The 57671-nt window shown below is 62.1% G+C and carries 49 protein-coding genes and 1 pseudogene (1 of these 50 cut by a window edge); 26 read left to right on the forward strand and 24 right to left on the reverse strand.

Annotated elements, in window-relative coordinates:
• From J1G34_RS04135 to glsB, 4 genes are all read left to right on the forward strand, one after another.
• Positions 1 to 602, forward strand: partial view of an error-prone DNA polymerase gene (locus tag J1G34_RS04135; RefSeq protein ID WP_222993410.1) — the end only. 2470 nt of this gene lie to the left of the window's left edge; the window shows 602 of its 3072 coding nt (coding positions 2471–3072); the start codon falls outside the window, past its left edge; it ends in the stop codon at positions 600 to 602.
• Between the two features lie 100 nt (positions 603 to 702).
• Positions 703 to 2415 (forward strand): ATP-binding protein, encoded by a 1713-nt coding sequence (locus J1G34_RS04140; protein ID WP_128876459.1) that lies wholly within the window; start codon positions 703 to 705, stop codon positions 2413 to 2415.
• Positions 2412 to 4931 carry an excinuclease ABC subunit UvrA gene (gene uvrA, locus J1G34_RS04145; RefSeq protein WP_222993412.1) on the forward strand — a complete coding sequence of 840 codons (2520 nt, stop codon included), beginning with the start codon at positions 2412 to 2414 and terminating at the stop codon, positions 4929 to 4931. Before J1G34_RS04140 ends, uvrA begins: the two co-directional genes overlap by 4 nt.
• A gap of 375 nt (positions 4932 to 5306) precedes the next feature.
• Positions 5307 to 6215, forward strand: coding sequence for a glutaminase B (glsB, locus tag J1G34_RS04150; protein ID WP_065884751.1), 909 nt, complete (start codon positions 5307 to 5309; stop codon positions 6213 to 6215).
• 539 nt (positions 6216 to 6754) lie between these two features.
• Here the strand turns inward: glsB and J1G34_RS27580 are convergent.
• The 10 genes and pseudogenes from J1G34_RS27580 to J1G34_RS04190 all read right to left on the reverse strand — a co-directional run.
• Positions 6755 to 6883 (reverse strand): annotated as a pseudogene (locus J1G34_RS27580) (DUF6124 family protein); the annotation flags it as partial.
• Positions 6884 to 6973: 90 nt separating this feature from the next.
• Complete coding sequence (locus tag J1G34_RS27585; protein WP_122798533.1) at positions 6974 to 7189, reverse strand: DUF6124 family protein; 216 nt, start codon at positions 7187 to 7189, stop codon at positions 6974 to 6976.
• A 63-nt stretch (positions 7190 to 7252) separates the two neighbouring features.
• Complete coding sequence (locus tag J1G34_RS04155) at positions 7253 to 7492, reverse strand: DUF6124 family protein (RefSeq protein ID WP_065891785.1); 240 nt, start codon at positions 7490 to 7492, stop codon at positions 7253 to 7255.
• A 432-nt stretch (positions 7493 to 7924) separates the two neighbouring features.
• Positions 7925 to 9565, reverse strand: coding sequence for a BatD family protein (locus J1G34_RS04160; protein ID WP_065891784.1), 1641 nt, complete (start codon positions 9563 to 9565; stop codon positions 7925 to 7927).
• The gene (locus tag J1G34_RS04165) at positions 9562 to 11301 is read right to left on the reverse strand and encodes a tetratricopeptide repeat protein (RefSeq protein WP_065891783.1); all 1740 of its coding nucleotides are present in this window, start codon (positions 11299 to 11301) and stop codon (positions 9562 to 9564) included. The genes J1G34_RS04160 and J1G34_RS04165 overlap by 4 nt, the downstream gene beginning before the upstream one ends.
• Positions 11298 to 12386 (reverse strand): vWA domain-containing protein, encoded by a 1089-nt coding sequence (locus J1G34_RS04170; protein WP_065891782.1) that lies wholly within the window; start codon positions 12384 to 12386, stop codon positions 11298 to 11300. Before J1G34_RS04170 ends, J1G34_RS04165 begins: the two co-directional genes overlap by 4 nt.
• Positions 12379 to 12873: a DUF4381 domain-containing protein gene (locus tag J1G34_RS04175; RefSeq protein WP_065891781.1), complete on the reverse strand. Its 495-nt coding sequence runs from the start codon at positions 12871 to 12873 to the stop codon at positions 12379 to 12381. The genes J1G34_RS04170 and J1G34_RS04175 overlap by 8 nt, the downstream gene beginning before the upstream one ends.
• Positions 12870 to 13802, reverse strand: a complete 933-nt coding sequence (locus tag J1G34_RS04180; protein WP_065887789.1) for a DUF58 domain-containing protein — start codon at positions 13800 to 13802, stop codon at positions 12870 to 12872. The genes J1G34_RS04175 and J1G34_RS04180 overlap by 4 nt, the downstream gene beginning before the upstream one ends.
• Positions 13803 to 13807: 5 nt before the next feature.
• Complete coding sequence (locus J1G34_RS04185) at positions 13808 to 14767, reverse strand: AAA family ATPase (RefSeq protein ID WP_020301524.1); 960 nt, start codon at positions 14765 to 14767, stop codon at positions 13808 to 13810.
• A 946-nt stretch (positions 14768 to 15713) separates the two neighbouring features.
• Entirely contained in the window at positions 15714 to 16067 is a 354-nt protein-coding gene (locus J1G34_RS04190; protein WP_122461394.1) for a hypothetical protein, read from the reverse strand.
• Positions 16068 to 16551: 484 nt separating this feature from the next.
• On the opposite strand from J1G34_RS04190, the gene J1G34_RS04195 reads away from it, so the two are divergent.
• On the forward strand, positions 16552 to 21420 hold the full coding sequence (locus tag J1G34_RS04195) for an NAD-glutamate dehydrogenase (RefSeq protein WP_122483676.1): 4869 nt from the start codon (positions 16552 to 16554) through the stop codon (positions 21418 to 21420).
• Positions 21421 to 21505: 85 nt separating this feature from the next.
• Here the strand turns inward: J1G34_RS04195 and J1G34_RS04200 are convergent, their stop codons facing one another.
• The 4 genes from J1G34_RS04200 to J1G34_RS04215 all read right to left on the reverse strand — a co-directional run bounded on the left by J1G34_RS04200 (position 21506) and on the right by J1G34_RS04215 (position 25480).
• The gene (locus J1G34_RS04200; RefSeq protein WP_065892988.1) at positions 21506 to 22489 is read right to left on the reverse strand and encodes an SEL1-like repeat protein; all 984 of its coding nucleotides are present in this window, start codon (positions 22487 to 22489) and stop codon (positions 21506 to 21508) included.
• A gap of 153 nt (positions 22490 to 22642) precedes the next feature.
• Positions 22643 to 23326, reverse strand: a complete 684-nt coding sequence (locus J1G34_RS04205; protein WP_065892989.1) for a GntR family transcriptional regulator — start codon at positions 23324 to 23326, stop codon at positions 22643 to 22645.
• Positions 23327 to 23343: 17 nt separating this feature from the next.
• Positions 23344 to 24045 (reverse strand): FadR/GntR family transcriptional regulator, encoded by a 702-nt coding sequence (locus tag J1G34_RS04210; protein ID WP_065885203.1) that lies wholly within the window; start codon positions 24043 to 24045, stop codon positions 23344 to 23346.
• A 109-nt stretch (positions 24046 to 24154) separates the two neighbouring features.
• Entirely contained in the window at positions 24155 to 25480 is a 1326-nt protein-coding gene (locus tag J1G34_RS04215; RefSeq protein WP_170827551.1) for a C4-dicarboxylate transporter DctA, read from the reverse strand.
• 217 nt (positions 25481 to 25697) lie between these two features.
• Here J1G34_RS04215 and J1G34_RS04220 point away from each other — a divergent pair, with 217 nt between their 5' ends.
• A complete protein-coding gene (locus J1G34_RS04220; RefSeq protein ID WP_222993414.1) occupies positions 25698 to 26327 on the forward strand; it encodes a DNA-3-methyladenine glycosylase I in 630 nt (209 codons plus the stop codon).
• Between the two features lie 16 nt (positions 26328 to 26343).
• On the opposite strand, the gene J1G34_RS04225 is transcribed toward J1G34_RS04220, so the two are convergent.
• The gene (locus J1G34_RS04225; protein ID WP_122461396.1) at positions 26344 to 27498 is read right to left on the reverse strand and encodes a DUF1624 domain-containing protein; all 1155 of its coding nucleotides are present in this window, start codon (positions 27496 to 27498) and stop codon (positions 26344 to 26346) included.
• A gap of 95 nt (positions 27499 to 27593) precedes the next feature.
• Here J1G34_RS04225 and J1G34_RS04230 point away from each other — a divergent pair, with 95 nt between their 5' ends.
• Together J1G34_RS04230 and yfcF are read left to right on the forward strand one after the other, a co-directional pair.
• Entirely contained in the window at positions 27594 to 28145 is a 552-nt protein-coding gene (locus tag J1G34_RS04230; RefSeq protein WP_065892992.1) for a DUF924 family protein, read from the forward strand.
• 107 nt (positions 28146 to 28252) lie between these two features.
• Complete coding sequence (gene yfcF / locus J1G34_RS04235; RefSeq protein ID WP_065892993.1) at positions 28253 to 28885, forward strand: glutathione transferase; 633 nt, start codon at positions 28253 to 28255, stop codon at positions 28883 to 28885.
• Here the strand turns inward: yfcF and J1G34_RS04240 are convergent.
• The gene (locus J1G34_RS04240; protein ID WP_065885209.1) at positions 28860 to 29132 is read right to left on the reverse strand and encodes a hypothetical protein; all 273 of its coding nucleotides are present in this window, start codon (positions 29130 to 29132) and stop codon (positions 28860 to 28862) included. The two genes, yfcF and J1G34_RS04240, sit on opposite strands and share 26 nt — an antisense overlap.
• A 296-nt stretch (positions 29133 to 29428) precedes the next feature.
• Between J1G34_RS04240 and J1G34_RS04245 the strand changes: the two genes are divergently transcribed.
• Positions 29429 to 29770: a hypothetical protein gene (locus J1G34_RS04245; protein ID WP_065885210.1), complete on the forward strand. Its 342-nt coding sequence runs from the start codon at positions 29429 to 29431 to the stop codon at positions 29768 to 29770.
• Between the two features lie 133 nt (positions 29771 to 29903).
• On the opposite strand, the gene J1G34_RS04250 is transcribed toward J1G34_RS04245, so the two are convergent.
• A complete protein-coding gene (locus J1G34_RS04250; protein ID WP_065885211.1) occupies positions 29904 to 30650 on the reverse strand; it encodes a creatininase family protein in 747 nt (248 codons plus the stop codon).
• Positions 30651 to 30679: 29 nt separating this feature from the next.
• On the reverse strand, positions 30680 to 31408 hold the full coding sequence (locus J1G34_RS04255) for a murein L,D-transpeptidase catalytic domain family protein (RefSeq protein WP_130138819.1): 729 nt from the start codon (positions 31406 to 31408) through the stop codon (positions 30680 to 30682).
• Positions 31409 to 31447: 39 nt separating this feature from the next.
• Between J1G34_RS04255 and J1G34_RS04260 the strand changes: the two genes are divergently transcribed.
• Entirely contained in the window at positions 31448 to 33049 is a 1602-nt protein-coding gene (locus J1G34_RS04260; protein WP_222993416.1) for a L,D-transpeptidase family protein, read from the forward strand.
• A 594-nt stretch (positions 33050 to 33643) separates the two neighbouring features.
• Here the strand turns inward: J1G34_RS04260 and J1G34_RS04265 are convergent.
• Both J1G34_RS04265 and J1G34_RS04270 read right to left on the reverse strand, forming a co-directional pair.
• A complete protein-coding gene (locus J1G34_RS04265; protein WP_065892996.1) occupies positions 33644 to 35035 on the reverse strand; it encodes a sensor histidine kinase in 1392 nt (463 codons plus the stop codon).
• The gene (locus J1G34_RS04270; protein WP_010564812.1) at positions 35013 to 35696 is read right to left on the reverse strand and encodes a response regulator transcription factor; all 684 of its coding nucleotides are present in this window, start codon (positions 35694 to 35696) and stop codon (positions 35013 to 35015) included. The genes J1G34_RS04265 and J1G34_RS04270 overlap by 23 nt, the downstream gene beginning before the upstream one ends.
• Positions 35697 to 36075: 379 nt before the next feature.
• On the opposite strand from J1G34_RS04270, the gene J1G34_RS04275 reads away from it, so the two are divergent.
• Positions 36076 to 36981, forward strand: coding sequence for a hypothetical protein (locus J1G34_RS04275; RefSeq protein ID WP_222993418.1), 906 nt, complete (start codon positions 36076 to 36078; stop codon positions 36979 to 36981).
• Between the two features lie 219 nt (positions 36982 to 37200).
• Here J1G34_RS04275 and J1G34_RS04280 read toward each other — a convergent pair whose 3' ends face one another.
• Positions 37201 to 38109, reverse strand: coding sequence for a MurR/RpiR family transcriptional regulator (locus J1G34_RS04280; protein WP_065885216.1), 909 nt, complete (start codon positions 38107 to 38109; stop codon positions 37201 to 37203).
• Positions 38110 to 38394: 285 nt separating this feature from the next.
• Here J1G34_RS04280 and J1G34_RS04285 point away from each other — a divergent pair, with 285 nt between their 5' ends.
• The 13 genes from J1G34_RS04285 to J1G34_RS04345 all read left to right on the forward strand — a co-directional run bounded on the left by J1G34_RS04285 (position 38395) and on the right by J1G34_RS04345 (position 54618).
• Positions 38395 to 40332 (forward strand): bifunctional 5-dehydro-2-deoxygluconokinase/5-dehydro-2-deoxyphosphogluconate aldolase, encoded by a 1938-nt coding sequence (locus tag J1G34_RS04285; RefSeq protein WP_222993420.1) that lies wholly within the window; start codon positions 38395 to 38397, stop codon positions 40330 to 40332.
• Positions 40333 to 40493: 161 nt separating this feature from the next.
• A complete protein-coding gene (iolE, locus tag J1G34_RS04290) occupies positions 40494 to 41381 on the forward strand; it encodes a myo-inosose-2 dehydratase (RefSeq protein WP_122560400.1) in 888 nt (295 codons plus the stop codon).
• 2 nt (positions 41382 to 41383) lie between these two features.
• Positions 41384 to 42172 (forward strand): 5-deoxy-glucuronate isomerase, encoded by a 789-nt coding sequence (iolB, locus tag J1G34_RS04295; RefSeq protein ID WP_122462894.1) that lies wholly within the window; start codon positions 41384 to 41386, stop codon positions 42170 to 42172.
• A gap of 27 nt (positions 42173 to 42199) precedes the next feature.
• Positions 42200 to 43015: a TIM barrel protein gene (locus J1G34_RS04300; protein WP_065885220.1), complete on the forward strand. Its 816-nt coding sequence runs from the start codon at positions 42200 to 42202 to the stop codon at positions 43013 to 43015.
• A gap of 10 nt (positions 43016 to 43025) precedes the next feature.
• Positions 43026 to 44957, forward strand: coding sequence for a 3D-(3,5/4)-trihydroxycyclohexane-1,2-dione acylhydrolase (decyclizing) (gene iolD, locus J1G34_RS04305; protein ID WP_222993421.1), 1932 nt, complete (start codon positions 43026 to 43028; stop codon positions 44955 to 44957).
• A gap of 19 nt (positions 44958 to 44976) precedes the next feature.
• A complete protein-coding gene (locus J1G34_RS04310; protein WP_222993423.1) occupies positions 44977 to 45987 on the forward strand; it encodes a Gfo/Idh/MocA family protein in 1011 nt (336 codons plus the stop codon).
• Between the two features lie 535 nt (positions 45988 to 46522).
• Entirely contained in the window at positions 46523 to 47551 is a 1029-nt protein-coding gene (locus J1G34_RS04315) for a Gfo/Idh/MocA family protein (RefSeq protein ID WP_065893003.1), read from the forward strand.
• Between the two features lie 128 nt (positions 47552 to 47679).
• Positions 47680 to 47856 carry a hypothetical protein gene (locus J1G34_RS04320; protein ID WP_163001556.1) on the forward strand — a complete coding sequence of 59 codons (177 nt, stop codon included), beginning with the start codon at positions 47680 to 47682 and terminating at the stop codon, positions 47854 to 47856.
• 48 nt (positions 47857 to 47904) lie between these two features.
• Positions 47905 to 48840, forward strand: a complete 936-nt coding sequence (locus J1G34_RS04325) for a sugar ABC transporter substrate-binding protein (RefSeq protein ID WP_065933548.1) — start codon at positions 47905 to 47907, stop codon at positions 48838 to 48840.
• Between the two features lie 65 nt (positions 48841 to 48905).
• Complete coding sequence (locus J1G34_RS04330) at positions 48906 to 50459, forward strand: sugar ABC transporter ATP-binding protein (protein WP_065893005.1); 1554 nt, start codon at positions 48906 to 48908, stop codon at positions 50457 to 50459.
• A gap of 25 nt (positions 50460 to 50484) precedes the next feature.
• Entirely contained in the window at positions 50485 to 51507 is a 1023-nt protein-coding gene (locus J1G34_RS04335) for an ABC transporter permease (protein ID WP_057725136.1), read from the forward strand.
• Between the two features lie 933 nt (positions 51508 to 52440).
• On the forward strand, positions 52441 to 52845 hold the full coding sequence (locus tag J1G34_RS04340) for a TraR/DksA family transcriptional regulator (RefSeq protein WP_003191666.1): 405 nt from the start codon (positions 52441 to 52443) through the stop codon (positions 52843 to 52845).
• Between the two features lie 543 nt (positions 52846 to 53388).
• The gene (locus J1G34_RS04345; protein WP_370737818.1) at positions 53389 to 54618 is read left to right on the forward strand and encodes a methyl-accepting chemotaxis protein; all 1230 of its coding nucleotides are present in this window, start codon (positions 53389 to 53391) and stop codon (positions 54616 to 54618) included.
• Positions 54619 to 54687: 69 nt separating this feature from the next.
• On the opposite strand, the gene J1G34_RS04350 is transcribed toward J1G34_RS04345, so the two are convergent.
• From J1G34_RS04350 to J1G34_RS04360, 3 genes are all read right to left on the reverse strand, one after another.
• A complete protein-coding gene (locus J1G34_RS04350) occupies positions 54688 to 54930 on the reverse strand; it encodes a DUF2789 domain-containing protein (RefSeq protein WP_065885227.1) in 243 nt (80 codons plus the stop codon).
• A gap of 71 nt (positions 54931 to 55001) precedes the next feature.
• Positions 55002 to 55232: a hypothetical protein gene (locus tag J1G34_RS04355; protein WP_065885228.1), complete on the reverse strand. Its 231-nt coding sequence runs from the start codon at positions 55230 to 55232 to the stop codon at positions 55002 to 55004.
• Positions 55233 to 55353: 121 nt separating this feature from the next.
• Positions 55354 to 55629: a hypothetical protein gene (locus tag J1G34_RS04360; protein WP_163001555.1), complete on the reverse strand. Its 276-nt coding sequence runs from the start codon at positions 55627 to 55629 to the stop codon at positions 55354 to 55356.
• A 366-nt stretch (positions 55630 to 55995) separates the two neighbouring features.
• On the opposite strand from J1G34_RS04360, the gene J1G34_RS04365 reads away from it, so the two are divergent.
• On the forward strand, positions 55996 to 56466 hold the full coding sequence (locus tag J1G34_RS04365) for a hypothetical protein (protein WP_065895345.1): 471 nt from the start codon (positions 55996 to 55998) through the stop codon (positions 56464 to 56466).
• Positions 56467 to 56598: 132 nt separating this feature from the next.
• Positions 56599 to 57615 carry an ABC transporter substrate-binding protein gene (locus J1G34_RS04370; RefSeq protein ID WP_065897076.1) on the forward strand — a complete coding sequence of 339 codons (1017 nt, stop codon included), beginning with the start codon at positions 56599 to 56601 and terminating at the stop codon, positions 57613 to 57615.
• Positions 57616 to 57671: the final 56 nt, after the last annotated feature.

The following is a 57671-nucleotide window of genomic DNA, read 5'->3' on the forward strand; positions in this document are numbered from 1 at the left end:
TCGACGCCCGCGCCGGCCTGGATGCGCGCGCCCAGGCCTTGCTGGCGGATGCCGGCGCCTTGCGCGCTTTGGCCGGTAACCGGCATCAGGCCCGCTGGGAGGTGGCCGGTGTGCAGACCCAGCTGGGCCTGTTTGCCGGGCTGCCGAGCCCCGATGAAGCCGATGTGGCATTGCCTCAACCCACGGTGGGCGAGGACTTGCACGCCGATTACGCCACGCTTGGCACTACCCTGGGGCCGCACCCTTTGACGCTGCTGCGCGCGGAACTGCGCAAGCGCCGCTGCCGCAGTTCCCAGGAACTGCTGAGCGTGGAGCATGGGCGCAATGTGAGCGTGGCCGGGCTGGTCACCGGGCGCCAGCGTCCCGGCACCGCCAGTGGTGTGACCTTTGTCACCCTGGAAGATGAGTTCGGCAACCTCAATGTGGTGGTCTGGCGCGACCTGGCCGAACGTCAGCGCAAGGCCCTGGTCGGCTCGCGACTGCTCAAGGTGGACGGGCGCTGGGAGGCGGTGGGCGAGGTGCGGCATTTGATCGCCGGGCGCCTGACCGACCTGTCGCCGCTGCTCGATGGCATGGTGGTGCGCAGCCGGGATTTTCACTGAGGCCAGTGGTTTATTCAGCTCAAGTTCGACAAGATGAAACCATCTACCGCCGCCGCGCTCCAAAAGTTGCAACAGCCTCGTCATTGCCCAGAGCCCGATCATGCAATTTTTATCCAACTCCCACGGCTGTGAAGGCTGGGCCGGTGAAATGGCCCGGCGAATTCGCGCGTTTGACTGGTCAGGCACCGACCTCGGCCCGATCGATCGCTGGTCCACCAGCCTGGCCTGCACCGTGCAGATGATGCTCGCCTCGCCCGTGCCGATGGTGATGCTATGGGGGCGCGCCGGTTACATGATCTACAACGACAGCTACTCGGTGTTCGCCGGCGGTCGTCATCCGTACCTGCTGGGCACGCCGGTGGAACTGGGCTGGCCGGAAGTGGCCGAGTTCAACCGGCATGTGGTGGACACCTGCCTGGCTGGCGGCACCTTGTCGTTCAACAACAAGGAACTGGTGTTGTCGCGTCATGGCAGGCCGGAAACCTTGTGGCTGGACCTCTACTACAGCCCGGTGGCCGGGGATGACCAGCAACCGGCCGGGGTGCTGGCGATCGTGGTCGAGACCACTGAACTGGTCAAGTCCGAGCGGGTGCGCCAGGAGCTGACCCATAATCTGGAGCAGCGCGTAGCGGCCGAAGTGCAGGCGCGTTCCGCCGCCGAGGAGCAGTTGCGCCAGTCGCAGAAGCTGGAAGCGATTGGCGGCCTGACCGGCGGCGTGGCCCACGACTTCAACAACCTGTTGCAAGTGATCGCCGGCAACCTGCACCTGCTGGCCCGCCATGAACCGGACAACGCGCAAGTGCAGCGGCGCGTCTCCGCCGCGATTGCCGCCGTGGAGCGCGGGGCCACCTTGTCCTCGCAACTGCTGGCGTTTGCGCGGCGTCAGCCCCTGTCGCCGGCGGTGTACAACCCGCAACGTATCTATGCCGGCCTCGGTGAGCTGCTGCAACGCGCGCTGGGTGAAACCATCCATATCGACGTGCAGTTGCCGCAGGATTCCTGGTGCATCAACGTCGACCGCAACCAGCTGGAAAACGCGCTGCTCAACCTGGCGATCAATGCCCGCGATGCCATGCAAGGCGAAGGCGTGATTCGTATCACCGGCGAAAACATCATTCTCAACCCGGCCGAATGCGCGGGCAAAAGCATCAAGCCCGGCGAGTATGTGCGCCTGGCGGTCACCGACACCGGCGTGGGCATGCCGTCGACGGTACTCAAGCGTGCGTTCGAGCCGTTTTTCACCACCAAGCGCGAAGGGCAGGGCACGGGCCTCGGGCTAAGCATGGTGTTTGGTTTTGTCCGCCAAAGCGGCGGGCATGTCGACATCTGGAGCGAAGAGAACAAAGGCTCGGTGGTGCAGATGTATTTCCCGCGCAGCCTGGAACCGGAACATGCCGAACCGGACATTGGCCTGGAGAGCCCTTGCACCGGCCAGGAAACCATTCTGGTGGTGGAGGACAACGAAGGCGTGCGCCTGACCGTGGTGGAGCTGCTCAAACAGTCGGGCTACACCGTGCTGACCGCCGAAGACGGCGATCAGGCCATGGCCAAACTGCAGTCCGGCCTGCAACCGGAACTGATCTTTACCGATGTGGTGATGCCCGGCCGCATCAAGAGCATCGACCTGGCCAACTGGGCGCGTGAGCAGGTGCCGCCGATTCCGGTGCTGTTCACCTCCGGCCACACCCGCGACATTCTTTCCTCCAATCATCTGCTGAGCGCCGACATTAATCTGTTGAGCAAACCCTACAGTCCCGACGCCCTGACGCAACGGGTACGCAGCGTTCTCACCGCCAGACAAGGTTGTTCATGACTTCACAGCACAACACTCCTCCATCGACCGTCCAGCACACTGGCTTTGTGCGGGTGCGCGGCGCTCGCGAACACAACTTGCGTAACGTCGACGTGGATATTCCCCGCGATGCCTTGGTGGTGTTTACCGGTGTGTCCGGTTCCGGCAAGTCGTCCCTGGCGTTTTCCACCGTGTATGCCGAGGCCCAGCGCCGCTATTTCGAATCGGTGGCGCCTTATGCGCGACGCCTGATCGACCAGGTCGGCGTGCCGGATGTCGACAGTATCGAAGGCTTGCCGCCCGCCGTGGCCCTGCAACAGCAGCGTGGCACACCGAGTGCGCGGTCCTCGGTGGGCAGCGTGACCACTTTGTCGAGCCTGATCCGCATGCTGTATTCCCGCGCCGGCCGTTACCCGCCGGGGCAGGCGATGCTGTACGCCGAGGACTTTTCGCCGAACCTGCCCCAGGGCGCGTGCCCGCAATGCCATGGCCTGGGCCGCGTGTATGAAGTGACCGAAGCGCTGATGGTGCCCGACCCGTCCCTGACCATCCGCCAGCGCGCGGTGGCGGCCTGGCCGCTGGCATGGCAGGGCCAGAACCTGCGGGACATTCTCGTAACCCTGGGTTATGACGTGGATATCCCATGGTGCGACCTGCCGAAAAAACAGCGCGACTGGATCCTGTTTACCGAAGAAACCCCCACCGTACCGGTGTACGCCGGCTTCACCCCGGCGCAGACCCGCGATGCCTTGAAACGCAAGCTGGAGCCCAGTTACCAGGGCACCTTCAGCGGCGCGCGGCGCTACATCCTGCACACCTTCGCCCAGACCCAAAGCGCGCTGATGAAAAAGCGTGTGTCGCAGTTCATGCAAGGCAGTGCCTGCCCGTTGTGCGAGGGCAAGCGGCTGACCCGGGCGGCGTTGTCGGTGAAGTTTGCCGGGGTGGATATCGGAGAGCTGTCGCAACTGTCCCTGACCCGCCTGGCCGAGCTGCTGCGGCCGGTGGCGGCGGGGCAGGACAAGATGAAGCTGTCGGTGGAAAAGCGCCTGGCTGCCCAGCGCATCGCCGAGGATCTGCTCGAACGGGTCACGACCTTGATCGAGCTGGGCCTGGGCTATCTGTCCCTGGAGCGCAGCACGCCGACGCTGTCGTCCGGGGAGTTGCAGCGTTTGCGCCTGGCCACGCAACTGGGCTCGCAATTGTTCGGAGTGATCTACGTGCTGGACGAGCCCTCGGCGGGCCTGCATCCGGCGGACGGCGAAGCCTTGTTCAGCGCGCTGGCGCGTTTGAAAGCGGCCGGCAATTCGCTGTTTGTGGTGGAGCATGACCTGGAAACCATGCGCCGCGCCGACTGGTTGATCGATGTCGGCCCGGCCGCCGGCGAGCACGGCGGGCAAGTCCTGTACAGCGGCCCACCTGCGGGGTTGGCGGATGTCGCCGCGTCGCAGACCCGTGACTACCTGTTTGCCGAACCGCGGGCCTTGAATCCCACTCGGCGGGAACCCAGTGGCTGGCTGAAGCTGCAAGGGGTGACGCGCAACAACCTGAAGAACCTTGCCGTGGATTTCCCGCTGGGCTGCTTCACGGCGGTGACCGGGATTTCCGGTTCGGGCAAATCCAGCCTGGTCAGCCAGGCGCTGCTGGAACTGGTCAGCAGCGGCCTCGGGCGCGCGCTGGAAAGCACCGACGAGCCCAGCCTGGAAGACGCTGCACCTGTCGCCAGCGAAGGGCGAATCAGCGCCGGGCTGGAGCAGATCCGGCGTCTGGTGCAGGTGGACCAGAAACCCATCGGCCGTACGCCGCGCTCCAATCTTGCGACCTATACCGGGCTGTTCGACAACGTGCGCAAACTGTTCGCCGCCACGCCGGCGGCGAAGAAGCGCGGTTACGACGCGGGGCAATTTTCTTTCAACGTCGCCAAGGGCCGATGCCCGAACTGTGAAGGCGAGGGGTTTGTCAGCGTCGAGTTGCTGTTCATGCCCAGCGTGTATGCGCCATGCCCGACCTGCCACGGGGCGCGTTACAACCCCGAGACCCTGGCGGTCAAATGGCAAGGCTTGAGCATCGCCCAAGTGCTGGGCCTGACTGTGGAGGAAGCAGTCGAGGTGTTTGCCGAACAGCCCGGCGTATTGCGCGCCCTGCAGGTGCTGCGCGATATCGGCCTGGGCTATCTGCGCCTGGGCCAGCCGGCCACCGAGTTGTCGGGCGGTGAAGCGCAGCGCATCAAGCTGGCCACCGAGCTGCAACGCACGGCGCGGGGCGCCACCTTGTACGTGCTGGACGAACCGACCACCGGGCTGCATCCCAGGGATGTCGACCGCTTGCTCAGCCAGCTCAATCAATTGGTGGAAGCGGGGCATACAGTGGTGGTGGTCGAGCATGAAATGCGCGTGGTGGCGCAGAGCGACTGGGTGATCGATATCGGCCCCGGTGCCGGCAATGCGGGCGGGAAGGTGGTTGCCAGTGGTACGCCGCAGGCCGTCGCCAACAGCAAGGACAGCCGCACGGCGCCATTCCTGGCGCGCGAGCTTGTCTAGTCGGCTCAATGTGGGAGTGTCGCCCCTTCCCAATGTTGAAATGCAGACAAATGTGGGAGGGGGCTTGCCCCCGATGGCGGCCTTGGGGCTGGCCGGGATGTTGGATCAGACTGAGTACACTGGCCCAGTGCGGCTAACCCGGCGTCCTGCCGGGTTGCCCACGGATTCAAGCCTGCGTTCGGCCAGCGTGGTTTAACGGGGCGCCTGAGATCAAAAGCAGATCAAGAGCGGCTCGCTTCGCATCGTGTGGTGCTGATCCAAATCTGTGTGGTGGTCGCCGGGCGGATGGTGGAGATTGTGTGGGGCTTTCGTGCCCAGTGAAGTATCCTGCGCGCCTCGTTCACCACTGATCCAGAGAAGATGACAGGACAAGACATGCAGGCGCTGCTGGAGTCGATCCTTGACGAAGTGCGGCCTCTGATCGGCCTCGGCAAAGTCGCCGATTACATTCCCGCCCTGGCCGACGTACCCGCCAACCAGCTTGGCATCGCGGTATACGGCAATGACGGCGCGGCCTATTGCGCGGGCGATGCCGATACGCTGTTTTCGGTGCAGAGCATTTCCAAGGTGTTCAGCCTGGTGCAGGCCATCGACCACGGCGGCGAAAGTATCTGGGAGCGCCTGGGCCATGAACCGTCGGGGCAACCGTTCAACTCCATGGTGCAACTGGAATTCGAACGCGGCCGACCGCGCAATCCTTTTATCAACGCTGGCGCGCTGGTGATCTGCGACATCAACCAGTCGCGTTTCGCCGTGCCGATCCTGTCGATGCGCGATTTTGTGCGGCGGCTGTCGGGCAATCCGCAGATCCTGGTCGATAGCGTGGTTGCCGAATCCGAAGCCCGGCATGGTGCGCGTAATGCGGCCATGGCCTACCTGATGAAAGCCTTCGGTAACTTCCATAACGATGTGGACGCGGTGCTGCACAGTTACTTCAACTACTGCGCCTTGCAGATGAGCTGCCTGGACCTGGCCCGGGCGTTCAGCTTCCTGGCCAACGAAGGCGTGAGTGCGCACAGTGGCGAGCAGATCCTGACCGCGCGCCAGACCAAACAAGTCAACTCGATCATGGCCACCAGCGGGCTGTATGACGAGGCGGGCAACTTTGCTTATCGCGTAGGGTTACCGGGCAAGAGCGGGGTAGGCGGCGGGATTGTCGCGGTGGTGCCGGGGCAGTTTACCGTGTGCGTGTGGTCGCCGGAGTTGAACGCCGCGGGGAACTCGCTGGCGGGGATCAAGGCGTTGGAGTTGTTGAGTGAGCGGATTGGGTGGTCGGTGTTCTGAGCCTGTCACCAGACCAAACTGTGGGAGGGGGCTTGCCCCCGATGGCGGCCTCGGGGCCGACCAGGATGTTGGATTGGACCGAGTACATATCCGTTGCTGCGGTCACGGCTGCTAATGGTTCCGCTTTTACAGCGGCTCACTTTTGAAAAGCGCAAAAGTAAGCAAAACGCTCTTGCCCCACCACTCGGCACCTCGCTTAGGCTCGGTGTGCCCGAACGCAGGCTTGAATCCGTGGGCCGCCGCCACGCGCCATCCATGGCGCGGGGCGGCTAACCCGGCGTCCTGCCGGGTTACCCACGGATTCAAGCCTGCGTTCGGCCAGCGTGGTTTAACGGGGCGCCTGAGATCAAGAGCAAAAGCGCGGCGGCCTTAGAGCCGACCGGTATTTTGTGTCGATCCGCGATCCAAATGTGGGAGGGGGCTTGCCCCCGATGCGGTACGTCAGCCAGCGCTGTTGTCGCTGACCCACCGCCATCGGGGGCAAGCCCCCTCCCACAGTTGGATCTTCAGTGTTTTGGCGGATTTTATACGCTCCAGATTTACGTGGCTGGGCAGGCCTCATCCAGCACCTTATCCACCATTAGTTGCACGCCTTCAAGCATCCGGCAGATGCCCTGCGCAACATTGCGATGGGTTCCGTCGATTTCGAAAGCGAGGTGGGTGGCGATATATCTGAGTGGGCGCGATCCTGTGGGAGGGGGCAAGCCCCCTCCCACAGTTGGATCTCCAGTGTTTTGGGGGATTTATACGCTCCAGATTTACGTGGCTGGGCAGGCCTCATCCAGCACCTTGTCCACCATTAGCTGCACGCCTTCAAGCATCCGGCAGATGCCCAGCGCAACATTGCGATGGGCTCCGTCAATGTCGAAAGCGAGGTGGGTGGCGATATATCTGAGTGGGCGCGATCCTGTGGGAGGGGGCTTGCTCCCGATGCGGTGTGTCAGCCAGCGCTGTTGTCGCTGACCCACCGCCATCGGGGGCAAGCCCCCTCCCACATTTGGATCTTCAGTGTTTTGGGGGATTTATACGCTCCAGATTTACGTGGCTGGGCAGGCCTCATCCAGCACCTTGTCCACCAGCAGTTGCACGCCTTCAAGCATCCGGCAGATGCCCAGCGCAACATTGCGATGAGTTCCGTCGATTTCGAAAGCGAGGTGGGTGGCGATGTCGGTGATGGATGCCAGGTCCTGGGAGGCGTTGACCAGCAAGGTTTCCGTGCCCAGGTCGGGGCGTACGGTAAAGAGTTGTTCTGGAGGATTGGGGGTGTCTTTGATCATGGTGAAACTCCTTTAAGAATGGAGCTGCCACGATTCGCGGTCAATCGAAGAGGGTGGCAGCAATACGCGGGTTGACCGACCGGTAAAAGGAGCAAAACCGGCATACCCGAAGGTATCCCGCGTACAGCTGCCGCGACACGATACATCAGACGTGAAAAAACGCCCAGATTGGTGTTGGCGCAGTTGCTCTTTTGAAATCGGACGGTCAAATCCGGTCGCTGAATTGGCAGCGACGGCGAGGAGGTTAGCCAGCGAAGTTCCGAGGGACAACCTGAAACGGTTGTGGGATATATCTGAGTGGGCACCATCCTGTGGGAGGGGGCTTGCCCCCGATGCGGTATGTCAGCCAGCGCTGTTGTCGCTGACCCACCGCCATCGGGGGCAAGCCCCCTCCCACATTTGGATCTCCAGTGTTTTGGAGGATTGATCGTTTTACTTGGGATAGAGCGGCGGCAGGCTGGTGGTGTCCAGGGCCGGGTCTTGTTCGCGCTCGGCCACGGGGATGGCCTTGATCGCGCGCCACAGGTCTTCGCCCAGCCAATACTGGCCGCTCTCGCTGTACAGCGCGCCATTGAGCCCGTCCAGGGCATCCGACAGCGGCACGAAGCGCGCCGCCATGTCGGCCAGGGTTTCCGGTTGTTGGCGCGCCCAGGCGTCGAGGGCCTGGCGGGTGGCTTGGGGGTCGTTGGCCTGGGTGGCGCGTTTGAGGTCCTCGAGCAGGGTGCGCGGGCTGGGGCCGGTTTGCGCGGCGCGTTGCACGGCGGGCTGGCGGCGGGCGCGCCACCACAGGCCGAAGCCCAGCAAGGTGGTGCAGGCCAGCAGCACGGTGCTCAGTTGCCACAGCCACAGGCGCTCATCGTCCGGCGCGGTGATGACGGTCGGCATGGCGGGGGTGTCCACCACCAGGCTCGGGTTGATCGCCACTTGCAGGGTGCGGGCCGGCAGGGTGGTGCGTTCAAGGTGGTCTTCGTGGGTGTTCCACCACACCACTTCCACGGCGGGCAGTTCCAGCGCTCCGGCACGGGTGGGCACCAGGGCTTCGCGGTCTTCACGGCTGCCGACCAGGCCGCGGTCGCGGGTCTCGTTGCCCAATACCGGTTGATCCGGGTAGCGCCGCAGGCCGTTGACTTCGGTGCTGGGCAGCGCCGGCAGTTGCGCGCTGGACAGGCCCTCGACCTTGACCGTGAGGCTGCGCGTCAGCGAGTCACCGACCTGCACATGCTCCGGCGCGGGGTTCCAGACTTCGTTCAGGCTCAGGCTGCGCGCCGGCAACCATGGCGCGTCGGCGGGGTAGAACTCGGGCTTGGGCTTGACCGTCAGCGCCAGGGGCGCCGAGCTTGCGTGGATCAGCTTGCCCGGCTTGGTGCCCTGCAGGGTGTTCTCCTGCGGCGGGCGCGACTCCACCAACGTGGCGCTGAATGTCTGCGCCGCAATTGCCAACGGCCCGCTGCGCTGGGGGTAGATCGCGTAGCGGGTTTCGATCACGCCATGGCGAATGCTGTTGATGACTTTTTCATAGGTGCGCGACTCGCCCAGTTGCTCCACGCGTGCATCGGGGATTTGCAGGGGCGTCAGGCTGCTGTCGTCGTACAGCGACACCGAGTGATACACGCGCACGGTCAACAGGGCCTGGGCCTGCACGTAGACGCTGGTCTGGTCGAGGCTGGCTTCGACAAACACCGGCGCCAGTTCGGCGCTGGTGTTCTGGCTGGCGGTTTCGACCACCTGCAGGGTAATCGGCTGGGTCTTGAGCTCGCCCACCTGCAGAGGCGGGATCACCACCGTGCCGTTTTCCCGGGGCAACAAGGTGATGATCCAGCGCGTGGTCGCGTGGTTATCGCCGCCCAGGGTGGTGAGTTGGTTGATCTGGCGCGTGCCGCTGACTTCGAACTGCGCATCCAGGGGCGACAGGTCGGGTTTGCCGAACTGGGTCACGTCGCTGGATTCCACCGTCAGCTCCACCGTTTCCCCGGAATTGAGGCGGCTGCGGTCGACGCTGGCGACCAGGTTCGCCGCCTGGGCGTGACCTGCCGACAAGGCGAGCAGGAGCAGAAGGGTGGTGCGGCGGCTCATCGAGTCTTGTCCTGATGCTGTTGCTGTTCGTACCAGAATTTGCGCCGCAGCAGCTCCCCGGGGTTGTCCGGGATCTGCTGCAGCCATTGCTCCAGCGCCTGGCGGTGTTCGCCGTCAAGGCTGGCATCGGTTGGGCGCAGCGGCGGCGTAGTGGTGTGCTCATCGCCCAGTTCGCTGCCGGGCACTTCGTTGCTGCCGGTGGGCGGCGCGGCAGCCGTGTCGGTAGCGCCGTTGCCGGTCTGGCCCTGGCCCTGGGTGGATTGCTCGCCACCCTCGGCCTTTTGCCCGTCGGCGCCCGGTTGCGCAGTTTGGCCGGGTTGGGTGGTTTCGTCATCCTGGTTTTTTTCCGCTTCGTCGGGCTCGGGCTGCGCGTGTTGCTGCAGCAGGCTTTCCACCAGCGCCTTGTTTTTCAAGGCCGGTTGCAGATCGGGCTGGGCTTCCAGCGCCTGTTCGTAGGCATCGACTGCAGCTTCCAGCGCACCGGACCGGGCCAGGGCGTTACCCCGATTGTAGTGGGCGTAGGCGGTATCAGCTTCGGCAAAACGCTTGATGGCCTCGGCGTAGTTGCCCGCTTCATACAGGGCCACGCCTTGCCATTGCGGGTCCTGGAAGCGTTCGGCGGCCTCGGCGGGGCGTTTTTTCTTCAGCAGGTACTGGCCCTGCTGGTCGGGGCGCAGCCACAGGTCCTGGAATTCGAAGGCGTAGCTGGGCTGCGGTGCGGCCATCAAGAGCAGCGGCAGGCAAAACAGCCAGCCGCGCCGTCCCGCGCAGGCGGCCAACAGCAGCAGCGGCAGGAGCAGCCAGTAACCCTGGTCGGCCCAGGTGTCCAGGCGCAGTCGCTGGCCGTCGTCGCGCAGGGTTTGGGGCGGATCGAGTACGCCCAGTTGCCGCAGGTCTTTGTCGTCCAGGCGCGCCGCTCGGTAGCGGCCGCCCATTTCGCTGGCGAACGCCTTGAGAGTCGGGCTGTCCAGGCGCGGGATCAGAATCGCACCCTGTTCGTCCTTGAGGAATTCGCCGCTTTCCTGGGTGACCGGCGTGCCTTCACGGCTGCCGATGCCGAGGATTGTCAGGCTTGGCGCCTGGTTACCTTGCAGCAGCAGACGAATGCCCTGGCGTTCCTGCTTGGACAGCGACGAGCCGATCAGCAGCAGGCGCCCCTGGCCGAGGCCGCCGTGCTTGAGCAGCGCCAGGGCCTTGTCCACCGCCAGGTCGGCGCGGTGGCCGGGCTCGGGCATGATCGAGGGGCGCAGTGCTTCGAGCAGGTTACGGCTGGTGGCCAGGTCGTCGGACAGTGGCACCAGGGTGTGGGCGCTGCCGGCATACACGACGATGGCGGTTTGCGCATCCGTGCGCGCCTGCAACAGGTCGTACAGCTTGCGCCGCGCCTGCTCGAGGCGATTGGGCGGGCTGTCGGTGGCGAGCATTTCGGGGGTGAGTTCCAGCAATACCACCAGCGGGTCGGAAGGCTTTTGGCTCTGTTGTTCAACCCGCTGCCAACTGGGGCCCAGCAGCGCCAGCACGGCCAGCAGCCAGGCGATGCCCAGCACGACCCAGGGGGATTTGCTTTCGCGACCGTTGCCGCCGCTGAGCAGTACGGCGTGGAAGGCCGGCGGCAGGATGATCTGCCAGCGTCCGGCGCGCTTTTGCCGGTGCCACAGTTGCCACAGCAACCAACCGAGCAGCGGCAGCAGCAACAGCCACCAGGGGCGCAGCCAGTGCGGCCACAAGGCGATCATCGACGCCTCCGCAGGCGCAGGCGCTTGAGGCGCTGTCGCCATTCAGGGCTTTGTGGCAGGAACAGGCCCCTGCTCGACAGTTTGTCGTACAGCCGCTGTAAGGCGTTGTTCGGCCAGCGCTCCTGCACCACCAGCAACAGGCTCAGCAGCAGCGCCAGGGCCAAAGGGCCGCTGTACAGCGCGTGAGCGGGGCGGGCGCGGGTGGGTTGCTGTTCGACGGGTTCCAGGGTGTCGAGGGTGGCCTTGATCTGTTCCAGCTCCTTGCCATCACGGGCGCGGAAATACTGGCCGCCGGTGGCCTCGGCGATGGCCTTGAGCGCCGGTTCGTCGAGGTCCAGGCTCGGGTTTACGCCCAGAATGCCCAGGGAGCCGGTTTGCTCGGGGTCGGCGCCGATGCCGATCGGGTAGATTTTCACGCCTTCTTCAGCGGCCAGGCGCGCGGCGGTGAGCGGGTCGATTTGCCCGGCGTTATTGGCGCCGTCGGTCACCAGGATCAGCACGCGGCTTTGCGCCGGGCGCTGACGCAAGCGTTTCAAGGCCAGGCCGATGGCGTCGCCGATCGCAGTGTTCTTGCCGGCAATGCCGATGCGCGCTTCGTCCAGCCAGGTGCGCACGGTGCGCCGGTCGAAGGTCAGCGGCGCTTGCAGGTAGGCCTGGCTGCCGAACAGGATCAGGCCCACGCGGTCGCCCTCACGCTCTTCAAGAAAGTCACCGAGCAGGTGCTTGACCAGGGCCAGGCGGCTGACGTCCTCGTCCTGCCAGTGCATGTCGGGAAAGTCCATGGAGCCGGAGACATCCACGGCCACCAGCAGGTCGCGGCCACTGGCGGCAATCGGCAGCGGCTCGCCAAGCCATTCCGGGCGTGCGGCGGCGGTCAACAGCAGCAGCCACAGCACCACGTACGGTGCCTGCTGGCGCCAGCCCGGCAGATTGATCCGGGCGCGGCGCCGGGCCAGGCTTTGGAGGTCGCTGAGGTAGCTGACCTTCAAGGCCGGTTCGCCGCTGTCGGCCATCGGCAGGATGAGGCGCATCAGCCACGGCAACGGCAACAGGACGAAGATCCACGGCCAGGCGAACTCAAACATGTTTGCGAATCCAGGTGTCGACGGCTTGGGTCAGGCCGGCGATGGCCTTGTCGTCGAGTTTGCATTCGGGCTTGTAGGCGCCTTCGACCAGCACCATCCAGCGTGTGAGGCCGGCGGCGGGGCAGCGGTTATCCAGGAACGCCAGCCATTTGCGGCCGTTGAGGGTGTGGCTTTGGCTGTAGGGGTAGTCGTTGCGGCACAGGCGCTTGAGCAAGCCATTGAGTTGTTGCAGCCAGGCACCGGCGGGCGCGCCGTCATAGGGCTTTGGCATCAGCGCCAGCTCCGCCAGGGCCGCGATGCGCAGCGGGTCCAGGGGTTGTTCGGCGCGGGCGATAGGCTGGCGGGCGGGCAGCCAGCGCCGCAGCCGCCAGGCGCCCCAGCCGAGCAACGGGATCACCAGCAACAGCAGCCACCAGCCCGGCGCAGGCGGCCAGAAGCCGATGGCCGGCGGGGCGATCAGCGGTTGCAGTTGGTCGAGGCTGCTCATTGTTTTTTGACCGGGCGTTGCGGGTTGAGGTATTCGCGCAGTTGCTCGACCATTTCACTCTGGGTGCTCAATGGCATCAATAACACCCGTAGCTTCTGCGCGAGCAATTCCCAGCGGGCGATGCGCGCTTCGGCCTGGGCCTTGTAGGCCTGGCGCAAATCGAAATTGAGCGTGTCCAGTTCCAGTTGCGCGCCGCGTTGCGCAAAGCGCAGCAAGCCGGCGGCGGGCAGGGCGTGGTCCAGCGGGTCGGAGATGGGCAACAGCAGCAGGTCGCAGTGGCGCGACAGCAGGCTCAACTGTTGCTCGGCGCCCTCTGTGAGCGCTCGTTCATCACAGATCACAATGCCCAGGCTGCCCGGGCGCAGCACTTCGCGGCCACGGCGCAGGGCCATGCCCAGCGCGTCGGCTTCAGGAAGGCTCTCGGTGGTGAGGCTCTGGTTGACCCGCACCAGGCGGTTGAGCAGTTGCAGCAGGCTTTGCTTGCTGCGCCGGGGTTTGATTTCGTAGTGCTCGCTGTCGCCGAACACCAGGCCGCCCACGCGGTCGTTATGCCCCAGTGCCGCCCAGCCGATCAGGCTGGCGGCTTGTGCGGCGAGCACCGACTTGAACATCTGCCCCGAGCCGAAAAACAGCCGGCAGCTTTGCTCGACCATGATGAAAATCGGCCGTTCGCGCTCTTCGTGGAACAGCTTGGTGTGGGGCTCCTGGGTACGCGCCGTCACGCGCCAGTCGATGGTGCGCACGTCGTCCCCGGCCTGATACACACGCACCTGGTCGAAATCCACACCGCGCCCGCGCAGCTTGGAGTGGTGCAGGCCGATCAACGGGCTGCGCTGGCCGGGGGTGGAAAACAATTGCACTTCCCGCACGCGATGGCGCATCTCGATCAATTCACTGAGCGTGACGTGGATACCCGCGCTCGCGTTCATCGACTTCAAGCGACGGCAACGACGTCAAGGATGCGTTGCACCACACGGTCCTGGTCTACACCCGCGGCCTCGGCTTCGAACGACAGGATGATGCGGTGGCGCAAGACGTCGAACAATACCGCCTGGATATCCTCGGGGCTGACGAAGTCGCGACCGGCCAGCCAGGCATGGGCACGCGCGCAGCGGTCCAGGGCGATGGAGCCGCGCGGGCTGGCGCCATAGGCAATCCACTCGGCCATCTCCGGGTCGAACTTGGCCGGAGTGCGCGTGGCCATGACCAGTTGCACCAGGTATTCCTCCACCGCATCGGCCATGTACAGGCCGAGGATTTCCTTGCGCGCGGCAAAGATCGCCTGCTGGCTGACGCGGCGCTCGGGCTTGGTTTCACCGTTGAGCGCTTCGCCACGGGCCTGTTGCAGGATGCGCCGTTCGACGGCGGCATCCGGGAAGCCGATCTTGACGTGCATCAGGAAGCGGTCGAGCTGGGCCTCAGGCAACGGGTAGGTGCCTTCCTGCTCGATGGGGTTTTGCGTGGCCATGACCAGAAACAGTGGCGACAGCTCGTAGGTGCTGCGCCCCACGCTGACCTGGCGCTCGGCCATGGCCTCGAGCAACGCCGACTGGACCTTGGCCGGCGCACGGTTGATTTCGTCCGCCAGCACCAGGTTGTGAAAGATCGGGCCTTGCTGGAACACGAAGCTGCCGGTTTCCGGACGATAGATTTCGGTACCGGTGATGTCGGCGGGCAACAGGTCGGGGGTGAACTGGATACGATGGAACTGCGCTTCGATGCCTTCAGCCAGCTCTTTGATGGCCTTGGTCTTGGCCAGGCCCGGTGCGCCTTCGACCAGCATATGGCCGTCGGCGAGCAGGGCGATCAGCAGGCGATCGATGAGTTTTTCCTGGCCGAGAATCTGCGTAGAAAGAAAGGTTCGCAGCGCTAGCAGCGCTTCACGATGTTCCATCGATGACGGTTCCTGGAAAAGATGAGCCTGGGTGTCAGGAAAAAACACCGGCCTGGGGGGCTTACTTTAATGCATCGCGGGGTGTGGCGACTAACGGCGTGACGGGTATTTTTGGCAAAACTTGTAGGAATTTTGTGTAGGGGGGCTTGCTCCGGTGACGGCCGCACAGCCAACGCGTATCTACCTGACGCTCCGAGGTCCAAATGTGGGAGGGGGCTTGCCCCCGATGGCGGCCTCAGGGCCAGCCAGTATCTTGGATCAGACCGAGTACATATCCATTATTTAGGTAACGGCTGCTAATGGTTCCGCTTTTACAGCGGCTCACTTTTGAAAAGCGCAAAAGTAAGCAAAACGCTCTTGCCCCACCACTCGGCACCTCGCTAATGCTCGGTGTGCCCGAACGCAGGCTTGAATCCGTGGGCCGCCGCAATGGGCCATCCATGGCCCAGTGCGGCTAACCCGGCGTCCTGCCGGGTTACCCACGGATTCAAGCCTGCGTTCGGCCAGCGTGGTTTAACGGGGCGCCTAAGATCAAGAGCGGCTCGCTTCGCATCGTGGAGTGGTGTGGGTACCTATGCCAGTCAGTTAAGCGTACACCGCCCTCTGTAGGAGCGAGGGGGGCGCCTAGCTCTTGCTCGCGAAAAACGTCAACGATAACGCGTGCTATCTGAATGAACGCGGTGCCTGTGAGTTTTTCGCGAGCAAGCTCGCTCCTACAGTATTAGGGCAAGCGCCTCCCACAGTTGATCTTCTGTGTGGTGAAGACGTTGATCGGGGCAAGCTCTAGTGCAGTCAGTCAAGCGTGCACGCCGTCTGTAGGAGCGAGCTTGCTCGCGAAAAACGTCAACGATAACGCGTGCTTCTTGGATGAACGCGGTGCCTGTGAGTTTTTCGCGAGCAAGCTCGCTCCTACAGTATCAGGGCAAGCGGCCTCCTTCGGTGCCGCTTAAATCCGGGTGAAGGTGCCGGTGCCTTTGAGGATGTTCTGCAGGGTCTGCTCGACCTCGGCCAGGTCGGATGCGGCCGTGGCATGCGTGATCTCAAGGTGGTCCTTGCCCCCCAGCGCATCGGCATCGCCGGCGGCGAGTTCGATCCGCAGGGTCGTGGCCCCCAGGGTGATTTTCAGCCCGGCCAGCGTCGACGGCTCGTAATCCCAGGTCAACTCCACGTCGTCTTCGTCCGGGTAACGGCTGAGCATGAACATCTCGCCGTTCTTGCCGTGGCAGCAGAGCATGGCCATGTTGTCTTCTTCGTCGTCGCACGGGGTGGCCATCAGGGCGTCGGTTTTCAGCTGCAGCATGGGGAATCCTGTGTGGAGGAGGGGCGTTTGCGCCGGGTGATTGTGCCATTGCGGCGAATTTTATGCTGCGCGATGTGTCAGACTGGGATGCATGACCTGACGAGCAGTGTCGGTCATTTCCGGTACTCGTGGGCCTGAAAGCAGCCGGTTTTCATCCGGAAAAACCCGGTTGCCCAATTTGCAACCCCACACCTGCTTGCCGATGACCGAATATGTCGCAGCATCGCAAGCAGCGCGCTTCCCACACTCGTTAAGCTGCGCAACGGATGTGCTCCGTGCCAGGCGCCTGACCTGCCCGTCGTACCGTCACCCGGCAAGGTGCGCATCCGGTGGAAGTTGTATGTGACCTGACTGTCTTGTCCAGCTTCACCCACCTGTCACTCTGAATCGTTTATCGTGACCGACGAACAGAGCTGACGGTCTCCCCGCAGGGGGATAACACGCGACGCTTCCATCAATAACAAGCCCAAGCGGAGTACCACAGATGGCGTTCTTCACCGCAGCCAGCAAGGCCGACTTCCAGCACCAACTGCAAGCGGCACTGGCGCAGCACATCAGTGAACAGGCACTGCCACAAGTGGCGCTGTTCGCTGAGCAATTCTTCGGCATCATTTCCCTGGACGAACTGACCCAGCGTCGCCTTTCCGACCTGGCCGGTTGCACCCTGTCCGCCTGGCGCCTGCTTGAGCGCTTCGATCACACCCAACCGCAAGTGCGGGTCTACAACCCCGATTACGAACGTCATGGCTGGCAATCGACCCACACTGCGGTCGAAGTGCTGCACCATGACCTGCCATTCCTGGTCGACTCGGTGCGTACCGAGCTCAACCGCCGCGGCTACAGCATCCACACCCTGCAAACCACCGTGCTCAGTGTGCGCCGTGGCAGCAAGGGCGAACTGCTGGAAGTGCTGCCCAAGGGCACCCAGGGCGAAGGCATCCTGCAAGAATCGCTGATGTACCTGGAAATCGACCGCTGCGCCAACGCCGCCGAGCTGAACGTGCTGAGCAAAGAGCTCGAGCAGGTGCTGGGCGAAGTGCGCGTGGCCGTGGCCGATTTCGAACCGATGAAAGCCAAGGTCCAGGACCTGCTGGCCGGTATCGACGCCAGCGCTTTCGCTATCGACGGCGAAGAAAAGGCCGAGATCAAGAATTTCCTCGAGTGGCTGGTGGGCAACCACTTCACCTTCCTGGGCTATGAAGAGTTCGTGGTACGTGACGAGGCGGACGGCGGTCATATCGAATATGACGCCGACTCCTTCCTCGGTCTGACCAAGTTGCTGCGCGCCGGCCTCACCGCCGAAGACCTGCGCATCGAAGACTACGCCGTGGCCTACCTGCGCGAACCGACCGTGCTGTCGTTCGCCAAGGCTGCCCACCCGAGCCGCGTACACCGCCCGGCGTATCCGGACTATGTGTCGATCCGCGAAATCACCGCTGACGGCAAGGTCATCAAGGAACACCGCTTCATGGGCCTGTATACCTCCTCGGTGTATGGCGAAAGCGTGCGGGTGATTCCTTACATCCGCCGCAAGGTCGCGGAAATCGAGCGCCGCTCGGGCTTCCAGGCCAAGGCGCACCTGGGCAAGGAACTGGCCCAGGTGGTTGAAGTGCTGCCCCGTGACGACCTGTTCCAGACCCCGGTCGATGAGCTGTTCAGCACGGTGATGTCGATCGTGCAGATCCAGGAGCGCAACAAGATCCGCGTGTTCCTGCGCAAAGACCCGTACGGCCGTTTCTGCTACTGCCTGGCCTACGTGCCACGCGACATCTATTCCACCGAAGTGCGCCAGAAAATCCAGCAAGTGCTGATGGATCGCCTGAAAGCCTCGGACTGCGAGTTCTGGACCTTCTTCTCCGAGTCCGTGCTGGCCCGCGTACAACTGATTCTGCGGGTCGACCCGAAGAATCGCCTGGACATCGACCCGCTGCAACTGGAAAAGGAAGTGGTACAGGCCTGCCGCAGCTGGCAGGACGACTACGCCAGCCTGGTGGTGGAAAGCTTCGGCGAAGCCCACGGCACCAACGTGCTGGCGGATTTCCCCAAAGGCTTCCCGGCCGGTTACCGCGAGCGTTTCGCCGCGCATTCGGCCGTGGTCGACATGCAGCACCTCAACAGCCTGACCGAAGCCAACCCGCTGGTGATGAGCTTCTATCAGCCGCTGGGCCAGGTCTCCGGCCAGCGTGAGCTGCATTGCAAGCTCTACCACGCCGACACCCCGCTGGCGCTGTCCGACGTGCTGCCGATCCTGGAGAACCTGGGCCTGCGCGTTCTGGGCGAATTCCCGTACCGCCTGCGCCATGCCAATGGCCGCGAGTTCTGGATCCATGATTTCGCGTTCATCGCCGCCGAAGGCGTGAACCTGGATATCTCGCAGCTCAACGACACCCTGCAGGATGCCTTCGTGCACATCGTGCACGGCGATGCCGAGAACGATGCGTTCAACCGCCTGGTACTCACCGCCGGCCTGCCATGGCGTGACGTGGCGCTGCTGCGCGCGTATGCCCGTTACCTCAAGCAGATCCGCCTGGGCTTCGACCTCGGCTACATTGCCAGCACCCTGAACAACCACACCGACATCGCCCGCGAGTTGACCCGGTTGTTCAAGACCCGCTTCTACCTGGCGCGCAAGCTCACCGCCGACGACCTGGAAGACAAGCAGCAACGCCTGGAACAAGCGATCCTCGCCGCCCTGGACGATGTCCAGGTGCTCAACGAAGACCGCATCCTGCGTCGCTACCTGGACCTGATCAAGGCGACCCTGCGCACCAACTTCTACCAGACCGACGCCAACGGCCAGAACAAGTCGTACTTCAGCTTCAAGTTCAACCCGCATGCGATCCCCGAGCTGCCCAAGCCGGTGCCGAAGTTCGAGATCTTCGTCTACTCGCCACGCGTCGAAGGCGTGCACCTGCGCTTTGGCAACGTCGCCCGTGGCGGCCTGCGCTGGTCCGACCGGGAAGAAGACTTCCGTACCGAAGTGCTCGGCCTGGTAAAAGCCCAGCAGGTGAAGAACTCGGTGATCGTGCCCGTAGGCGCCAAGGGTGGCTTCCTGCCGCGTCGCCTGCCATTGGGCGGCAGCCGTGACGAGATCGCGGCCGAGGGCATCGCCTGCTACCGCATCTTCATTTCCGGCCTGTTGGACATTACCGACAACCTGAAGGACGGCGCCCTGGTGCCGCCGGCCAACGTTGTGCGTCATGACAACGATGACCCGTACCTGGTGGTGGCAGCGGACAAGGGCACTGCGACCTTCTCCGATATCGCCAACGGCATCGCCATCGACTACGGCTTCTGGCTGGGCGACGCGTTCGCCTCCGGTGGTTCGGCCGGTTACGACCACAAGAAAATGGGCATTACTGCCAAGGGCGCGTGGGTCGGTGTGCAGCGTCACTTCCGTGAGCGCGGCATCAATGTGCAGGAAGACAGCATCACCGTGGTGGGCGTCGGCGATATGGCCGGTGACGTGTTCGGTAACGGCTTGCTGATGTCCGACAAGCTGCAACTGGTCGCGGCCTTCAACCACCTGCACATCTTCATCGACCCGAACCCGAACCCGGCCACCAGCTTCGTCGAGCGCCAGCGCCTGTTCGAGCTGCCGCGTTCGGCCTGGACCGACTACGACACCAGCATCATGTCCGAAGGCGGCGGGATCTTCTCGCGCAGTGCCAAGAGCATTGCCATCTCGGCGCAGATGAAAGAACGCTTCGACATCCAGGCCGACAAGCTGACCCCGACCGAACTGCTCAATGCCTTGCTCAAGGCGCCGGTGGACCTGTTGTGGAACGGCGGTATCGGCACCTACGTCAAGGCCAGCACCGAGAGCCACGCCGATGTGGGCGACAAGGCCAACGACGCGCTGCGCGTCAACGGCAACGAGCTGCGCTGCAAAGTGGTGGGCGAGGGCGGCAACCTGGGCATGACCCAACTGGGCCGTGTCGAGTTCGGCCTCAATGGCGGCGGTTCCAACACCGACTTCATCGACAACGCCGGCGGCGTGGACTGCTCCGACCACGAAGTGAACATCAAGATCCTGCTTAACGAAGTGGTGCAGGCCGGTGACATGACCGACAAGCAGCGCAACCAGTTGCTGGCGAGCATGACCGACGAAGTCGGCAACCTGGTGCTGGGCAACAACTACAAACAGACCCAGGCCCTGTCCCTGGCCGCGCGCAAGGCTTACGAGCGCGCCGCCGAGTACAAGCGCCTGATGAGCGACCTGGAAGGCCGTGGCAAGCTGGACCGCGCCATCGAGTACCTGCCGACCGAGGAGCAACTGGTCGAGCGCGCCTCGACCGGCAAGGGCCTGACGCGTCCGGAGCTGTCGGTGTTGATCTCCTACAGCAAGATCGACCTCAAGGAAGCGCTGCTCAAGTCCCAGGTGCCGGATGACGAGTACCTGACCCGTGACATGGAGACCGCGTTCCCGCCGAGCCTGGTGGCCAAGTTCTCCGAGGCCATGCGCCGTCACCGCCTCAAGCGCGAGATTGTCAGCACCCAGATCGCCAACGACCTGGTCAACCACATGGGCATCACCTTCGTGCAGCGACTCAAAGAGTCGACCGGCATGAGTCCGGCGAACGTGGCCGGCGCCTATGTGATTGTGCGTGACATCTTCCATCTCCCGCACTGGTTCCGTCAGATCGAAGCCCTGGACCACCAGGTTTCGGCCGACGTGCAACTGGAGCTGATGGACGAACTGATGCGCCTGGGCCGTCGCGCCACGCGCTGGTTCCTGCGCAGTCGTCGCAACGAACAGGACGCCGGGCGTGATACCGCGCACTTCGGTCCGCACCTGGCGGCGCTGGGTCTCAAGCTCGATGAACTGCTTGAAGGCCCGACTCGTGAAGGCTGGCAGAACCGTTACCAGGCCTACACCCAGGCCGGCGTACCGGAGTTGTTGGCGCGCATGGTTGCAGGCACTACCCACCTGTACACCCTGCTGCCGATCATCGAAGCCGCCGACGTGACCGGGCATGACGCCGCCGAAGTGGCCAAGGCCTACTTCGCCGTCGGCAGCGCGCTGGACCTGCCGTGGTACCTGCAGCAGATCAGCGACCTGCCGGTGGGCAACAACTGGCAGGCCCAGGCCCGCGAAGCCTTCCGCGACGACGTGGACTGGCAGCAACGGGCGATCACCATTTCGGTCCTGCAAATGGCCGACGCGCCGCAGGACATGGAAGCCCGCGTGGCCCTGTGGCTTGAGCAGCATCAGGACATGGCGGATCGCTGGCGCGCGATGATGGTGGAAATCCGTGCTGCGGTCGGCACGGACTACGCCATGTACGCGGTGGCCAACCGTGAGTTGCTGGACCTGGCGTTGAGTGGTCAGTCGGTGTTGCAGCCGGCGTGATCGAGCGGTAATGAAGAGGCCCCGTATCGCAGGATACGGGGCCTTTTTTATCGGTGGGGGGCACGCTTCTCCCCGGATATCGGTGTCACCAGCCGAGAATGACCAGCGGTTCGAGCACCTGGAATACCCGCGTAATGGTTCCCCGCAGTTGCGCCAGGATGATGTCGCTTTCGGCGGTGTCCTGCATTTGATGCTTGATGGCCTGATAATCGTCTTCGACCGATGGCAGGGGCAATGCGCCATCTACCTTGGTCAGGACCAGCTTCAACAACGCACAGGCCTTGGGCAGATTACGTTCAAGTCCGTAGGTGCGGTGTACCCGATTCTTGTCCTGCGACAAGCCTGCCAGCGCATACGCGTACTCCAGCAGCCCATCGAGCTGGCCCATCATTGCCAGTTGGATAATCCTTTTTTGTTTTTCCTCAACACTGACCGCTTCGTCGGTGGTAAAGGCCAACTCGTACACTGCCTTTGGATAACCCCTGTCGGCCGCTCGTTGAGTCAGTTCCACGATCAGTGCCTGGCGTTCCAGGCGATTGGGTATCAGTTCCGGTCGTTTGGCGTAGGCGTCTTTCAGTTCGTATATCGCTGCGATGTCGCCTTGATCAGCGGCTTTTTTCAGCCACTGCACGTCGTTGGTCAGCGTATACAGACAACGCTGTGCCGAGGGCGTATCGGCAAGGGGTGGTGTGGTTGCCAGCGTCCTGGCTCTGGCCAGGGATTCGCTGTCGCCCAAGCGCAGCAATGCTGGAATATGGTCTTGAGCGGCCGCCAGTCGCAGCCATTTGGCGGTCGCCTCGCTGACAAGGCGAAAGCCGCCGTCCAGGCGCGTTTCGCAGGTGGCCATGGCGTATTGCGATTCCACGTCGCCTGCGGCGCCGGCGATGGTCAGATGAAACCTCGCCTTGTCATAACTGCCCAGTGCGTAAAGGCCAAGCCCGATCTGCTTGGCTGTTGCATTGAGTTCAGTCAAGGCTGTGTTGACCTCGGCCGGGAGTGCTGCGGACTGCTCTTTCAACTGCTTGAGCAGGTTGAACAGTGAGATTCGGGTTTGTGATTCGATGGACATGGTTCGTACCTGTGATAAGCACTGAAATTGTGCGAGACACAGGTTATGCAGAGCGTGTGGGGCCAAGGTGCTAATTACTTGACGCGCTGTGGCTGGCCACCTTGCCTGTGAGAGGCGGTGCGCTCCCACAGGTTGATCGTTATGCAGGTCGGATCAGTGGTTTTTCAAGAGCTGTGTTTCCAGGTGGTCCAGGTGCTGCGTCATCAGCGCTACGGCGGTGCCCGAGTCGCGCTGCGCCAGCGCATCCACAATCGCCACATGCTCCTGCCAGGCACAACAGGTGCGGGTTCGACGTTCGTACTGGGCAATGACCAGCGAGGTCAACGGCACCAGGCTATTGAGGAACTGCGCCAATGGCCCGTTCCCGGCGATAGCGGCCAGTTGTAAATGGAATTCACCGGACAACCGGATCGCCGGCCCGCGCTGGTCGCGTTCGATGCAGTCGCGTTCGCGGGCGATCAACTCGCGTAACTGGCGTACCTGTGCCCCTGTCGCCCGGGCGCAGGCCAATTGCACCACGGTCATTTCGGTCATGCGCCGGGCTTCGAGAATCTGCCGGGTTTGCTGGGCGTCCGGCGCCGCCACCTGGGCCCGCTGGTTGGGGCGCAGGATGATCACTTGCTGCTGTGACAACTTGGCCAGGACGCGGCGGATCACGCTGCGGCTCACGCCAAAGCGCTCCCCCAGGCTTTCTTCGGTGAAGCGGCTGGCGGGGGCGATGCGTTGCTCGAGAATGGCGTCGAACAGCCGTGGATAGATCTCATCTGCCGAGGGCTTCTTGCCCGGCACCCGACGCAGGCAGGGCAGGGGGTCGCGTTGCAGGGCGTGGACGTTCATGGCCTGTCTCCAATTATTCAACTGCCCAGATGGTCATCCGGGATGTTCAGGCGAATGCCCATGCGCAAGCCTTCCTGCAGGATGTGCCGACGCATTTCGGCACTGGCCAGGGCACTGTTCTTGTTGCGGATGGCGCGCACCACGGCTTCGTTTTCCTGCAGGCGTTCGGCCAGGTGCTCCGGGGAATTGCGCAACACCTGGGCGCTTTGCTTGAGCGCCGTGCTGGTCTGCTGCACCACGTTCTGGAAGATCGGGTTGGAGGTCAGGGCGAACAGTTCTTCGTGAAATTCGATGTAGGCGTTCATGCCCGCCTCGGCGTCGCCCGCATCCAGGGCTTCGCGCATGTCCATCAGGGTCAGGCGCAGTTGGCCGATTTCCTTGCTGCTGATGGATTGGGCGACCAGGCCGACGATGAAGGGTTCCAGGGTATAGCGCAGTTGCAGAATGTCTTCGAGGCTGGCATCGGCCACGGCGTCGCTCGACTGCGGCTCGCTGACGCTGGTTTCCAGCACCACCACGCCTTTGCCGGGCATGGAGCGCACCAGGCCGAGGGTTTCCAGCACGATCACCGCTTCGCGCAGGCTCGGGCGGCTGATGCCCATCTGCTCGGCCAGTTCACGCTGGCCGGGCAGCATTTCACCACGCCGCCATTGCCCGCGTGCCAGGGCGGCGCGCAGTTTTTCTACGACTGAATTGACGACGGTTGAGGTGCTGATCACGTCGATGTCTCCTTGATGTTGCGAATACGGCAGTCAATCTTGTGATGAACCAATGTGGGAGTGGGCAAGCCCCCTCCCACATTGGATTTGTGTTGTGCTTGAAAGCGGATCAGAACTCCTGATGCGCCGGCAATACCGGTTTCTTGGTCTGGAAGGCATAGCCTTGCTGACCGTCGAGTACCTTGTTGGCGCGCTGGATATCGATGTCTTTTTCCCAGCGGGCGATGGCCACGGTGGCGACGCAGTTGCCGATCAGGTTGGTCAAGGCACGGCCTATGCCCATGAACCAGTCCACCGCGAGTACCAGCACCAGGCCGACCACCGGAATCGCCGGGATGGCCGTGAGCGTGGCCGCCAGAATCACCAGGGCCGAACCCGGAATGCCGTGGGCGCCTTTGGAGGTGATCAAGGAGACCAGCAGGATCGTGAGCAGGTCGGTCATCGACAGCGGGGTGCCGGTCGCGTTGGCGATAAACACGATGGCCAGGGTCAGGTAGATCGAGAAACCGTCGAGGTTGAACGAGTAGCCGGTAGGAATCACCAGGCCCACGGTGGAGCTGCCAATCCCCAGGTGCTCCAGCTTGCGCATGATCTGCGGCAGCACCGCGTCGGACGAAGCCGTGCCCATCACGATCAGCAGTTCTTCGCGCAGGTACTTGAGCAGCGGCAGCATGCGCAGGCCCGACAAGCGCATCACCAGGCCGAGGATCAGGCCGACGAAGGCCAGGCATGTCAGGTAGAACAGGCCCACCAGGCTGCCCAGGTGTTGCAGGGAGTCCAGGCCATAGGTGCTGGTGGTGAACGCGATCGCGCCGAATACGCCGATTGGCGCCAGGCGCACGATCATGCCCATGATGCGGAAGATCACATGGCTCAGCTCGTTGATCAGCCGCGAGATGCCCGACGCCGCTTCACCCACCAGGTTCAGCGCACTGCCGAACAGCACCGAGAACAACAGCACCTGCAGCACGTTGTTGTCGGCGAAGGCACCGATTACCGAGTTGGGGATCAGGTCCATCAGGAACTGGCTGGTGCCCTTGATGTGCTGGCCCTTGTCGGCCAGTTCATTCAAGCCGGCGGACGAAAGCTGCTCAAGATGGATGTTGGCGCCGCTGCCGATGCCGGTGCTGAAGGCCATGATCAGGCCGAGCACCAGGGCGACGGTGGTCAGCACTTCGAAATAGATCACTGACTTCAAGCCAATGCGCCCGACTTTCTTCAAATCGCCGGCGCCGGAAATGCCGCTGACCACGACGCAGAATACAATCAGGCCGATCAGCATTTTGATCAGCTTGATAAAGCCGTCACCCAGGGGTTTGAGTTGCGAGGAGAATTCGGGGAGGGCCAGGCCGCAAATGACGCCTAGCATCAGGCCAATCACGACTTGCAGGAAAATCGAACGCGAGCACCATCTGAGCATGGGAGGGATCTCTATTCGGTGCCCTGGTGGTTCCAGGGCTTAATTGTTATGGTCTTACCGGTAAGTCCAGTGCGCGGCCAGTCTACGCCCGGTTTTTTTCAAACTACAAGTAAATATTCGGTGGTCGATAGGACCCGGTCTGACCAGTGAGTCGGTAAGTACGGTGTTTGAGCGGTTGACGCCGTGGAAATTTTTTTTGCGTATCATCCGCGCTCGGTACACGAGGTGATGGATGGAACAATCAGGCCTGACAACGGATGAAGCCGGGCGCACCTGCTGCGCCTGGTGTAACGCCGCGCCGCAATACCTGCATTACCACGACCATGAGTGGGGCGTGCCGGTGGCGGATGACGTCCTGCTGTACGAGAAGATTTGCCTGGAAGGTTTTCAGGCCGGGATGGCGTGGATCACTATCTTGCGCAAGCGCGAGCAGTTTCGGCGGGCGTTCGACGGCTTTGATTTTCGCAAGGTGGCGCAGTATGGCGAGGCGGATATCGAACGCTTGATGGGCGACCCGGGTATCGTGCGCAACCGGGCGAAGATTGTGTCGACGATCAACAATGCCCGCCGCGCCTGCGAACTGGTAAGTGAAAGCGGTTCGCTGGCGCGCTGGGTATGGTCTTTCGAGCCCGGCCCGCAGGAGCGCCCGGCGGTGGTGGACATGGCGTACTGGAACGCCAACCCGACCTCGCCGGCTTCGGTGCGCTTGTCCAAGGCGCTCAAGAAACGCGGTTGGACCTTTGTCGGCCCGACCACGATGTATGCGCTGATGCAGGCGCTGGGCATGGTCAATGATCACTTGGAGGGCTGCATCTGCCGAGAACGTATCGAAGCACTGCGGCATCAGTTCGAACGACCCTGAGCGCTCGCCCGCGTGCTCAGAAATATTTAAGCCAGGTGATATCCCTGCGCCGCGCCTTGAGTGCGGCGAACCATCGCACCGGCACATACAGCGCCAGTGGCAGCACCAACGCCACCGCCCACACGGCGCCGACGCTGTCGAAACCGAAATAATTGCCGTGATTGAGCCCAAACAACGCGACACACGCGACATGAATCAGTTTGAGCACATACAGGTGCAGCAGATAAAAGAACATCGGCGCCGCGCCAAATACCGCCAGCATGCTGATCCAGCGCTTGTGCCCGGCACGTTCGAACGCCAGCAGCAACAGCAGGCCGATGCCCAGCGTCAGCGCCAGGAACAACAACGAAGGTGGATACTTGGTGACGTTGAAAAAGCTCATCACGCTCTGCACGCCGCTGTCGTAGGCCTGCCAAGGCTTGTCGCCATATCCGTTGAGTGCCCGCAACAGCACAAACCCCAGCAGTGCGCCGACGCCTGCGAGCAGCAGATAACGCTGGCGCACGGCGGGGAGCACGGTCGTCGAAAACCACGGACCGAGGCCGTAGCCCAGGGCAATCACGCCGATCCATGGCAGTACCGGGTACGTCACACGAATGCGCAGGGTGTCGGACACCTCGATAAAACTGCGCTCATGCAGGATCGACCACGCCACCTGCGCGGCCGAGCCGGGGGTGAAATGCACGCCGTCGAGCAGGTTATGCCCGGCAATCAATACCAGCGCCAAAGTAATCAGCAGCGGGCGCGGCAACCATACCAGCGCGGCGAGGGCGATCATGCTTACCCCGATCGCCCAGATAACCTGCAGATAAAGCAGTCCCGGTGGCCACTGGAAGGTCCAGGCGAAGTGGACCAGCGTGACCTCCAATACCACCAGAAACAGCCCACGCTTGAACAAAAATGCCGACACCGCGCGCCGACCCTGGTATTTCTGGCCGTACAGCCAGGCTGACATACCGGTGAGCAACACGAACACGGGCGCGCAAAGATGGGCGAGGGTGCGGCTGAAAAACAGCGCGGGCTCGGTGGTGTCGATGTTCATCGGGTCGCCGACCTGGCGGTGCAGCAGGAACGTTTCGCGTGTGTGGTCGAGCAACATGAACAGGATCACCAGGCCCCGCAGGGCGTCGATGGAAAGCAGGCGTTGGCGTAGCGCAACAGCATCGGTCATGGGGCAGTTCACAAGGCTGGGAAAAAAAGAGGCGTTATCATATAACATTATTGGCGCATTGCCGCGCTGTTTAAACGAGCGTATCGGAGGCATTGATGACACACAGGAACGTCCAATCGGCCGAGGCCGTGATCGACTTCTGGAAACAGGCGGGCCCAAAGCGTTGGTTTGCCAAGGACGACGAATTCGACGCGAGCTTTCGCGAGACCTTCCACACCACCCATCTGCAGGCGGCCCGGCGCGAGCTGGAGGATTGGCTGGACACGCCCCACGGTGCGCTGGCCTTGCTGATCCTGCTGGACCAGTATCCGCGCAACGCTTTTCGTGGCACGGCGCATATGTTCGCCACCGACCCGCTGGCGCGCCTGTATGCGCGATGCATGGTGGACGCAGGATTGGATCAACTGATCGAACCCGAACTGCGCGCTTTTTGTTATTTGCCGTTTGAGCATTCGGAAGATCCGCAGGATCAGCAACGCTCCATCGCGCTTAATCAGCCTCTGGACGCCAATACCTCTCACTGGGCCCGGGAGCATGCGCGGATTATCCAGCGGTTTGGGCGCTTTCCCCATCGCAATGCGGTGTTGGCCAGAGAGACCACCGATGAAGAACGAGACTTCCTCGACGCCGGCGGATTCGCGGGTTAAGTGATCAAGCTGCACTATTCCCGCGAGGAATGGCCCCATAAAAACGCCGCATTGTCTTTATCATCGCGCATCTCGTAGCGTGAAGCCTTATTTCAAGGAGATCGCCCATGAGCCACCGTCCGCTGCGCCTCTACGTTGATTCGCTGTTCGTCAGCCCCTATGCCATGTCGGTATTCGTCGCCTTGCGGGAAAAGGGCTTGGCATTCGAGACCGTGCCCCTGGACCTGGAGGCCGGCCAGCAGCAGGCGGCGGGCTACGCGCGATTGTCTTTGACCCAGCGGGTGCCGACGCTGGAGGACGGCGAGTTCTCGCTGTCGGAGTCTTCGGCGATTACTGAATACCTGGACGAAGCCTATCCCGAGAGCCGCGTTTATCCGGTGGACCCGCAGCAGCGGGCGAGGGCACGGCAGGTGCAGGCGTGGTTGCGCAGTGATTTGCTGCCGATTCGCCAGGAGCGCTCGACCCTGGTGGTGTTCTGCGGGCAGAAGATGCCGCCGTTGTCGCCATTGGCCGAGGCTGCTGCGGGCAAATTGATCGGCGTGGCGCAGGAATTACTGATGGATGACCCGGACTACCTGTTCGGCACTTGGTCGATTGCCGATGTGGACCTGGCGGTGATGCTCAATCGCCTGATCCTCAACGGCGACGCCGTGCCGGCGCCACTGGTGGCTTACGCCCGGCGTCAGTGGCAAAGGCCATCGGTGCAGGAATGGCTCAACCAGCCACGCCCTGGGGTGTAGGGCTGTCGTTCATTTGCGCGACGCGCCGGTCCAGGTCTTCCCAATCGGCCATGCCCAGCACGCGCGTGGTGTTCAAACCGCGCAGGTAGCCACGCAGTTGCTGGGCACTGGCCGATTGCGCGGCGGCAACGCTGGTGTCACTCAACAGCACGTCTTCATACTCGACCAGGTAATCGGCGACGCGCTCGCGAAACTCCGGCAATACGGCTTCGCGGATGCGGTCGAAGGTTTTCTGGTGACGCTTCATGGCATGGTCCTTATAGGTTTTATGGGTTGGGCTACCTGACACTATCGGTTCAAATAATAGTCACCATCAAGGATCACAAGTTCTGTTTTTACGGCAAAAGCGCAAAATCCGCTCATCGAAACGCGGCTCAAGGAAATGCGCGATGAGGACTCTGATCCAGCTGGTTTTGATCACCCTGATGCTCGTAAACTCCGTGGGGTGTTGTACAGGTGCATGACACGTCTGCACCGCAGAGTGCCGCGCTGGTTGATACGCGGATCGACAGGCACCTATTTTGTTATTTTTCAGGAATGTTTATGCACGCTTTTTTCGCCCCGGCCCTGGCTCTTTCTGCCCTGGCGCTGACCGGTTGCATCACGGCTCCGAACGCCCCATCGCTGACCCTGCACACCGCCAAAACCCCTGAAGGCTATGTGCAATGCGTACTGCCCAAGCTTGAAAAGCACGGCATCACCTCGACCGTGACGCAGAACTCGCGCCACGCCAAGGTGCTGTTGACCAGCAAGATCGCGGCTGATGATGTGCTGGAAGCCTATAAATCCCAGGATGGCACCAAGGTGTTCCTGTACGAGCGCAAACCGCTGGCTTCGGCGATCAAGGCGTCACGGCTCGAACAGGCTGCGCAGGACTGTCAGTAACCTGTGCAAGAATGAATACAAATCAAATGTGGGAGGGGGCTTGCCCCCGATAGCGGTGGGTCAGCTACAGTTTTGCTGACTGACACACCGTCATCGGGGGCAAGCCCCCTCCCACATTTGGATAGTGTTCGACTCAGGGTTTTGACTCATTGCTGAAGGCATTCACGGTCTTGACCAGCCCCTGCGCCGCCAAAGCCACCAGTTCACCGCCTTTCTCTACCGTCGCCAATGCCGGGTCCGAGCCCATGCGCCCGTCGGGGAAGCGTGCGCGAAAGTCCAGCGCTTCGCGGATCGGGCCGGTGTTGGCGATTCGCGGCGAGTACTCGGCCGACTTGATCGAGTCCGGATAGGCCCATTGCGTCACGGCAATCTCCGACGGGGTGGCGTGGCTGCCATGGCCCACCGGGAATTGGCGCTGCGCCAGGTCGGTGACGCCTTCCAGGTCCCACCAGTTGACCAGCTTGAGGGCGAACCCGGCCGGGCGGCGGGCAAAGCTGGCTTCGGCGTAGAGTTCGGAAAACGCCGCTTCGATGGTGGCGATATTGCCGCCGTGGCCGTTGAGGAACAGGATCTTGTCGAAACCATGCCCGGCCAGCGAGCGCACCCAGTCGCCGATCGCGGCGATAAAGGTGGAAGGGCGCAGCGAGATGGTGCCGGGAAAGCCCAAGTGGTGCTGGGCCATGCCGATGTTGAACGTCGGGCCGACCAGAATATCAGCCTGCTTCTGCGCCTCGACGGCGATGATCTCCGGGCACATCCAGTCGGTGCCCAGCAGGCCGGTGGGGCCGTGTTGCTCGTTGGAGCCGATGGGAATTATCACCGTGCGGCTGCGCTGCAGAAACTGCCCGATCTCGATCCAGGTGGACGTGTGTAGAAGCATGCGACGCTCTCTTTTATCTGTGGGACAGGCTATCCGCCACGGATTGTACGACTACTGGCCACCTGTTGGGGTTTGCAATTGAGATAGGTCGAAGACTTCAACCAGCGCTGGTCGGGGTACCACGAAAACATGAATTGTCCGTCCTTGAGCTTGTCCACCACTTGGCGCGCGACTTGCGGGCGCACCGCCGGGCAGCCCTGGCTGCGGCCGATACGGCCTTCGCGCTTGCTCCATAGCGGGCTGACGTAGTCGGCGGCATGAATCACAATGGCGCGGTCGCGGGCCAGGTCATTGAAGCCAGGCTCCAGGCCGTCCATGCGCAGCGAGTATCCGTGGGTGCCGAGGTAACTTTCCTGGGTGCGGAACAGGCCCAGGCTGGACTGATGACTGCCTTCGAGATTGGAAAATTCGGTGGCGAAGTTTTCGCCGGACTTGGCGCCGTGGGCCACCAGGTCGCGCAGAACCAGGGTCTTTTTGCGCAGGTCGAAAATCCACAGCCGACGGGCGGTAGACGGCTGGGAGTAGTCAATCACGGCCAGGCGATCGGAGCGTTCCTCGCCGTTATTGACCGCGCACTGCACCGCGCTAAGGGCGCTTTTCAACACGATGGGATTGAGTTCTGGAGCCGAGCGCGCCAGGCTGCTATACAAAGAAGCAGGGGAGCCATTGGCGGCGAGCGCAACAGCGCTCGGGAACGTCAGGCTCGCCGTGATCAGGCCCAGGGTGGTTAACCCGAGCCGGCGCATAAAAGTCAGCATCTACAAGCGAGTCCCCGCTGTGGAGTGGAGCTAAGTCAATTGTTCAAAAAACACGCATGTTACTTGAGCATTTGCCTGCTCGTTACACCACTGGTCGCCACAGCCGAAGCGCTGCCGCTGGAACCGTTGCCGGTCACGACTCCAGCACCGGTCGACCTGGCGCCGCTGCAACAGGCCCTGGCGCAGTTGCCCAGTGTCTGCCCGCAGCTCGCGCCGCGTATCGACGCCAGTGCGCAATTGCGCCTGCAAGCCTTTTACCAACAGCAGGGCGATGCGCAGTTGTGGTCTTCCGACGCGCGTCGGCAGGCCTTGCACGACCAGTTGCTGATGCTCGCCGACGACGGCCTGGACCCCACCCACTATAGCCTGCCCGCTGCAGATGCCACGGCCAATGTGCTGTGCAGCGATATTGCGATCAGCCAGCAGTACCTCCAGGCCCTGCAGGATTTGCACTTCGGGCGCCTGCAGCAATCGCGCTTCGAACCGCTCTGGCACGCCCAGCCGCCGGCCGACGACCCAGGCACCGCCGTGCTGGCCTTCGCCGCCACCGGCTTGCAGGACATGGCCCAGGCATTCGACCAGGCGCGGCCCAGCGCGGATTTGTATCGCAGCCTGCGTAACGCTTATTCCAGTGCGCGCCAGCAGCCGTTGCCGCAGTGGGAGGCGGTGGGCAGTGGGCCGCTGTTGCGTCCGGGCATGGAAGACCCACGGGTGCCGGAACTGGCGCGACGCCTCTACCGCGGCGGTTACCTGACCTCTGAACCCAAGGGCAGCGCCCGGCAGTACGGCCCCGAGCTGGTCGCTGCGGTCAAGGCCTTCCAGCTCAGCCATTCCCTGCAGGCCGACGGTGTGATCGGTGCCGGCACTGTGGCTGAACTCAATATCAGCCCGGCGATGCGCCGCGACCAGTTGCGCATCAACCTCGAGCGGTTCCGCTGGCTGGCCCGGGACCTGGAGCCCGAAGGCGTGGTGGTCAACGTCGCGGCCGCGCAACTGAGCGTGTACCAGAGCGGCATTCCCGTGTGGCAGACCCGCCTGCAAGTGGGCCGCGCCGAGCGCCAGACACCGCTGCTCAAATCGCGCATCACGCGGCTGACCCTCAACCCGACATGGACCATCCCGCCCACCATCATGCGCGAGGACAAGCTGCCGGCCATCCGCCTCAATCCGGAATACCTGCGCCAGCAGAACCTGCAAGTGCTGGATGCTGAAGGCCACCCGCTGACGCCGGAGCAAGTCGACTGGGCGCGTCCCGGTAATATCCTGCTGCGCCAGGAGGCGGGGCCGCGCAACCCGTTGGGCAAGATCGTGATGCGTTTCCCCAACCCGTATTCGGTGTACCTGCATGACACGCCGAGCCAGCCACTGTTTACCAAGGGGCCACGGGCGTTCAGCTCGGGGTGCGTACGGGTCGAACAACCGCTGCTGTTGCGCGACCTGCTGGTGACGCCGGCCGAACGTACGCGCACCGACGAGCTGCTGGCCACCGGCATCACCCATGAATTCAGGCTGGCCACGCCGGTACCGGTGCTGCTGGGGTATTGGACGGTGGAAGTGGATCGCCAGGGAAGTCTGGTGTACGCGCCGGATATCTACGCGCGTGATCCGGTATTGATCAAGGCCATGGGGAGTGTGCTGTAGAACTGAATGGCTAGGTACCCATGTGGGAGGGGGCTTGCCCCCGATGGCGGCCTCGCAACCGACGGGTATCCATCTGACGCACCTCGGTCCAAATGTGGGAGGGGGCTTGCCCCCGATGGCGGCCTCTGGGCCGACCAGGATGTTGGATTGGACCGAGTACATATCCGTTTCTGCGGCAACGGCTACTTAGGGTTCCGCCCTGACGGCGGGTCACTTTGGAAAAGCCCCAAAGTAACCAAAGGGCTCTTGCCCCACCACTCGGCACCTCGCTTAGGCTCGGTGTGCCCTCACTCCGGCTTGAATCCGTGGGCCGCCGCAATGGGCCATCCTTGGCCCAGTGCGGCTAACCCGGCGTCCTGCCGGGTTGCCCACGGATTCAAGCCTGCGTTCGGCCAGCGTGGTTTAACGGGGCGCCTGAGATCACAAGCAGATCAAGATCAAGAACGACTCGCTTCGCATCGTGGTTACCGTTGGCTGCTACGGTCTGGAAAGTTGTGTAGATACCTATGCCCCGATAGCAGTCAGCCAGACACGGATGTTCAAGCTGACACACCGCCATCGGGGGCAAGCCCCCTCCCACATTTGGATCTTTACCTATTCGGGCATCAACTGCTGGCGACACTCCAGCACCAGCCGCGCGCCGCCCAGTTCGCTGGTGGCCACGTCCAGCTTGAAGCCGTGCAGGTTGATAATCGCCGCGACAATCGACAGGCCCAGGCCGAAACCGCCTTGCTGATCACTCTCATCGACCCGATAGAAGCGCTGGAACACCGACGCCCGTTCGGCCGCAGGAATCCCCGGCCCGGAGTCGAGCACTTCGATCCGTGTGCTGCCCACATCATTGACCGCGCGCAGGATCACCTTGCCGCCCGGCGGGGTGAACTTGATCGAATTGCTCAGCAGGTTGGCCAGGGCCTCGAACAGCAGGGCGCGGTCGCCGGTGATCCAGGGCAGTGAGTCCGGGGTCTGCAGCAGCAGTTCCAGCTCGCCTTCCTCGGCCAGGGGCAGGTAGAAGTCATGCAGCTCGCGCAACAGTGGCAGTGGGTCCATCAGCAAGAAACCCGACCGTCGCTGGTGGTCTTCCAGTTCCGAAATCCGCAGCAGGCCGCGAAAACGCGCCATCAGTGTGTCGGTTTCGGCAATCGCGTCATCGAGCTTTACCGCATGGGCCGAGTCTTCCTCCGCTTGTTGCTTGATGCGGTAAAGCTGCGCACGCAAGCGAGTCAGTGGGGTGCGCAGATCGTGGGCGATGTTGTCGCACACGCCCTTGACCTCGTTCATCAGCTTCTCGATGCGGTCGAGCATGGCATTCACGATGGCCGCGAGCATGTCCAGCTCATCGCGCCGGTTCGACAGCGGCAAGCGGTGCGTGAGGTCGCCGGCGACGATGGCCTCGGCGCTCGCCTGAATGCCGCGAATGCGCCGCAGTGGGCGACGGCGCAGCAAGTGCCAGCCGGCAATGCCCGGGAGGATGGTCAGCGACAGCGCCCACAGCAGGGCATGCCAGATGATCCGGGTCACGCCGAACAGGGAGCCGTTGGCGCGCACCAGTACCAGCCAGCGCCCGTCTTCGGTGTGGGTGGCCACGGCATCGCAGCTGTCCTTGGGCAGTTTCGGGTCGTCGGAATCGACACAGTTGGCCAGGGCGTGGATCTTGCCATCGAGCGGCAAGTCGGGCGGCACGGCGCGGATCGGCCCGCTCAAGGGACGAAACTGTTCGTCGAACAGGCCGTAGGCATCCACGCCTTTCATGTCGAACGTCATGCTGGTGGTCAGCGCCTCCACCAGTTCTTCACCGTCGAAGCGCTGGAACAAATGCTGGCGCTGCATCAGCGAATGGCGTGACAGGTCGCTGAGGTAGCCCGACACCTCGTAATACAGCACCCCCATGAGGATGCAGCTCCATGCCACGAACAGCGAACTGTACAGCGCCAGCAACCGACTGCTGGAAGAGCGCCAGCCTTTAGAGGGGTTCAGCAATGACATATCCCGAGCCTCGTACCGTGCGAATCAGCGGCGTGAGGCCCGGCGGGTCGATTTTCTTGCGCAGGCGACCGATGTGCACGTCGATCAGGTTGGTGCCGGGATCGAAGTGATAGCCCCAGACTTCCTCGAAGATCATCATCCGCGACAGGATCTGCCCGGTGTTGCGCATCAAGAATTCCAGCAGCTTGTACTCGGTGGGCAGCAGGCTCAACGGCTGATCGGCGCGGCTCGCTTCGCGGCTGATCAGGTTCAGTTCGAGGTCGGCCACGCGCAGGGCGGTTTCGAATTCCTTGACCGTGCTTTTACGTCGCAGCAGCACCTCGACGCGCGCGGCCATCTCATCGGACGCGAAGGGCTTGGTCAGGTAGTCATCACCGCCGGCGCGCAGGCCGCGCACGCGTTCGTCCACGTCGGAGAGGGCGCTGATCATCAGGATCGGCGTGGATACGCCGATGGTGCGCAGGGTAGTGACGATGGCCAGGCCATCAAGTTCGGGCAGCATGCGGTCGAGGGTGATCAGATCGTAATCACCACTGACGGCACGGACCAGGCCTTCGCGGCCATTGTCCACCCAGTCTACGTCCAGTCCATGGCTACTCAGCTCGGCGACGATCTCGCGGGCCGTTACGGCGTCATCCTCGATGGTCAAAATGCGGGTCATAGGATTACCTGGTGAGCGTTCACACTAGAAGTGTGGGCATTTTGCCAAGAAGTTGCTGAATGTTTCCTAAATAAAACTTCATCTACACAAATCAATGTGGGAGGGGGCTTGCCCCCGATAGGCGTAGGGCAGGTTGTCAATTCTGACCAGACACACCGCAATCGGGGGCAAGCCCCCTCCCACATTGGGTGTTCAATAGGAGAATGCATAACGCCCGCTCTCTACAGGCCATTCTTGCAACTTGCATGATTTTAAGAAGTTCAATTTAGTTAAGTTGTTGAAATATAAGGATTTTATTTTTTGCCTGGGCTGGCACGCTGCCTGCACTGTCCTTTTTGAGACTTGTAACACTATTTTTCATGCCTGGAGCAAAACAACAATGATCACATCCTCATCCACGCTGCAAGAGTCAAGCGCGCTCTCCGGGGTTTCCTGGGGGGCGATTTTTGCTGGGGCCGCCGCCGCAGCCGCACTGTCCCTGATCCTGGTGCTGCTGGGCTTCGGCCTGGGCTTTTCGGCGGTGTCGCCGTGGGCCGACAGCGGCATGAGCGCCAAGGGGCTTGGCATTTCCACGATTGTCTGGCTGGCATTCACTCAAATCGTTGCGTCGGGCCTGGGCGGCTACATTGCCGGCCGGTTGCGCGTGAAGTGGGCCAATATGCATGGCGATGAGGTGTACTTCCGTGACACCGCACACGGCTTCCTGGCCTGGGCGGTCGCGACACTGATCACCGCGATGCTGGTGGTCGGTTCGATCAGCAGCGTGGTCAGCGGCGGCGTCAAAGCCGGTGCCAGCGTTGCATCGGGCGCCGCCAGCGGCATGTCCCAAGCCGCCGGCAGCATGGCCAAGGGCGCCCACAGCGGCGACTTCGGCTACTACGTCGACAGCCTGTTCCGCGACGACCGCCCTGCAGCGGTCGGCGATGACGCCGCCCATGCCGTGGTCGGTCGCATCTTTGCGCGTACGTTGAGCAATGACGGCCAATTGGCTCCGGAAGACCGTACCTACCTGGCCCAGTTGATCAGCCAGCGCACCAATCTCAGCCAGGCCGATGCCGAGGCACGCATCGACAAGGTCTACGGCGATGCCCGTAAAGCTGTCGAAGACGCCAAGGTCAAAGCCAAGCAAGCCGCCGACACCGCTGCAAAAGTCGCGGCATACACCTCGCTGTGGACCTTCGTCGCGCTGCTGATCGGTGCCTTCTTCGCCAGCTTCGCCGCTACCTTCGGCGGTCGCCGCCGGGATGCCGTGGTGTACGTCGAAACCGAAAACTACATTCGTTAAATCAAGGAGAACATGATGCGCTCATTACTGCTGTGGTTCCTCGGCGTGCCAATTCCGCTGATTATCCTGATCGCCATTTTCATGCACTAAATCTGAGCCTGGCTCAATGTGGGAGGGGGCTTGCTCCCGATAGTGGAGTGTCAGTCAGCCGATTCGGCGACTGACACCCTGCTATCGGGGGCAAGCCCCCTCCTACATTTGGTTGGCGGTGAACCAGCCTTAGTCGTCGAACCCCACCTGCTCGTGAATCTCGTCCACCTTCAACTCCAGCCGATACGCCACTGCAATGAACAATGCCTGGCACAGGCACAGCGTGGCGCTCAGTGAGCGGAAGGCGAACGAGGAGCCTTCATTGACCAACAGCACCGCGTTCGCCCGCTTGGCCAGGGGCGACAGGTTGCTGTCGGTGATAATCAACGTCTTGGCCTGGTGATGCTGGGCGATGCGCAGGCAGTGCTGGGTCTCCTTGCCGTAGGGCGTAAAGCTGATCGCGATCACCAGGTCATTGGCGCGCACGCTGCGCATCTGTTCGCGATAGCTGCCACCCAGCCCCGAAACCAGGTGAATGCGCTTGTTGGTGTGCTGCAGGTTGTACACCAGGTAGTCGGCCACCGCGAATGAGCGGCGTACGCCGACCACGTAGATATTGTCGGCATTCACCACCAGGTCCACGGCCTTGTCGAAGGCCGCGTCGTCCAGCTCAAGCCCCAGCCGTTCGATGCCGGATAACGTGGCGTTGACGCACTCGCGCGCCAGGTCGCCGCCGCTGGCCTTCTGCGACTTGTTGGCGATCATGCTGCGGATGCGCTGCTGGTAGTTCTGCACCGGCGTGGTCTTGTGGGTATACGCCTCGCGAAACAACGCCTGCATCTCACTGAACCCGCTGAAGCCGAAACGCTGGGAAAACCGCACGATGGCCGAGGGGTGCACTTCGCATTCGCGGGCGATGTCGCTGATGCGGTCGACCATGATTCGGTCGCTCTGCTGGCTCATGTAGCTGGCGATGCGCTTGAGTTGGCGCGGCAGGCTTTCGTATTCCTCGGTAATCAGCTGCAACAGGCGTTCGGCATTGATCGCAGGGCTGGCGATTGGATCTTCCAGGGGGGTCTCGGGATCGGTGCGGGACATGGGCAATCCTTCTGGCGTGTTCGTCTGATGCGCTGATGAGTGGCGCAAGTCTACAGGGTAGGCACAAAAAAATACCTCGGCATCACGGCCTGCGCGGGCTGCTGAAACGATGCACGAAGGCTGTCACCGCATTATGTCGGCTTATTGGAAAAAATATTCCACTAAAAATAATTATGGAATAAATATTGATTGCCGCCGCCGGACGTTCTAGTCTGCTCCCACCAAAGAGCGTTTGCCGTCGCCACGGCGGCACAGCGCAGGCTGATAAAAATAACAGGAGCCAGCATGGGCCAGACTCGTTTTGCCAGTGGGCGTCAATTGGATCTGATTTGCCTCGGACGCCTGGGCGTCGACCTCTATGCGCAGCAAGTGGGGGCGCGGCTTGAGGACGTGTCCAGCTTTGCCAAGTACCTCGGCGGTTCCTCGGCCAATATCGCCTTCGGCACGGCGCGGCTGGGGCTCAAGTCAGCGATGCTCAGCCGGGTGGGCGACGACCATATGGGCCGCTTCCTGGTGGAATCCCTGGCCCGTGAAGGCTGCGACGTCAGCGCCATCAAGGTCGACCCGGAACGCCTTACCGCCCTGGTGCTGCTCGGTCTCAAGGACCGCGAAACCTTCCCCCTGGTGTTCTACCGCGAAAACTGCGCCGACATGGCCCTGCGCGCCGAAGACGTCAGCGAAACCTTCATTGCCTCCAGCAAGGCGCTGCTGATCACCGGCACGCATTTCTCCACCGACGGCGTGTACAAGGCCAGTATCCAGGCGCTGGACTATGCGGCCAAACACAACGTCAAGCGCGTGCTCGACATCGACTACCGCCCGGTGCTCTGGGGCCTGGCCGGCAAGGCCGATGGCGAGACCCGTTTTGTTGCCGACCAGAACGTCAGCCAGCATGTGCAGAAGATCCTGCCGCGTTTCGACTTGATCGTCGGCACCGAAGAAGAATTCCTGATTGCCGGCGGCAGTGAAGACCTGCTCGGCGCCTTGCGTACGGTGCGAGCACTGACGCCCGCCATCCTGGTGGTCAAGCTCGGCCCGCAAGGCTGCACGGTGATTCACGGCGCTATTCCAGAACGCCTCGAAGACGGTGCGATCTACCCTGGCGTGCGCGTGGAGGTGCTCAATGTGCTGGGCGCCGGCGATGCCTTCATGTCGGGCTTCCTCAGCGGTTGGCTCAACGACGCCACGGATGAGCGTTGCAGCCAGTTGGCCAATGCCTGCGGCGGCCTGGTGGTGTCGCGCCATGCCTGCGCGCCGGCCATGCCGACGCCTGCCGAGCTTGAGTACCTGTTCAATAGCCCGGTGCCGATCACCCGGCCTGACCAGGACGCGACCCTGCAACGCCTGCACCGCGTCAGCGTGCCGCGCAAAACCTGGAAGCAGCTGTTCGTGTTCGCCTTCGACCATCGCTGGCAACTGGTCGACCTCGCCCAGCGCGGCGGCCAGGATCTGGCGCGCATCAGTGCGATCAAGCAATTGTTTATCCAGGCCATCGAACGCGTGGAGCGCAAGCTGGGCGAGCAGGGCATCGAGGCCGATGTGGGCCTGTTGGCCGACCAGCGTTTCGGCCAGGATGCGCTCAACGCCGCCAGCGGTCGCGGCTGGTGGATCGCGCGCCCGGTGGAGGTACAGAACTCGCGGCCGTTGGCGTTCGAACACGGCCGCTCCATCGGCAGCAACCTGATTACCTGGCCTGCGGAACAGGTCATCAAGTGCCTGGTGCAATTTCACCCCGACGACGAGCCGCTGCTGCGCCTGGAACAGGAAGCGCAGCTCAAGGCGCTGTACGAGGCGTCCATTGTCAGCGGCCATGAACTGCTGCTGGAAGTCATCCCGCCCAAGGATCATCCCTCCACCTATCCCGACGTGCTCTACCGCAGCCTCAAGCGCCTGTACAACCTGGGCATCTACCCGGCGTGGTGGAAGATCGAGGCGCAATCGGCTGCGGACTGGAAAAAGCTCGACGAACTGATCGAAGAACGCGACCCGTACTGCCGGGGTGTGGTGCTGCTGGGGCTGAATGCGTCGGCGGAATTTCTCGCCGACGGCTTCAAGCAGGCCAGCCAGAGCACCACCTGCCGAGGGTTTGCCGTGGGCCGCACGATCTTCCAGGAACCGAGCAAGGCGTGGATGGCGGGGGAGATTGATGATGAGACCCTGATCCAGCGGGTGCAGGCCACCTTCGAACAGCTTATTACTGCCTGGCGCAGCGCCCGAAATTAAATCAGATCAAATGTGGGAGGGGCGGTGCGACGATTCGACTTGCCCCCGATAGCTGAGTGTCAGGCAACACTTCTGTAGCTGAACTGCCGCTATCGGGGGCAAGCCCCCTCCCACATAGAGCAGATCTCATGCAACTTTGAAAGACAATAAAAGGTGCAGCCATGCCCGCAATCCGAATTGGCATCAACCCAATCTCCTGGAGCAACGACGACCTGCCGGCGCTGGGCGGTGAAACGCCGCTGAGTACCGCGTTGAGTGAAGGTAAAGAGATCGGCTACGAAGGGTTTGAACTCAACGGCAAATTCCCCAAGGACGCCAAAGGGGTCGGCGACGTGCTGCGCCCCTATGACCTGGCGCTGGTCTCCGGCTGGTATTCCAGCCGCCTGGCGCGGCGTTCGGTGGCCGAGGAAATCGAGGCCATCGCCGGCCACGTCGAGTTGCTCAAGCACAATGGCGCCACGGTGCTGGTGTATGGCGAAGTGGCCGATTCGATCCAGGGCTCGCGCGTCCGTCTGATCGAACGCCCGCGCTTTCACACCGAGCAGGCGTGGCAGGCGTACGCCGACAAGCTCACCGAACTGGCGCGCTTTACCCTGTCCCAGGGCGTGCGCCTGGCCTACCACCACCATATGGGCGCCTATGTCGAATCCGCCGAGGATATCGATCAGCTGATGCGCCGCACCGGCCCGGAAGTCGGCCTGCTGTTCGACTCGGGCCATTGCTACATGGGCGGCGGCGAGCCCCTTGAGGTGCTGCGCAAACATATCGAGCGCATCTGCCATGTGCATTTCAAGGACGTGCGCAAACCCGTGGTGCAGCTGGCGCGCAACCAGATGTGGAGCTTTCCCGACTGCATCGTCAACGGCACCTTCACCGTGCCCGGCGATGGCGATATCGATTTTGCGCCATTGCTCGATGAGCTGTTGGCCGCCGGTTACACCGGCTGGCTGGTGGTCGAGGCCGAGCAGGACCCGGCCGTCGCGCCCAGCTATATCTATGCGAAAAAAGGCTATGACACGTTGCGAGCATTGCTCGACGAGAGGACTTAACCATGAGCTTGCTGGTCAAGAGTAACAAGCGCGGGCAAACCATGGTCGCCCTGGAAGCGGGGCGCCTGGAGTATGTGGGTTTCAGCGCTTATCGCCTGAGCCTGGGGGAGACGCTGCCGGTCAGCGCCGGCGACCAGGAGCTGTGCCTGGTGCTGCTCAGCGGCCGGGTAAATATCCAGGGCGAGGGCTTCGACTGGCAGAACCTGGGGGATCGGCAATCGGTGTTCGAGGACAAATCCCCGTTTGCCGCCTACCTGCCGCCCGGCACCGACGCCAGGGTCACCGCCTTGAGTGACGTACAGATCGCGGTGTGCGCCGCACCCGGCGCGGGCGGTTACACACCGCGCCTGATCCGCCCGGAACAGTGCAAGCGCAGCGTGCGCGGCAAAGGCGCCAACACTCGCTACGTGTGCGACATCCTGCCCGACAGCGAGCCGGCGCATTCATTGCTGGTGGTGGAAGTGCGCACGCCGTCCGGGCATTCGTCGAGCTACCCGCCGCACAAGCACGACACCGATGACCTGCCGCACCAGAGCTTTCTGGAAGAGACCTATTACCACCAGATCAATCCGCCCCAGGGCTTCGTATTTCAGCGCGTGTACACCGACGACCGCAGTATCGACCAGGCCATGGCCGTGGAAAACAGCGACCTGGTGGTGGTGCCCAAGGGTTATCACCCGGTCAGCGTGCCGTACGGCTACGAGTCGTACTACCTGAACGTCATGGCCGGCCCCAAGCGTGCCTGGCATTTCCATAATGACCCGCAGCACAGTTGGCTGCTGGACCTCTGAAACGGTTTTGCACGGAGAACAACAACAATGAAGTCGCCGCTACGCTTTGCCCTTAACCGGATGGTCGCACCCAACCTGTCCCTGCCGGATTTCATCCAGTTGGCCGCGTCGCTCAAGTGCGATGCCATCGAGATCCGCAATGATCTCAAGGACCGCCAGATCGAATACGGCACGCCCGCCAGCCGCGTGCGCGAGTTGTGCGCGGCGCAGGGCATCACGGTGCTGTCGATCAACGCCTTGTATCCGTTTGACGTGTGGAACGATCAACGCCGGGCCCAGGCAATCGAGCTTGCCACCTATGCCCGTGAATGTGGCGCCCAGGGCCTGGTGATGTGCCCGTTCAACGAGCCGGGCGACACGCGCACCGATGCCCAGCGCGCCGCCGGTTTGCGCACGGCGCTGAGCGAACTGGCGCCGATTCTGCGCGAGTACGGCATCCTCGGCTTTGTCGAACCCCTGGGCTTCGAAGAGTCTGCCCTGCGCCGCAAGCGCGTGGCGGTGGACGCGATCAAGGCCATCGGCGGCCTGGATGTGTTCCGTGTGGTGCACGACACTTTCCATCACCATCTTGCCAACGAGCATGAGTTCTTCCCGGAACTCACCGGCCTGGTGCACATCTCCGGCGTGGAAGATGCCGACGCGCCGCTCAACGCGATCCGTGATGGCCACCGCGTACTGGTAGGCGAGGGCGATATCCTTGGCAATGCGGCGCAGATCGACACCTTGCTCAGCACCGGCTACAGCGGCTACCTGTCGTTCGAGCCGTTTGCGAGCAGCGTGCATGAACTGGCGGATATCCAGCAGGCCTTGGGGGCAAGCATTGCCCACCTGAAAAAAAGTTAAGGGGCGCGACATGACCACCACCCGACTGACCATGGCCCAGGCCCTGGTGAAGTTCCTGGATAACCAATACATCGAAGTCGATGGCGTGCAGAGCAAGTTTGTCGCTGGCGTGTTCACCATTTTCGGTCACGGTAATGTGCTGGGTCTCGGCCAGGCGCTGGAGCAGGACAGCGGTGACCTGGTGGTGCACCAGGGCCGCAACGAGCAGGGCATGGCCCACGCCGCCATCGGCTTTGCCAAACAGCACCTGCGCCGCAAGATCTACGCGTGCACCGCCTCGGTGGGGCCCGGCGCGGCGAACATGCTCACCGCTGCGGCCACCGCCACGGCCAACCGCATTCCGTTGCTGCTGTTGCCCGGCGATGTCTACGCCAGTCGCCAGCCTGATCCGGTGTTGCAGCAGATCGAGCAGTTTCATGACCTGAGCATCAGTACCAACGACGCTTTTCGCTCGGTCAGCAAATACTGGGACCGCATCAACCGCCCGGAGCAATTGATGAGCGCGGCGATCCACGCCATGCGCGTGCTTACTGATCCGGCGGAGACCGGCGCGGTCACCCTGGCGCTGCCCCAGGATGTGCAGGCCGAAGCCTGGGACTACCCGGATTATTTCCTGCAAAAACGCGTGCACCGCATCGAGCGTCGCCCGCCGACGAGCGCGATGCTTGACGATGCATTGGCCGCCTTCAAGGGCAAGCGCAAACCGCTGATCATCTGTGGCGGCGGGGTGAAGTACTCCGGCGCGAATGCTGCGCTGCAAGCCTTTGCCGAGCGCTTCGATATCCCCTTCGCCGAAACCCAGGCGGGCAAGAGCGCGGTGGTGTCCAGTCACCCGCTGAACGTCGGCGGTATTGGCGAGACCGGTTGCCTGGCGGCCAACCTGCTGGCGCCCGAGGCGGACCTGATCATCGGCATCGGCACCCGTTATACCGACTTCACCACCTCGTCCAAATCACTGTTCAAACATGCCGAGGTGACGTTTCTCAACCTCAATATCAGCCCGTGCGATGCGTTGAAGCTCGACGGCGTGCAAGTGCTGGGCGATGCCAGGGTCGCCCTGGAAGCGCTGGCCGATGCGCTGGGGGATTACCGTGCCGGCTGGGGCGAGCAGGTGCGCGACGCCAGGGCGCAACTGGACGCCGAAGTGGACCGGGTGCATCAGGTTGAATACCAGGGCGATGATTTCGTCCCCGAAGTCGATGACCACCTGGACCGCGCGGTCCTGCGCGAATTTATCGAACTGACCGGCTCCTGCCTGACCCAGAGTCGCGTACTCGGCGTGCTCAACCAGACCCTGGCCGACGACGCCATCATTGTTGCCGCCGCCGGCAGCCTGCCCGGCGATCTGCAGCGCGCCTGGCGCAGCAAGGGCGTGAACACCTACCACGTCGAATACGGCTATTCGTGCATGGGCTACGAGATCAACGCCGCCCTGGGCGTGAAGCTGGCCGAACCGAGCAAAGAGGTGTACGCGCTGGTCGGCGACGGCTCCTACATGATGCTGCATTCGGAACTGGCCACCTCGATCCAGGAGCGCCGCAAGATCAATGTGGTGCTGCTCGACAACATGGCTTTCGGTTGCATCAACAACCTGCAGATCGGCAACGGCATGGACAGCTTCGGCACCGAGTTTCGCTACCGCAACCCCGAGAGCGGCAAGCTCGACGGCGGCCTGGTGCCGGTGGATTTCGCCATGAGCGCGGCGGCGTATGGCTGCAAGACCTACAAGGTCAGCAGCGTGGAACAGCTTGAAGCGGCGCTGGCCGATGCGCGTACCCAAAGCGTGTCGACCCTGATCGATATCAAGGTGCTGCCCAAAACCATGGTCCACGGCTACCTGTCGTGGTGGCGGGTGGGGGTGGCGCAGGTGTCCACCAGCGAACGCACCAACGCCGCCGCAAAAAAACTCAATGAACAACTGGCCAAGGCCCGGCAGTACTAATAACAAGAGGAGTGCATGTATGTCGTTGAAGCTTGGAGTGATCGGTACCGGTGCCATCGGCCGTGACCATATTCGTCGTTGCAGCCAGACCCTGCTCAACAGCCAGGTGGTGGCGGTCACCGATATCAACCTTGAACAGGCCGCCAGGGTGGTGGCCGATTTGAAGCTGGACGCCGAGGTGTACCCGGACGGCCACGCGTTGATCAACTCGCCGCAGGTGCAAGCCGTGCTGGTGACGTCGTGGGGACCGAGTCACGAAGAATTCGTGCTTGCCGCCATCGCCGCCGGTAAACCGGTGTTCTGCGAGAAACCCCTGGCGGTGACCGCCGAAGGCTGCCGCCGCATCGTCGAGGCCGAAGTGGCGCACGGCAAGCGCTTGGTGCAGGTCGGTTTCATGCGCCCCTACGACGAAGGTTATCGCGCCTTGAAAGCGGTGATCGACAGCGGCCAGATCGGCGAGCCGCTGATGCTGCACTGCGCCCATCGCAACCCGACGGTGGGCGAGAACTACAAGACCGACATGGCGATTACCGACACCCTGATCCACGAACTGGATGTACTGCGTTGGCTGCTCAACGACGATTACGCCTCCGTGCAGGTGGTGTTCCCGCGCAAGACCAGCAAAGCCCTGGCCCACCTGCGCGACCCGCAGGTCGTTCTGCTGGAGACCGTCAAGGGCACGCGTATCGACGTGGAAGTGTTCGTCAACTGCCAATACGGCTACGACATTCAATGCGAAGTGGTGGGGGAGAGCGGCATCGCCAAATTGCCGGAGCCTTCACAGGTACAGATGCGCAGTGGAGCGAAATTGTCGAACGCGATTCTGATGGATTGGAAGGACCGGTTTATCGGCGCCTATGACGTCGAATTGCAGGCATTCATCGACAGCGTGCGCGCCGGGCAAGTGGGCGGGCCGTCGGCCTGGGACGGCTACGCGGCGGCGGTAGCGGCGGATGCCTGTATCGAAGCGCAGGGCAGTGGACAGATTGTGCCGGTGAGCCTGCCGGATCGCCCGCATTTCTATGGCTGAACCACTGGAGAAACGCGGTTAAAAATGTGGGAGGGGGCTTGCCCCCGATAGCGGTGGATCAGTGACAAGAGTAGTTACTGGCACCCTGCCATAGGGGCATAGGTACCTACAAACCACGATGCGAAGCGAGTCGCTCTTGATCTTGATCTGCTTTTGATCTCAGGCGCCCCGTTAAACCACGCTGGCCGAACGCAGGCTTGAATCCGTGGGTAACCCGGCAGGACGCCGGGTTAGCCGCACTGGGCCAGGGATGGCCCATTGCGGCGGCCCACGGATTCAAGCCTGCGTTCGGGCACACCGAGCCTAGGCGAGGTGCCGAGTGGTGGGGCAAGAGCGTTTTGCTTACTTTTGCGCTTTTCAAAAGTGAGCCGCCGTCAGGGCGGAACCCTAAGTGGCCGTTACCGCAGAAACGGATATGTACTCGTTCCAATCCAACATCCTGGTCGGCCCAGAGGCCGCCATCGGGGGCAAGTCGAATCGTCGCACCGCCCCTCCCACATTTGATTGGGTTTGCACTTCAAAGAAGGAATAAATCATGCGAATCGGACTAGTCGGCTACGGCCACGGAGGGCGCTTCTTTCATGCGCCGCTGATTGCGACGTTGCCAGGCGCGACCTTTGTCGGCGTCGTCACACGATCCCCCGAGCGCCGCCAGCAACTGGCAAACGACCACCCTGGCCTGCCAGCCTTCGACACCCTCGGCCAGATCGTCGAAGCCGGCGTCGACGCCCTCGTCATATCCACCACCCTCAAAGGCCGTCCGGCCCTGGTGCTCGAAGCCATCGAACATGGCGTGGCGGTGGTCAGCGACAAACCCTTCGCCGCCAACGCCGAGCAGGCCCAGGCTTTGATCACCGCCGCTGAACGCCAAGGCACATTGCTCAGCGTCTACCAGAACCGGCGCTGGGACTCGGATTACCTGACCCTGCGCAAACTCATCGAAGCCGGTGCGCTGGGTGAGATCACCCGTTTTGAATCCCGCGTCGAACGCTACAGCCCCCAGGCGGTGGGCAATCCCAGCGGCGGCGGCTGGTTGCGCGACCTCGGCAGCCATCTGGTGGACCAGGCCCTGCAACTGTTCGGCCCGGTGGACCGGGTATTTGCGCAACTGCACTTCACGCCCGAGCATCCCAGCCTCGATCACGGCTTTTTCGTGGCGCTGACCCATGCCAACGGCGTGATTTCGCACCTGTGGGGCAGTGCCTTGCAAAACAGCCAGGCGCCGCGCTTTCGCGTCAGTGGCACGCTGGGCTGCTACACCGTTGAAGGGCTCGACGGCCAGGAAGACGCGCTGATGGCCGGTAAGTCACCGAAAACCGAAGGCGAGCATTGGGGCGCGGAAGAGCATCGACGCTGGGGCTGGTTCGAACAAGGGTCGGAGCGGGAACGGGTGCCCTCGGAAAAGGGTTGCTGGCCGCAGTTCTACCGGCAGTTGCAACGTGCCGTGCAAGGCCAGGGGCCGCTGCCGGTAAACCCCTGTGACGCGCTGGAAACCACCCGTATATTGGACGCTGCACGCCTCAGCGCCGAGCGCCAGCAGGTGGTTTCGACAAAAATAGAATAAAATTCTAAAACAGGTTGATATGGAAATTATTTTCCAATAAAGTCTTTTCCAGGTTGCATAAAGTACGTCTTGGGCTCGACCCCGGCGACTCAACAAAAACAAGATCAAAAACAACCAGGTACCGTCAGATGAAAATCTTCAACGCTGTACTGCGAGTTTTACGCCCTGCCCACACGCCACGCGCATTGCCTCGCGCCCGGCCGTTCTACTTCTCCTTCCTCAATGTGCTGTGCGTCGAAAACCAGGGCGCGCTGGTCTGCTGCATTCCCGGCGCACCGGTGGTCCGCGTGCCTGCCGAACGCTGATAAACGCAACGTCCATAAAACCAACAAGAAAGTGGAGACAGACCGTTCATGAAGACCCCGATCCGTTTTACCGCGCTGGCCCTGTCGATACTGCTCGCCAGCGGCGTTGCCGTGGCCGCTGACATCAAGGTGGGCGTGAGCATGTCCGCCTTCGATGACACCTTCCTGACCTACCTGCGCGAAGACATGGACAAGCAGGCCAAGTCCTATCCCAAGGGCGACGGCGTGCAATTGCAGTTCGAAGATGCCCGCGCCGATGTGGTCAAGCAACTGAGCCAGGTCGAGAACTTTATCAGCCAGAAAGTCGACGCCATCATCGTCAACCCGGTGGACACCGCCTCCACGGCGAACATCATCAAGGCCGCCACCGCCGCGAAAATCCCATTGGTGTTCGTCAACCGCCGTCCCGACCAGAAAGACTTGCCCAAGGACGTCGTCGCCGTGACCTCCGATGACGTCGAAGCGGGCAAGCTGCAGATGCAGTACATCGCCGAAAAGCTCGGCGGCAAGGGCAAGATCGTGATCCTGCTGGGCGACCTGGCGAACAACTCAACCACCAACCGCACCAAAGGCGTGAAGGAAGTCCTGGCCAAGTACCCGGACATCAAGATCGAGCAGGAGCAGACCGGTATCTGGCTGCGCGACAAGGGCATGACCCTGGTCAATGACTGGCTGACCCAGGGCCGCGAGTTCAACGCCGTGCTGGCCAATAACGACGAAATGGCGATCGGCGCGTCCATGGCGCTGAAGTCGGCAGGCACCAAACCCGGCACGGTGTTGATCGCCGGGGTCGATGGCACGCCGGACGGTCTCAACGCAATCACCAAGGGCGACATGGCGGCCTCGGCGTTCCAGGACGCCAAGGGCCAGGCCGTCGGCTCGGTAGAGGCGGCGCGCAAGATGGCCAGGCACGAGCCGGTGGAGCAGAACGTGGTGATCCCGTTCAAGCTCATCACCCCGGACAACGTCAAAGACTTCAAGTAGCCCTGAACTCACACCCCTAAGCCGGCAGGGCGGTCACGGCCGCCCTGCAGATGGAGTATCTCCCTATGCTCGCTCACGCCACTGTCGCGCCGCCGCCGGGTATCCAGCCGCTGGCGCAGGACGAACCCTACCTGCTGGAAATTCTCAACATCAGCAAAGGCTTTCCCGGCGTCGTGGCCTTGGACGATGTGCAACTGCGCGTGCGCCCCGGCACGGTGCTGGCGCTGATGGGCGAGAACGGTGCGGGCAAGTCGACGCTGATGAAAATCATCGCCGGCATCTATCAGCCCGATGCCGGCGAAATCCGCCTGCGGGGCAAGCCGATCACCTTCGAGACGCCGCTGGCGGCGCAGAAGGCCGGGATTGCGATGATCCACCAGGAACTCAACCTGATGCCGCACATGAGCATCGCCGAAAATATCTGGATCGGCCGCGAGCAGCTCAACAGCCTGCACATGGTCAACCACCGCGAAATGCACCGCTGCACCGCCGAGCTGCTGGCGCGCCTGCGCATCAACCTCGACCCCGAAGAACAGGTGGGCAACCTGAGCATCGCCGAACGGCAGATGGTCGAGATCGCCAAGGCCGTGTCCTATGACTCCGATATCCTGATCATGGATGAGCCGACGTCGGCGATTACCGAAAAGGAAGTCGCCCACCTGTTTTCGATCATTGCCGACCTCAAGTCCCAGGGCAAAGGCATCGTCTACATCACGCATAAAATGAACGAAGTGTTCGCCATCGCCGATGAAGTGGCGGTGTTTCGTGACGGCCAGTACATCGGCCTGCAACGCGCCGACAGCATGAACAGCGACAGCCTGATCTCGATGATGGTCGGCCGTGAGCTGAGCCAGTTGTTCCCGGTGCGCGAGACGCCGATTGGCGACTTGCTCCTGTCGGTGCGTGACCTGAGCCTGGACGGTGTATTCAAGGACGTGTCCTTTGACCTGCACGCCGGTGAAATCCTCGGCATCGCAGGATTAATGGGCTCGGGCCGCACCAACGTCGCGGAAACTATTTTCGGCATCACCCCCAGCAGCAGCGGGCAGATCACCCTGGACGGCAAGCCGGTGCGTATCAGCGACCCGCACATGGCCATCGAGAAGGGCTTCGCGCTGTTGACCGAGGACCGCAAGCTCAGTGGCCTGTTCCCGTGCCTGTCGGTGCTGGAAAACATGGAAATGGCGGTGCTGCCGCACTATTCGGGCAACGGTTTCATCCAGCAGAAGGCCTTGCGCGCCTTGTGCGAAGACATGTGCAAGAAGCTGCGGGTGAAAACCCCGTCGCTTGAACAGTGCATCGACACCCTGTCCGGCGGTAACCAGCAGAAGGCGCTGTTGGCGCGCTGGCTGATGACCAACCCGCGCCTGCTGATCCTCGATGAGCCGACCCGGGGCATCGACGTGGGCGCCAAGGCCGAGATCTATCGCCTGATCGCCTTTCTCGCCAGCGAAGGCATGGCGGTGATCATGATTTCCTCGGAACTGCCCGAAGTGCTTGGCATGAGCGACCGGGTGATGGTGATGCACGAAGGCGAACTGATGGGCACCCTGGATCGCGCGGATGCCACCCAGGAAAAAGTCATGCAATTGGCCTCCGGTATGACCGTGGTCCACTGACTCCAGAATAAGAAGGTGATGGGTTATGAATGCAATAACAGATAACAAGCCGGCCACGGCACCAGTCAAGCACCGTCGACGCATGCCTACCGAATTGAGCATCTTCCTGGTGCTGATCGGCATCGGCCTGGTGTTTGAATTGTTCGGCTGGATCGTGCGCGACCAGAGCTTTTTGATGAACTCCCAGCGCCTGGTGTTGATGATCCTGCAGGTGTCGATCATCGGCTTGCTGGCCATTGGCGTGACCCAGGTGATCATCACCACCGGTATCGACCTGTCGTCCGGCTCGGTGCTGGCCTTGTCTGCGATGATCGCCGCCAGTTTGGCGCAGACTTCCGATTTTTCCCGGGCGGTGTTTCCTTCCCTGACCGACTTGCCGGTGTGGATCCCGGTGGCGATGGGCCTGGGTGTGGGCCTGCTGGCGGGGGCGATCAACGGCAGTATTATTGCGGTCACCGGTATCCCGCCGTTCATTGCGACCCTGGGCATGATGGTTTCGGCCCGTGGCCTGGCGCGTTACTACACCGAAGGCCAGCCGGTGAGCATGCTCTCGGACTCGTACACGGCCATCGGCCATGGCGCGATGCCGGTGATCATCTTTTTGGTGGTGGCGGTGATTTTCCACATCGCTCTGCGTTACACCAAGTACGGCAAATACACCTACGCCATCGGCGGCAACATGCAGGCGGCGCGCACCTCGGGGATCAACGTCAAGCGTCACCTGATCATCGTCTACAGCATCGCGGGTCTGCTCGCAGGCCTGGCCGGCGTGGTGGCTTCGGCCCGCGCGGCGACCGGCCAGGCGGGCATGGGCATGTCCTACGAGCTGGACGCCATTGCGGCGGCAGTGATCGGCGGCACCAGCCTGGCGGGCGGGGTAGGGCGCATCACCGGCACCGTGATCGGCGCGCTGATCCTCGGCGTCATGGCCAGCGGCTTTACCTTCGTCGGGGTGGATGCGTATATCCAGGACATCATCAAGGGGCTGATCATTGTGGTGGCGGTGGTGATCGACCAGTATCGCAACAAGCGCAAGCTCAAGCGCTGAGCCTACCTTGAGGACAACACCGGTCAAATGTGGGAGGGGGCTTGCCCCCGATAACCATAGGTATCTACACAACTCTGTAGCGCCCAACCGTAACCACGATGCGAAGCGAGTCGCTCTTGATCCTGATCTGCTTTTGATCTTGATCTCAGGTGCCCCGTTAAACCACGCTGGCCGAACGCAGGCTTGAATCCGTGGGTAACCCGGCAGGACGCCGGGTTAGCCGCACTGGGCCATGGATGGCCCATTGCGGCGGCCCACGGATTCAAGCCTGCGTTCGGGCACACCGAGCCTGAGCGAGGTGCCGAGTGGTGGGGCAAGAGCCCTTTGGTTACTTTGGGGCTTTTCCAAAGTGACCCGCCGTCAGGGCGGAACCCTAAGTCGCCGTTACCGCAGAAACGGATATGTACTCGGTCCAATCCAGCATCCTGGTCGGCCCAGAGGCCGCCATCGGGGGCAAGCCCCCTCCCACATTTGGACCTCGGAGCGTCAGGTAGATACGCGTTAGCTCCCTCGCCACAGGTGCAGTCTCGCGCCAAAATTGTGTAGATAACTATGCCCCGATGGCGGTGTGTCAGCTTGAACATCTGTGTCTGGCTGACCGCTATCGGGGGCAAGCCCCCTCCCACATTTTTAGTTCCATGCCGTACGGATCAACCGTTTGTCTTCTATATAGCTCCATAAACTTGAATTTCTTGCTATAAACGCACTCCGATGACCGTTCGCCAAGCCCGTCCTGGTGCTTTTGGGGGTTGATCGGGAAAAAATGCCTGTCATTTCAGTTGCTGCGCCTTCAAGTCGGCCTTAGACTGCCGCCCCTCGTAAATTGAGTGCCGGGTGGCGCTTGGAATGGATGGCGCCTTTCCGAGACCTGCAGAGGTCGGCCGGAACGCTCCCTTATTCGCCTTAATGCACGTATTTTTTATAGAGAAATCAATGACAAAGGAAAAGTTGCTGGCCATGCCGGCGGATGACTACATGAATGCCGAACAGCACGCTTTTTTCGAGAAGTTGCTGCAAGACATGAAAGTGGAACACCACGAGCGCATTGAACAGAACCGTATCGCCATTGAAAGCCTGGACACCCCGGCCGATCCGGCCGACGCTGCTTCCGTGGAAGAAGAGCGCACCTGGCTGGTCAATGCCATCGACCGCGACCAGCGCATGTTGCCGCAACTGGAACGTGCCCTGGAACGCATCAAGGAAGATTCCTTTGGCTGGTGTGATGACAGCGGCGAGCCTATCGGCCTGAAACGCCTGCTGATCAGCCCGACCACCAAATACTGCATCGAAGCGCAAGAGCGCCACGAGCAGATCGACAAGCACCAGCGTCAAGCCTGACGCGGTTGCACGGGGGCCGTATCATCGGCCCCCGCAGAGTTTTGCGTGACACCCCCGTTATTGATCTACTGCAAGCCCCTGTACTAAAGGCCCATGGATAATGGCCTGTTAGTGGCGTTTAATGCAGACACAATAACGACAAGCAGTGGGGTAACGACAATGGCTGGAGATGGATCTCTGATGGGCGCAGCAGTACCACCGCAACCGGTGGCGCGGGTGCTGCCCGGCTGGCTGATACCGCTCGCGCAGAGTACCGTCCTGGTGCTGCTACTGCTGGGCCTGGCCTTTGCCGGCTGGCCGATCTACCTGTGCCTGCCGCTGGCCTTGCTGGTGATCTGGCTACCCCGCCTGAAAAGTCCCAAACCTTCTGTGACCCACGCTGCGGCCGGCGATGCGATTGGCGAGCTGGCGCGCGACCTGTCCCATACCACCAGCCATAATGCACTCTGCGCTGCGGGTGTGGCCTATTCGGTCAAGCAACTGGCGGCGCGCCTGCAGTCGCAGTTGAGCGCCTCCCAGCAAATCGTCAGCAGCGCGCAGGTGATGATCGGCACCGAACAGGTCACCTCCCAGCTCAGCCGCCAGGCCCTGGGCGCGTCCAGCCAGGCCCGTCAGCGCAGCAGCGAAGGCCGTGAAGTATTGGTGCAGTCGATCACCCGCATGCATCAGCTCAGCCAGCGTGCCGATGCCAGCCGTACGCTGATCGAAGCCTTGAGCCAGCGCAGCGAGGAAATCCAGCGCGTGACGCTGGTGATCCAGTCCATCGCCAGCCAGACCAACCTGCTGGCGTTGAACGCGGCGATTGAAGCGGCGCGGGCCGGAGAGCACGGGCGCGGGTTTGCGGTGGTCGCCGATGAGGTGCGCGGCCTCGCCGGACGTACGGCCACGGCCACCGATGAAGTCGGGGTGATGGTCGCCGACATCCAGCAGCGCACGGCCCAGGTGGTGGAGCAGATTCGCCAGCTGTCGGCGGACCTGCACACCGGTGTAGAGCAAGTGGAAGATGCCGGCGAACACCTGGCGAGCATCGCCGGCCTGGCGGCGGATGTGGAACAGCAGGTCAGTGAAATCGCCCAGGGCACCGACACCAACCGCACTCAACTCGACAGCCTGTTCCACGCCGTGGAGCAGATGCGCAGCGACCTGGCGGTCAGCGACCAGCAAACCCGCCAACTCGCCGACGCCGCCGTGCAGATGGAAGGGCAGGCGGAAACCATCAGCGAGCGCCTGGCGCAGGTCGGCCTGGATGGCTATCACCAGCGCATCTACGACCTGGCCCGCGAAGGCGCCCGGCGAATTGGCGAACAGTTCGAGGCGGATGTGCTGCACAGCCGGGTCAGCCTGGAAGATCTGTTCGATCGCAACTACACGCTGATTGCAAATACCCACCCGAGCAAATACAAGACACGTTTTGACGCCTACACCGACCAGGTATTACCCGCCATTCAAGAGGCGCTGTTGCCGCTTCATGAGGGTTTGGTGTTTGCCATTGCCTGCACGCCCCAGGGCTACGTGCCGACACACAACAACGCGTTTTCCCACGCATTGACCGGTGATGCCCAGGTGGACGCGGTGCAGAACCGCACCAAGCGCAAATTTGACGACCGTACCGGCCTGCGGTGCGGTAGCCATCAACAAGCCATGTTGCTGCAGACCTACACGCGCGATACCGGCGAGCTGATGCACGACCTGTCGGTGCCGATCATGGTTCGGGGTCGGCATTGGGGTGGCTTGCGCCTGGGCTACAAGCCGCAAGGGGGCAGGTCCGCGTAGCGGCACAAGCCGCGCGTAGCAGCAAGCGCGCTCCTGCGGGAGGAGCGGCGTGCGGTCAGTGCGTTTGAATCAAGCAACGGGAGACTCATGCAGCAGGGCGTTGAGGTCATCGACCGCAGGCGCCCATTCGGCATCGACATGCAGCTGTTCCTTGAGGAAACTCGCCTGTTGCTCGCTCCAGAAAGGTGCGTCGACGAGTTTCACGTCATCGGGCAGACGGTGCTCGGCGGTGAAGCGTTCGATGCCTTCCTGACTGGAATCCAGGCCTAACTGGTCGAAGAGGGTTTCAAGTGTCGGGGTCGTGGTGTCCATCATATTCTCCATGCGGGCTGATCATCGTTCTGCATGTGAGGGGGATGGCGCGCCAGAGTTCTATCGGATTGTCACGAATTGAGTGCGCCTGAATCCACGGCGGCTTTCAGGGCCCTGGCGGCGTCTTTGCCGGCAATGGCGGCAGCGTCGACGGTTTTGAACCAGCGGTCTTTTTCGACCTGATGCGTTGTTACTGTGGTCAACGGCGGTTTGGCCCGCATGATGATGACCGCTTGAAACTCTCCGTCCACTTCCCTCGCATCGCCATGGATAAAAAATTCGCCAATATCAAATTCCGTCACGTATAGCCTTCCCTTCGCGGTAACTGCACTGATGAAACCTGACCCGCAGGGGGCAAACTTCAAGGACGGGTCAGTATGGCAGTTGTTGAAGGGCCGCTGTGCAGTAAAGTGTGCACTACACTCAGCCAGCTGACGAAACGAGTGTGCCGTGCAGGCCATACAGGTTGGCTTCCAGCGCTTTTGCCAGTGCGCAGGCGTTGCTGTGATCGCTGCGAAAGCCTTTTATCCTGCCGCTGGTCACTTCCTGGATATGAAAAAAGTTTCTTCCGGCCGGCACCACTCGATAAAGCACGGAATGGGAGTACCCATCGGGTGTGGGTAGGCAGTAGTATTGGTGTGCGTCTGGACATGATGAACGAGTGTGAAAAGACGCAGTGTCGTGTTGACGTCGTTGCATGCTCAGCTCCTGTCGATCGACCTGGTTGATATCAGCGGCTGGTTTTGACCGGTGTTGCTGTTTAGTATTGTCGTCGGCAACGCGCGCCTGGTTCCATGGCCGGGTATTTTCTTTTGTGATGCGTGTCGGAAAACAGTGTTTTTAATCGGGTTATTCTCTGAAGTTGTTCGACTCGTATTCTCGGGTCGTTGAACCTGTGATTTGCTGTGTCGCCGGATGACCTCGCACAAGGGCCACCGCGGCTGTCTGTACGGCTCTTATGGTTGTCTTCAGGTTTTTAACGAGTATGTCTTTCGTGCCGTAACGGCCGTTTTTTTGTGCTGCCCGCTCAAGCGGTCAGTGCTTTATCGATGTGGGGGCGTTTCCTTGGCAGTCAGTAATCTGGATATGCACGCGTTATTCGTGCTGGGTGATTTACGCGCAAAGTTGGTCAAGCAGTTTCAATCTCGTTTTGTCTACGTTACCGAACAGACCCCGGAAGGTATCTACATCGCCGAGATCGACACTGAAGCGGCGTTGGTCGTGGACGACAAACCACGGCTGGAACTCAAGGTGGGCGATCATTTTCGCGCGGCAGTATTGCCCAGCCGTGAAGGTGGCAAGTTTGAACTCAAGTTTCGCGATATTAAGTTGACCGTGTATGGCCTGGGCGACTACGCCTTTGTGTCTTCGGCCGAAGGTGAAGGCATTGTGTTCAAGGAAGGCCACAGCGTCATGCTGGTATTTGCCGCCAGGGAACAACTGCAGGAAGGCCTGACCAAAACCCTCAAGGCCGTCACCGGCAAGGCCGCCAAGTGGCGCAAGGGCGAACTGGTGACGTTCAAGGCCAGTGAGTAAGCGCAATCACGGCGAACTTCTTTTATCTCCCGGAACCTCTACTACAGTTGAGTTGACTTAACTACGAGAGAGGCTTCGCGCATAGCAGCAAAGCCGTCCGCTGATGGCTGCGATATCGCGAGGTGCAAAGGAATGAAAGGATTGAGAACGCTGTTGGCTGCATCGCTGACGAGCCTGGGCCTGTCCATGGCGTCAGTGCCGGTATCGGCCGCCCAGGCGCCGGTGCACTTTGCCGACCTGAACTGGGAAAGCGGCAGCCTGATCACCGAGGTACTGCGGTTCATTGTCGAGAAGGGCTACGACTTGCCCACCGACACCTTGCCCGGTACCACCATCACCCTGGAAACCGCCCTGGCCAAGAACGACATTCAGGTGATCGGTGAAGAGTGGGCGGGCCGCAGCCCTGTCTGGGTCAAGGCCGAGGCTGAAGGCAAGGTGGTGGGCCTGGGCGATACGGTCAAGGGCGCCACCGAAGGCTGGTGGGTGCCGGAGTACGTGGTCAAGGGTGATCCGGCCAAGGGTATCAAGCCGCTGGCCCCTGACTTGAAAAGCGTACAAGACCTGGCGCGCTACAAGGATGTGTTCAAGGACCCGGAGTCACCGGACAAGGGGCGGTTTCTCAATAGCCCTATCGGTTGGACTTCGGAAGTGGTCAACCGGCAAAAGCTCAAGGCTTACGGCCTGGACGACAGCTACGTGAACTTTCGCAGCGGCTCGGGGGCGGCGCTGGATGCGGAGATTGCTTCGTCGATTCGTCGGGGCAAGCCGGTGCTGTTCTACTATTGGTCGCCCACGCCGTTGATGGGCCGCTACAAGTTGATTCAACTGCAAGAGCCGCCGTTCGATGCGCAGGCCTGGAAGACGCTGACGGATGCGGACAATCCTGATCCCAAGCCGACGCGGTCGCTGGCGTCCAGGTTGAGTATCGGGGTGTCTACGCCGTTCCAGAAAGAGCATCCGCAGATTGCGCAGTTTTTCGAGAAGGTTGAGTTTCCTATCGAGCCGCTTAATCAGGCGTTGGCGAAAATGAGTGAGAATCATACGCCGCCTCGGGAGGTGGCCCAGGTATTTCTCAAGGCTCATCCCGAGGTGTGGAAGGCGTGGTTGACGGAGGATGTGGCTCTCAAGGTTGAGTCGGCCCTCAAGTGATTGACAGTGTTGCTACCTGATGGCGATCCAAATGTGGGAGGGGCTTGCTCCCATGA

The sequence above is a fragment of the Pseudomonas sp. Wu6 genome, assembly GCF_019891515.1.
GTDB lineage: Bacteria > Pseudomonadota > Gammaproteobacteria > Pseudomonadales > Pseudomonadaceae > Aquipseudomonas > Aquipseudomonas orientalis_A.

Coding starts and splice junctions, on each gene's coding strand:
- J1G34_RS04140 (WP_128876459.1), top strand. CDS start 703: ATGCAATTTTTATCCAACTCCCACGGCTGTGAAGGCTGGGCCGGTGAA.
- uvrA (WP_222993412.1), top strand. CDS start 2,412: ATGACTTCACAGCACAACACTCCTCCATCGACCGTCCAGCACACTGGC.
- glsB (WP_065884751.1), top strand. CDS start 5,307: ATGCAGGCGCTGCTGGAGTCGATCCTTGACGAAGTGCGGCCTCTGATC.
- J1G34_RS27585 (WP_122798533.1), bottom strand. CDS start 7,189: ATGGCGGTGGGTCAGCGACAACAGCGCTGGCTGACACACCGCATCGGG.
- J1G34_RS04155 (WP_065891785.1), bottom strand. CDS start 7,492: ATGATCAAAGACACCCCCAATCCTCCAGAACAACTCTTTACCGTACGC.
- J1G34_RS04160 (WP_065891784.1), bottom strand. CDS start 9,565: ATGAGCCGCCGCACCACCCTTCTGCTCCTGCTCGCCTTGTCGGCAGGT.
- J1G34_RS04165 (WP_065891783.1), bottom strand. CDS start 11,301: ATGATCGCCTTGTGGCCGCACTGGCTGCGCCCCTGGTGGCTGTTGCTG.
- J1G34_RS04170 (WP_065891782.1), bottom strand. CDS start 12,386: ATGTTTGAGTTCGCCTGGCCGTGGATCTTCGTCCTGTTGCCGTTGCCG.
- J1G34_RS04175 (WP_065891781.1), bottom strand. CDS start 12,873: ATGAGCAGCCTCGACCAACTGCAACCGCTGATCGCCCCGCCGGCCATC.
- J1G34_RS04180 (WP_065887789.1), bottom strand. CDS start 13,802: ATGAACGCGAGCGCGGGTATCCACGTCACGCTCAGTGAATTGATCGAG.
- J1G34_RS04185 (WP_020301524.1), bottom strand. CDS start 14,767: ATGGAACATCGTGAAGCGCTGCTAGCGCTGCGAACCTTTCTTTCTACG.
- J1G34_RS04190 (WP_122461394.1), bottom strand. CDS start 16,067: ATGCTGCAGCTGAAAACCGACGCCCTGATGGCCACCCCGTGCGACGAC.
- J1G34_RS04195 (WP_122483676.1), top strand. CDS start 16,552: ATGGCGTTCTTCACCGCAGCCAGCAAGGCCGACTTCCAGCACCAACTG.
- J1G34_RS04200 (WP_065892988.1), bottom strand. CDS start 22,489: ATGTCCATCGAATCACAAACCCGAATCTCACTGTTCAACCTGCTCAAG.
- J1G34_RS04205 (WP_065892989.1), bottom strand. CDS start 23,326: ATGAACGTCCACGCCCTGCAACGCGACCCCCTGCCCTGCCTGCGTCGG.
- J1G34_RS04220 (WP_222993414.1), top strand. CDS start 25,698: ATGGAACAATCAGGCCTGACAACGGATGAAGCCGGGCGCACCTGCTGC.
- J1G34_RS04225 (WP_122461396.1), bottom strand. CDS start 27,498: ATGACCGATGCTGTTGCGCTACGCCAACGCCTGCTTTCCATCGACGCC.
- J1G34_RS04230 (WP_065892992.1), top strand. CDS start 27,594: ATGACACACAGGAACGTCCAATCGGCCGAGGCCGTGATCGACTTCTGG.
- yfcF (WP_065892993.1), top strand. CDS start 28,253: ATGAGCCACCGTCCGCTGCGCCTCTACGTTGATTCGCTGTTCGTCAGC.
- J1G34_RS04240 (WP_065885209.1), bottom strand. CDS start 29,132: ATGAAGCGTCACCAGAAAACCTTCGACCGCATCCGCGAAGCCGTATTG.
- J1G34_RS04245 (WP_065885210.1), top strand. CDS start 29,429: ATGCACGCTTTTTTCGCCCCGGCCCTGGCTCTTTCTGCCCTGGCGCTG.
- J1G34_RS04250 (WP_065885211.1), bottom strand. CDS start 30,650: ATGCTTCTACACACGTCCACCTGGATCGAGATCGGGCAGTTTCTGCAG.
- J1G34_RS04255 (WP_130138819.1), bottom strand. CDS start 31,408: ATGCTGACTTTTATGCGCCGGCTCGGGTTAACCACCCTGGGCCTGATC.
- J1G34_RS04265 (WP_065892996.1), bottom strand. CDS start 35,035: ATGTCATTGCTGAACCCCTCTAAAGGCTGGCGCTCTTCCAGCAGTCGG.
- J1G34_RS04270 (WP_010564812.1), bottom strand. CDS start 35,696: ATGACCCGCATTTTGACCATCGAGGATGACGCCGTAACGGCCCGCGAG.
- J1G34_RS04275 (WP_222993418.1), top strand. CDS start 36,076: ATGATCACATCCTCATCCACGCTGCAAGAGTCAAGCGCGCTCTCCGGG.
- J1G34_RS04280 (WP_065885216.1), bottom strand. CDS start 38,109: ATGTCCCGCACCGATCCCGAGACCCCCCTGGAAGATCCAATCGCCAGC.
- J1G34_RS04285 (WP_222993420.1), top strand. CDS start 38,395: ATGGGCCAGACTCGTTTTGCCAGTGGGCGTCAATTGGATCTGATTTGC.
- iolE (WP_122560400.1), top strand. CDS start 40,494: ATGCCCGCAATCCGAATTGGCATCAACCCAATCTCCTGGAGCAACGAC.
- iolB (WP_122462894.1), top strand. CDS start 41,384: ATGAGCTTGCTGGTCAAGAGTAACAAGCGCGGGCAAACCATGGTCGCC.
- J1G34_RS04300 (WP_065885220.1), top strand. CDS start 42,200: ATGAAGTCGCCGCTACGCTTTGCCCTTAACCGGATGGTCGCACCCAAC.
- iolD (WP_222993421.1), top strand. CDS start 43,026: ATGACCACCACCCGACTGACCATGGCCCAGGCCCTGGTGAAGTTCCTG.
- J1G34_RS04310 (WP_222993423.1), top strand. CDS start 44,977: ATGTCGTTGAAGCTTGGAGTGATCGGTACCGGTGCCATCGGCCGTGAC.
- J1G34_RS04315 (WP_065893003.1), top strand. CDS start 46,523: ATGCGAATCGGACTAGTCGGCTACGGCCACGGAGGGCGCTTCTTTCAT.
- J1G34_RS04320 (WP_163001556.1), top strand. CDS start 47,680: ATGAAAATCTTCAACGCTGTACTGCGAGTTTTACGCCCTGCCCACACG.
- J1G34_RS04325 (WP_065933548.1), top strand. CDS start 47,905: ATGAAGACCCCGATCCGTTTTACCGCGCTGGCCCTGTCGATACTGCTC.
- J1G34_RS04330 (WP_065893005.1), top strand. CDS start 48,906: ATGCTCGCTCACGCCACTGTCGCGCCGCCGCCGGGTATCCAGCCGCTG.
- J1G34_RS04335 (WP_057725136.1), top strand. CDS start 50,485: ATGAATGCAATAACAGATAACAAGCCGGCCACGGCACCAGTCAAGCAC.
- J1G34_RS04340 (WP_003191666.1), top strand. CDS start 52,441: ATGACAAAGGAAAAGTTGCTGGCCATGCCGGCGGATGACTACATGAAT.
- J1G34_RS04345 (WP_370737818.1), top strand. CDS start 53,389: ATGATCGGCACCGAACAGGTCACCTCCCAGCTCAGCCGCCAGGCCCTG.
- J1G34_RS04350 (WP_065885227.1), bottom strand. CDS start 54,930: ATGGACACCACGACCCCGACACTTGAAACCCTCTTCGACCAGTTAGGC.
- J1G34_RS04360 (WP_163001555.1), bottom strand. CDS start 55,629: ATGCAACGACGTCAACACGACACTGCGTCTTTTCACACTCGTTCATCA.
- J1G34_RS04370 (WP_065897076.1), top strand. CDS start 56,599: ATGAAAGGATTGAGAACGCTGTTGGCTGCATCGCTGACGAGCCTGGGC.